At 65.7% G+C, this 54,764-nt stretch carries 53 protein-coding genes and 2 tRNA genes (1 of these 55 running past the window's edge); 34 read left to right on the top strand and 21 right to left on the bottom strand.

All coding sequences use genetic code 11. From position 1 onward, the window contains the following. A protein-coding gene (locus AC3WLX_RS31980; protein ID WP_492338939.1) for a thermonuclease family protein crosses the window boundary here: on the top strand, window positions 1–239 show its end. It extends 349 nt beyond the left edge of the window; 239 of the gene's 588 nt are visible here — the last part of the coding sequence; its start codon lies off the left edge, out of view; its stop codon occupies window positions 237–239. Between the two features lie 49 nt (window positions 240–288). On the opposite strand, the gene AC3WLX_RS31975 is transcribed toward AC3WLX_RS31980, so the two are convergent. Both AC3WLX_RS31975 and acs read right to left on the bottom strand, forming a co-directional pair. Beyond that, complete coding sequence (locus tag AC3WLX_RS31975; RefSeq protein ID WP_492338938.1) at window positions 289–804, bottom strand: L,D-transpeptidase; 516 nt, start codon at window positions 802–804, stop codon at window positions 289–291. A 339-nt stretch (window positions 805–1,143) separates the two neighbouring features. Then, entirely contained in the window at window positions 1,144–3,090 is a 1,947-nt protein-coding gene (acs, locus tag AC3WLX_RS31970; protein WP_492338937.1) for an acetate--CoA ligase, read from the bottom strand. A 402-nt stretch (window positions 3,091–3,492) separates the two neighbouring features. Between acs and AC3WLX_RS31965 the strand changes: the two genes are divergently transcribed. Beyond that, window positions 3,493–4,659, top strand: coding sequence for a DNA topoisomerase IB (locus AC3WLX_RS31965; RefSeq protein WP_492338936.1), 1,167 nt, complete (start codon window positions 3,493–3,495; stop codon window positions 4,657–4,659). 198 nt (window positions 4,660–4,857) lie between these two features. Here the strand turns inward: AC3WLX_RS31965 and AC3WLX_RS31960 are convergent, their stop codons facing one another. Genes AC3WLX_RS31960 through tsaD form a run of 3 tightly spaced genes read right to left on the bottom strand, consistent with a single transcriptional unit; the run spans window position 4,858 to window position 7,330 of the window. Continuing rightward, window positions 4,858–5,271: an EVE domain-containing protein gene (locus AC3WLX_RS31960; protein WP_291626860.1), complete on the bottom strand. Its 414-nt coding sequence runs from the start codon at window positions 5,269–5,271 to the stop codon at window positions 4,858–4,860. Between the two features lie 2 nt (window positions 5,272–5,273). Beyond that, on the bottom strand, window positions 5,274–6,254 hold the full coding sequence (locus tag AC3WLX_RS31955; protein ID WP_492338935.1) for an NAD(P)H-dependent glycerol-3-phosphate dehydrogenase: 981 nt from the start codon (window positions 6,252–6,254) through the stop codon (window positions 5,274–5,276). 2 nt (window positions 6,255–6,256) lie between these two features. Next, window positions 6,257–7,330 carry a tRNA (adenosine(37)-N6)-threonylcarbamoyltransferase complex transferase subunit TsaD gene (gene tsaD, locus AC3WLX_RS31950; RefSeq protein WP_492338934.1) on the bottom strand — a complete coding sequence of 358 codons (1,074 nt, stop codon included), beginning with the start codon at window positions 7,328–7,330 and terminating at the stop codon, window positions 6,257–6,259. A gap of 147 nt (window positions 7,331–7,477) precedes the next feature. Between tsaD and AC3WLX_RS31945 the strand changes: the two genes are divergently transcribed. The 5 genes from AC3WLX_RS31945 (at window position 7,478) to AC3WLX_RS31925 (ending at window position 12,087) form a co-directional block, all read left to right on the top strand. Beyond that, window positions 7,478–8,224: a uroporphyrinogen-III synthase gene (locus AC3WLX_RS31945; protein WP_492338933.1), complete on the top strand. Its 747-nt coding sequence runs from the start codon at window positions 7,478–7,480 to the stop codon at window positions 8,222–8,224. Window positions 8,225–8,300: 76 nt separating this feature from the next. Next, window positions 8,301–9,554, top strand: a complete 1,254-nt coding sequence (locus AC3WLX_RS31940) for a COG4223 family protein (protein ID WP_492338932.1) — start codon at window positions 8,301–8,303, stop codon at window positions 9,552–9,554. A gap of 36 nt (window positions 9,555–9,590) precedes the next feature. Continuing rightward, window positions 9,591–11,384: a heme biosynthesis protein HemY gene (locus AC3WLX_RS31935; protein ID WP_492338931.1), complete on the top strand. Its 1,794-nt coding sequence runs from the start codon at window positions 9,591–9,593 to the stop codon at window positions 11,382–11,384. A gap of 97 nt (window positions 11,385–11,481) precedes the next feature. Further along, a tRNA-Thr gene (locus tag AC3WLX_RS31930) sits at window positions 11,482–11,557 on the top strand. 143 nt (window positions 11,558–11,700) lie between these two features. Then, a complete protein-coding gene (locus AC3WLX_RS31925) occupies window positions 11,701–12,087 on the top strand; it encodes a hypothetical protein (protein WP_492338930.1) in 387 nt (128 codons plus the stop codon). Between the two features lie 66 nt (window positions 12,088–12,153). Here AC3WLX_RS31925 and AC3WLX_RS31920 read toward each other — a convergent pair whose 3' ends face one another. After that, window positions 12,154–13,206, bottom strand: a complete 1,053-nt coding sequence (locus AC3WLX_RS31920) for a polysaccharide deacetylase family protein (protein ID WP_492338929.1) — start codon at window positions 13,204–13,206, stop codon at window positions 12,154–12,156. A gap of 253 nt (window positions 13,207–13,459) precedes the next feature. Here AC3WLX_RS31920 and AC3WLX_RS31915 point away from each other — a divergent pair, with 253 nt between their 5' ends. Both AC3WLX_RS31915 and AC3WLX_RS31910 read left to right on the top strand, forming a co-directional pair. Beyond that, on the top strand, window positions 13,460–13,768 hold the full coding sequence (locus AC3WLX_RS31915) for a hypothetical protein (RefSeq protein WP_291625564.1): 309 nt from the start codon (window positions 13,460–13,462) through the stop codon (window positions 13,766–13,768). Window positions 13,769–13,934: 166 nt separating this feature from the next. Further along, complete coding sequence (locus AC3WLX_RS31910) at window positions 13,935–14,150, top strand: hypothetical protein (protein WP_291625567.1); 216 nt, start codon at window positions 13,935–13,937, stop codon at window positions 14,148–14,150. A gap of 134 nt (window positions 14,151–14,284) precedes the next feature. Here the strand turns inward: AC3WLX_RS31910 and AC3WLX_RS31905 are convergent, their stop codons facing one another. Further along, the gene (locus AC3WLX_RS31905; RefSeq protein WP_492338928.1) at window positions 14,285–15,973 is read right to left on the bottom strand and encodes an MFS transporter; all 1,689 of its coding nucleotides are present in this window, start codon (window positions 15,971–15,973) and stop codon (window positions 14,285–14,287) included. A gap of 138 nt (window positions 15,974–16,111) precedes the next feature. Here AC3WLX_RS31905 and AC3WLX_RS31900 point away from each other — a divergent pair, with 138 nt between their 5' ends. The 7 genes from AC3WLX_RS31900 to AC3WLX_RS31870 all read left to right on the top strand — a co-directional run bounded on the left by AC3WLX_RS31900 (window position 16,112) and on the right by AC3WLX_RS31870 (window position 23,896). Beyond that, a complete protein-coding gene (locus tag AC3WLX_RS31900) occupies window positions 16,112–17,482 on the top strand; it encodes a hydrolase (protein ID WP_492338927.1) in 1,371 nt (456 codons plus the stop codon). 34 nt (window positions 17,483–17,516) lie between these two features. Continuing rightward, entirely contained in the window at window positions 17,517–18,887 is a 1,371-nt protein-coding gene (locus AC3WLX_RS31895; RefSeq protein ID WP_492338926.1) for a cytochrome P450, read from the top strand. A 49-nt stretch (window positions 18,888–18,936) separates the two neighbouring features. Further along, entirely contained in the window at window positions 18,937–20,346 is a 1,410-nt protein-coding gene (locus tag AC3WLX_RS31890) for an adenylate/guanylate cyclase domain-containing protein (RefSeq protein ID WP_492338925.1), read from the top strand. Window positions 20,347–20,574: 228 nt separating this feature from the next. Continuing rightward, window positions 20,575–21,063, top strand: coding sequence for a tellurite resistance TerB family protein (locus AC3WLX_RS31885; protein WP_291626616.1), 489 nt, complete (start codon window positions 20,575–20,577; stop codon window positions 21,061–21,063). Between the two features lie 218 nt (window positions 21,064–21,281). After that, complete coding sequence (locus AC3WLX_RS31880; RefSeq protein WP_492338924.1) at window positions 21,282–22,061, top strand: SDR family NAD(P)-dependent oxidoreductase; 780 nt, start codon at window positions 21,282–21,284, stop codon at window positions 22,059–22,061. Window positions 22,062–22,189: 128 nt separating this feature from the next. Next, on the top strand, window positions 22,190–22,984 hold the full coding sequence (locus tag AC3WLX_RS31875; RefSeq protein ID WP_492338923.1) for a glutamine amidotransferase: 795 nt from the start codon (window positions 22,190–22,192) through the stop codon (window positions 22,982–22,984). A 99-nt stretch (window positions 22,985–23,083) separates the two neighbouring features. Beyond that, complete coding sequence (locus AC3WLX_RS31870; protein WP_492338922.1) at window positions 23,084–23,896, top strand: enoyl-CoA hydratase; 813 nt, start codon at window positions 23,084–23,086, stop codon at window positions 23,894–23,896. Between the two features lie 121 nt (window positions 23,897–24,017). On the opposite strand, the gene AC3WLX_RS31865 is transcribed toward AC3WLX_RS31870, so the two are convergent. After that, a tRNA-Ala gene (locus AC3WLX_RS31865) sits at window positions 24,018–24,093 on the bottom strand. A gap of 202 nt (window positions 24,094–24,295) precedes the next feature. Between AC3WLX_RS31865 and AC3WLX_RS31860 the strand changes: the two genes are divergently transcribed. From AC3WLX_RS31860 to folD, 3 genes are read left to right on the top strand one after another with little or no spacing between them, the layout of a single operon-like run. Next, window positions 24,296–24,586, top strand: coding sequence for a YggT family protein (locus AC3WLX_RS31860; RefSeq protein WP_291626624.1), 291 nt, complete (start codon window positions 24,296–24,298; stop codon window positions 24,584–24,586). Between the two features lie 15 nt (window positions 24,587–24,601). Then, on the top strand, window positions 24,602–24,961 hold the full coding sequence (locus AC3WLX_RS31855) for a DUF167 domain-containing protein (protein WP_492338921.1): 360 nt from the start codon (window positions 24,602–24,604) through the stop codon (window positions 24,959–24,961). A 9-nt stretch (window positions 24,962–24,970) separates the two neighbouring features. Beyond that, window positions 24,971–25,855 carry a bifunctional methylenetetrahydrofolate dehydrogenase/methenyltetrahydrofolate cyclohydrolase FolD gene (gene folD, locus AC3WLX_RS31850; protein ID WP_492338920.1) on the top strand — a complete coding sequence of 295 codons (885 nt, stop codon included), beginning with the start codon at window positions 24,971–24,973 and terminating at the stop codon, window positions 25,853–25,855. A gap of 106 nt (window positions 25,856–25,961) precedes the next feature. Here the strand turns inward: folD and ppa are convergent, their stop codons facing one another. Continuing rightward, window positions 25,962–26,498 carry an inorganic diphosphatase gene (ppa, locus tag AC3WLX_RS31845; protein ID WP_492338919.1) on the bottom strand — a complete coding sequence of 179 codons (537 nt, stop codon included), beginning with the start codon at window positions 26,496–26,498 and terminating at the stop codon, window positions 25,962–25,964. Window positions 26,499–26,676: 178 nt separating this feature from the next. Beyond that, window positions 26,677–27,186, bottom strand: a complete 510-nt coding sequence (locus AC3WLX_RS31840) for a GNAT family N-acetyltransferase (RefSeq protein ID WP_291620748.1) — start codon at window positions 27,184–27,186, stop codon at window positions 26,677–26,679. 266 nt (window positions 27,187–27,452) lie between these two features. Between AC3WLX_RS31840 and AC3WLX_RS31835 the strand changes: the two genes are divergently transcribed. The 4 genes from AC3WLX_RS31835 to AC3WLX_RS31820 are packed head-to-tail and all read left to right on the top strand — an operon-like array spanning window position 27,453 to window position 30,551. Further along, window positions 27,453–28,352 (top strand): alpha/beta hydrolase family protein, encoded by a 900-nt coding sequence (locus tag AC3WLX_RS31835; RefSeq protein ID WP_492338918.1) that lies wholly within the window; start codon window positions 27,453–27,455, stop codon window positions 28,350–28,352. Continuing rightward, a complete protein-coding gene (locus tag AC3WLX_RS31830; protein ID WP_492338917.1) occupies window positions 28,349–28,816 on the top strand; it encodes a DUF2269 family protein in 468 nt (155 codons plus the stop codon). Before AC3WLX_RS31835 ends, AC3WLX_RS31830 begins: the two co-directional genes overlap by 4 nt. A gap of 8 nt (window positions 28,817–28,824) precedes the next feature. Beyond that, complete coding sequence (locus tag AC3WLX_RS31825; protein ID WP_492338916.1) at window positions 28,825–30,144, top strand: SDR family oxidoreductase; 1,320 nt, start codon at window positions 28,825–28,827, stop codon at window positions 30,142–30,144. Further along, the gene (locus AC3WLX_RS31820) at window positions 30,144–30,551 is read left to right on the top strand and encodes a thiol-disulfide oxidoreductase DCC family protein (protein ID WP_492338915.1); all 408 of its coding nucleotides are present in this window, start codon (window positions 30,144–30,146) and stop codon (window positions 30,549–30,551) included. Before AC3WLX_RS31825 ends, AC3WLX_RS31820 begins: the two co-directional genes overlap by 1 nt. 4 nt (window positions 30,552–30,555) lie before the next feature. Here AC3WLX_RS31820 and AC3WLX_RS31815 read toward each other — a convergent pair whose 3' ends face one another. The 6 genes from AC3WLX_RS31815 to AC3WLX_RS31790 form a co-directional block, all read right to left on the bottom strand. After that, window positions 30,556–31,812, bottom strand: a complete 1,257-nt coding sequence (locus AC3WLX_RS31815) for a flavin monoamine oxidase family protein (protein ID WP_492338914.1) — start codon at window positions 31,810–31,812, stop codon at window positions 30,556–30,558. Between the two features lie 225 nt (window positions 31,813–32,037). Continuing rightward, on the bottom strand, window positions 32,038–33,864 hold the full coding sequence (gene typA, locus AC3WLX_RS31810; RefSeq protein ID WP_492338913.1) for a translational GTPase TypA: 1,827 nt from the start codon (window positions 33,862–33,864) through the stop codon (window positions 32,038–32,040). A 257-nt stretch (window positions 33,865–34,121) separates the two neighbouring features. Next, on the bottom strand, window positions 34,122–34,394 hold the full coding sequence (locus tag AC3WLX_RS31805) for a hypothetical protein (protein ID WP_291620761.1): 273 nt from the start codon (window positions 34,392–34,394) through the stop codon (window positions 34,122–34,124). Then, window positions 34,391–35,821 (bottom strand): radical SAM protein, encoded by a 1,431-nt coding sequence (locus AC3WLX_RS31800; RefSeq protein WP_492338912.1) that lies wholly within the window; start codon window positions 35,819–35,821, stop codon window positions 34,391–34,393. Before AC3WLX_RS31800 ends, AC3WLX_RS31805 begins: the two co-directional genes overlap by 4 nt. Next, the gene (locus AC3WLX_RS31795; protein WP_492338911.1) at window positions 35,802–36,518 is read right to left on the bottom strand and encodes a prolipoprotein diacylglyceryl transferase family protein; all 717 of its coding nucleotides are present in this window, start codon (window positions 36,516–36,518) and stop codon (window positions 35,802–35,804) included. The genes AC3WLX_RS31800 and AC3WLX_RS31795 overlap by 20 nt, the downstream gene beginning before the upstream one ends. Window positions 36,519–36,609: 91 nt before the next feature. After that, the gene (locus tag AC3WLX_RS31790) at window positions 36,610–37,374 is read right to left on the bottom strand and encodes a Crp/Fnr family transcriptional regulator (protein ID WP_492338910.1); all 765 of its coding nucleotides are present in this window, start codon (window positions 37,372–37,374) and stop codon (window positions 36,610–36,612) included. 178 nt (window positions 37,375–37,552) lie between these two features. Between AC3WLX_RS31790 and AC3WLX_RS31785 the strand changes: the two genes are divergently transcribed. Beyond that, complete coding sequence (locus tag AC3WLX_RS31785) at window positions 37,553–37,930, top strand: response regulator (protein ID WP_291620770.1); 378 nt, start codon at window positions 37,553–37,555, stop codon at window positions 37,928–37,930. Window positions 37,931–37,933: 3 nt separating this feature from the next. On the opposite strand, the gene AC3WLX_RS31780 is transcribed toward AC3WLX_RS31785, so the two are convergent. Together AC3WLX_RS31780 and AC3WLX_RS31775 are read right to left on the bottom strand one after the other, a co-directional pair. Then, entirely contained in the window at window positions 37,934–39,475 is a 1,542-nt protein-coding gene (locus tag AC3WLX_RS31780) for an alkaline phosphatase D family protein (protein WP_492338909.1), read from the bottom strand. Between the two features lie 204 nt (window positions 39,476–39,679). Then, a complete protein-coding gene (locus AC3WLX_RS31775) occupies window positions 39,680–41,125 on the bottom strand; it encodes a TAXI family TRAP transporter solute-binding subunit (RefSeq protein WP_492339050.1) in 1,446 nt (481 codons plus the stop codon). A gap of 151 nt (window positions 41,126–41,276) precedes the next feature. Here AC3WLX_RS31775 and AC3WLX_RS31770 point away from each other — a divergent pair, with 151 nt between their 5' ends. Both AC3WLX_RS31770 and AC3WLX_RS31765 read left to right on the top strand, forming a co-directional pair. Beyond that, a complete protein-coding gene (locus AC3WLX_RS31770) occupies window positions 41,277–41,567 on the top strand; it encodes a 4a-hydroxytetrahydrobiopterin dehydratase (RefSeq protein WP_492338908.1) in 291 nt (96 codons plus the stop codon). 128 nt (window positions 41,568–41,695) lie between these two features. Beyond that, window positions 41,696–42,088 (top strand): YkvA family protein, encoded by a 393-nt coding sequence (locus AC3WLX_RS31765; RefSeq protein ID WP_291620779.1) that lies wholly within the window; start codon window positions 41,696–41,698, stop codon window positions 42,086–42,088. 31 nt (window positions 42,089–42,119) lie between these two features. On the opposite strand, the gene AC3WLX_RS31760 is transcribed toward AC3WLX_RS31765, so the two are convergent. Next, window positions 42,120–43,094, bottom strand: a complete 975-nt coding sequence (locus tag AC3WLX_RS31760; protein WP_492338907.1) for an NADPH:quinone oxidoreductase family protein — start codon at window positions 43,092–43,094, stop codon at window positions 42,120–42,122. A 227-nt stretch (window positions 43,095–43,321) separates the two neighbouring features. Between AC3WLX_RS31760 and AC3WLX_RS31755 the strand changes: the two genes are divergently transcribed. The 7 genes from AC3WLX_RS31755 (at window position 43,322) to AC3WLX_RS31725 (ending at window position 51,177) form a co-directional block, all read left to right on the top strand. Beyond that, entirely contained in the window at window positions 43,322–44,161 is an 840-nt protein-coding gene (locus AC3WLX_RS31755) for an SDR family oxidoreductase (protein ID WP_492338906.1), read from the top strand. 116 nt (window positions 44,162–44,277) lie between these two features. Further along, on the top strand, window positions 44,278–44,937 hold the full coding sequence (locus AC3WLX_RS31750; RefSeq protein WP_492338905.1) for an invasion associated locus B family protein: 660 nt from the start codon (window positions 44,278–44,280) through the stop codon (window positions 44,935–44,937). A gap of 183 nt (window positions 44,938–45,120) precedes the next feature. After that, complete coding sequence (gene rlmN / locus AC3WLX_RS31745) at window positions 45,121–46,323, top strand: dual-specificity RNA methyltransferase RlmN (RefSeq protein ID WP_492338904.1); 1,203 nt, start codon at window positions 45,121–45,123, stop codon at window positions 46,321–46,323. A gap of 167 nt (window positions 46,324–46,490) precedes the next feature. Then, a complete protein-coding gene (locus AC3WLX_RS31740) occupies window positions 46,491–46,985 on the top strand; it encodes a hypothetical protein (protein WP_291629450.1) in 495 nt (164 codons plus the stop codon). A gap of 135 nt (window positions 46,986–47,120) precedes the next feature. Further along, window positions 47,121–47,897, top strand: a complete 777-nt coding sequence (locus tag AC3WLX_RS31735; RefSeq protein WP_492338903.1) for a phosphatase PAP2 family protein — start codon at window positions 47,121–47,123, stop codon at window positions 47,895–47,897. Window positions 47,898–47,992: 95 nt separating this feature from the next. Further along, on the top strand, window positions 47,993–49,330 hold the full coding sequence (gene argG, locus AC3WLX_RS31730) for an argininosuccinate synthase (RefSeq protein ID WP_131874242.1): 1,338 nt from the start codon (window positions 47,993–47,995) through the stop codon (window positions 49,328–49,330). Window positions 49,331–49,422: 92 nt separating this feature from the next. Beyond that, window positions 49,423–51,177: an alkaline phosphatase gene (locus tag AC3WLX_RS31725; protein ID WP_492338902.1), complete on the top strand. Its 1,755-nt coding sequence runs from the start codon at window positions 49,423–49,425 to the stop codon at window positions 51,175–51,177. A gap of 9 nt (window positions 51,178–51,186) precedes the next feature. On the opposite strand, the gene AC3WLX_RS31720 is transcribed toward AC3WLX_RS31725, so the two are convergent. Continuing rightward, window positions 51,187–51,807 carry a TetR/AcrR family transcriptional regulator gene (locus AC3WLX_RS31720; protein ID WP_492338901.1) on the bottom strand — a complete coding sequence of 207 codons (621 nt, stop codon included), beginning with the start codon at window positions 51,805–51,807 and terminating at the stop codon, window positions 51,187–51,189. Window positions 51,808–52,038: 231 nt separating this feature from the next. Here AC3WLX_RS31720 and AC3WLX_RS31715 point away from each other — a divergent pair, with 231 nt between their 5' ends. Then, on the top strand, window positions 52,039–52,995 hold the full coding sequence (locus AC3WLX_RS31715; protein ID WP_492338900.1) for a homocysteine S-methyltransferase family protein: 957 nt from the start codon (window positions 52,039–52,041) through the stop codon (window positions 52,993–52,995). Window positions 52,996–53,079: 84 nt separating this feature from the next. Here the strand turns inward: AC3WLX_RS31715 and AC3WLX_RS31710 are convergent. After that, the coding region (locus AC3WLX_RS31710) for an OmpA family protein (RefSeq protein ID WP_492338899.1) at window positions 53,080–54,764 on the bottom strand (1,685 nt) is incomplete at its 5' end.

The raw sequence follows: 54,764 nt of genomic DNA, 5'->3' as shown, positions 1-54,764 counted from the left end.
GCCAGGAGGAGCTCGACAAGGCCGAAGCTGCGGCCCGTGCCCTGCGGGATCTGCTCGGCCAGGGCGGCGTGACCATCACCAATCTCGGTCCCGACAAATACGGCCGCGTCCTCGCCGACGTCGCGACAAGGCGGACCGCGAATGTTTCGGCGGCGCTGCTCGCCGGCGATTTCGTCCGCAGCTACAATGGCGGCCATCGCGGCGGCTGGTGCGCGCGCGGCTGGCGGTTCTGGCAATAAAAAAGCCGCGTCGAAATACGCGGCCTTTCTTGCCGGCTGATTCAGGCGATCAGCGCGTCACGACCACGGTCGTGCCGACGGAGACGCGGCTGTAGAGATCGGTGATGTCGTCGTTGAGCATGCGGATGCAGCCATAGGAAACGAAGCCGCCGATCGACCCCGGCACGTTGGTGCCGTGGATGGCGTATTCGCCGCCGGCCAGCGTCATCGCCGCAACGCCCATCGGGTTGCGCGGCGAGCCGCCGGGAATCACGTCGGGGATGTTGGGCTTGTCGCGCTTCACCTCGGCGGGCGGCGCCCAGGCCGGATTGAGATACTTGCCGTCGATTTTCGTGGTGCCAGCCCATTGCTTGCCGGCCTTGCCGACGCCGACCGGATAAACCACGGCATGGCCGTGATCGAGGATGAGATAGAGCCGCCGCTCGCTGGTCTTCACCACGATGGTGCCCGGCGAATAGTCGGCCAGGTGCGTCCCCACCAGTTCCGGCCGCGCCTGCGCCGCCGTCGACATCAGAACTCCAGCCCCGATGGTGGCAGCCACCGCCACCGCAACCCTCATCGACATCGATGCTTCCCCTTGCCCAAAAACGGATCGCCCAAAATTGACGCAGAACCCGGAAATGGCTGCGTACCCGACATTCTTGACTGCGCGGGTTCACCGGATGGTTTCCGCGCGCAGCCGCCAAGGGTCGTCAGCAGGGGGAACAAAGAAAATGTTCGAAATAAAGTAAATGACCTGAAAACAACACCTGATGGGAAAGATGCAGGCGCGAGCGGGCTCACGGTGACAAGTGGGTGAGGATGCAAGCGGCCGTCATTCCGGGCGCGCGACAGCGCGACCCGGAATCTCGAGATTCCGGGTCCGGTCCTGCGGTCCGCCCCGGAATGACGATGTGTTGTGGGCTTACGCCGACTTCTTGTTCTGCCGGTTCCTGACGAGATCGTCGACCACGGCGGGATCGGCGAGGGTCGAGGTGTCGCCGAGGCTCCCCGGCTCGTCCTCGGCGATCTTGCGCAGGATGCGGCGCATGATCTTGCCGGAGCGGGTCTTGGGCAGGCCCGGCGCGAACTGGATCTGGTCGGGCGAGGCGATCGGACCGATCTCCTTGCGCACCCAGGTCACGAGCTCCTTGCGCAGATCGTCGCTCGGCTGCACGCCGGCCATGAGAGTGACATAGGCGTAAATGCCCTGGCCCTTGATGTCGTGCGGGAAACCGACCACGGCGGCTTCCGACACCTTCTCATGCGCCACCAGCGCGCTCTCGACTTCCGCGGTGCCCATGCGGTGACCGCTGACGTTGATGACGTCGTCGACGCGGCCGGTGATCCAGTAATAGCCGTCCTCGTCGCGCCGGCAGCCGTCGCCGGTGAAGTATTTGCCGGGATAGGTGGAGAAATAGGTCTGCTCGAAGCGGGCGTGATCGCCATAGACCGTACGCATCTGGCCCGGCCACGAGCGCGTCAGGCAGAGATTGCCGGTGGTCGCGCCTTGAAGCGTCTTGCCCTCGGCATCGACGATCTCGGGCACCACCCCGAAGAAAGGCTGCGTCGCCGAGCCCGGCTTCAGCTTTGTCGCGCCCGGCAGCGGCGTGATCAGGATGCCGCCGGTCTCGGTCTGCCACCAGGTGTCGACGATCGGGCAGCGGCCGTCGCCGACGACGCGGTGATACCACTCCCAGGCTTCCGGATTGATGGGCTCGCCGACAGAGCCGAGCAGGCGCAGCGAAGCGCGCGAGGTCTTCTTCACGGGATCGTCGCCCGACTGCATCAGCGCGCGGATGGCGGTGGGCGCAGTGTAGAAGATGTTGACCTTATGCTTGTCGATGACGTTCCAGAACCTGGAATTGTCGGGGTAGTTCGGCACGCCCTCGAACATCAGCGTGGTCGCGCCGTTGGCGAGCGGCCCATAGAGAATGTAGCTGTGGCCGGTGACCCAGCCGACGTCGGCGGTGCACCAGTAGATGTCGCCATCGTGATAGTCGAAGACGTATTGATGCGTCATCGAGGCGAACACGAGATAGCCGCCGGAGGTGTGCAGCACGCCCTTAGGCTGACCGGTCGAACCCGACGTGTAGAGGATGAACAGCGGATCCTCGGCGTGCATGTGCTCGACCGGGCATTCCGTCGTCACCATTTCCGCCGCCTCGTGATACCAGAGGTCGCGCGTCGGATTCATGTCGATCTTGCCGCCGGTGCGCTTGACCACGACGACCCAGTCGACGCCGTCGGCTTTAGCGAGCGCCGCGTCGACATTGGCCTTCAGCGGCACTTTCCTGCCGCCGCGCAGGCCTTCGTCCGCGGTGATGATCACCTTGGACTGGCAGTCGTTGATGCGCTGGGCGAGGCTGTCGGGCGAGAAGCCCGCGAACACCACCGAGTGGATCGCGCCGATGCGTGCGCAGGCCAGCATCGCATAGGCTGCCTCCGGGATCATGGGCAGGTAGATGGTTACGCGGTCGCCCTTGCCGACGTTGCGGGTGCGCAGGATGTTGGCCATCCGGCAGACCTCGTCATGCAGCTCCTGATAGGTGATGTGCTTGGACTGCGAGGGATCGTCGCCTTCCCAGATGATCGCAGTCTGGTTGGCGCGTTTGGCGAGATGCCGGTCGATGCAATTATAGGCGACGTTGAGGATGCCGTCCTCGAACCATTTGATCGAGATGTTACCGGGCGCGAACGAGACGTTCTCGATCTTCGTCGGCGCGTGCATCCAGTCGATGCGCTTGGCCTGCTCAGCCCAGAAACCGTTCGGGTCCGAGATCGAGCGGGCGTACATTTCCTTGTACTTGGCCTGGTCGACCCAGGCGCGCTTCGACCATTCCGCGGGGACGTCGTAGATCTTCTCGGACATGCTTCCCTCCACATGCGGCAAGCTCAGGCCATGCCGGCATCATCATTTGACGGATTATGCGTCGGGCTAACCGGACCCGACAAGGAGCACAAGCTGGACCTTCGGCGGGCACCCGGCCATGCGGAGGATCAAGCCGCGCGAGCCGGCCGTCGCAGATCTGAAACAAGCCGGTTTGAAACAAGCATCAGCAGCCTCCGGTCTATTTACCCCGTTACCCGGAACGGCCCTGCGCAAAGCCCCATGCGGCAACAGAGGTATCTGGGAACCTCCTCTCACTGATTCGGGACTCGCAATACGGTTCGGAACACCCTAAATGGCCAACCCGGGTCCCAGGCGACCCCAAGGAACAAAATTCAGAACAGCGGCATTGAACGATAGCAGACAGGGTCAAGGCTTAACATTATGATGGATCAGCAGAATCTCGGGACGATGCGGCCCGCTTCAGCCGATCCAGCCGCTGTTGCCCTGGCCAAGGCCCTCGGACAATGGCCGAAACCGACCGGTTTCAGGCGTCCCAGCCCCAAAAAGACCTTCGACGCGGCGCCGGCGACGGTCGAAGCGCTCGCCAAGGAGCTGGGCTTGCGCCTCGGCGACCAGAACGAGCTGACCATCCGCCGCATCAAGCGCGGCAAGGGCTATTCGTTCGTCCGTCCCAACGGCGCGCATATCCGCGACGCCCGCACCATCCGCCGGCTGCATTCCATGGCGGTGCCGCCGGCCTATCGCGAGGTGCGCTACTCGGCCGACCCGAACTCGCATCTGCAGGCCGTCGGCCGCGATGCCGCCGGCCGGCTGCAATATCGCTATCACGCCGACTGGGAGAAGGTCCGCGAGCAGCGCAAGGCGCATCGCCTGGAAAAGCTCGTGGGCGCGCTGCCGAAAATCCGGCGCAAGGTCTCGGCGTTCCTGTCCGGTGACGAGCCGACGCGCGAGTTCGCGCTCTCGGCCGTGATCGAATTGATCGCGCGCACCGCGATCCGACCCGGCAACGAATCCTACGCCCGCCTCAACGGCACCCGCGGCGCCACCACGCTGCTGAAGTCCAACGTCACGCTCGAAGACGATTGCTTCGTGCTGACCTTCAAGGCCAAGGGCGGCAAGGCGGTGCGCAAGGAGTGCGACGCGGCCAAGCTGGTGCGTGCCATCGGTATTTTGCAGGGCGTGCCCGGCAAGCGCATGTTCCAGTATCGCGACGCCTACGGCGTCGTGCGCGCGGTCAGCACCACGCAGGTGAATGCGTTTCTGCGCGAGATCGCCGGCATCAAGATCTCGCTGAAGGATTTTCGCACGCTGATGGCCTCGGCAGTCGTCGTGGAATCCCTGTCGCGGATCACGCCGGCGACGAGCCAGCGCGGCCGCAAGAAGCAGGTGCTGGAGGCGATTCGCGCCGCGGCCGACAAGCTCTCGAACACGCCGGCGATCTGCCGCAGGAGCTACGTCCACGACACCATCGTCACCGCCTTCGAGGAGGGCATCCTCGAGCGCTTCGCCGCGACCATGAAGGGCCAGCGCTCGCAGGGGCGGCGCGAGCAGCTGCTGGCCCAGGTGGTGGCAACGGCGGCGGTGTAACGCAGCTGCGGCAGGGCGGGCAAAGCCAAGCGTGCCCGCCACTTCTAACGAGATACCGAGAAAAATCGTGGGCACGGCGCCAAGTGCGCCTTTGCCCACCCTACGACGGCCGCGATCGTAGCCCGCATGAGCATCGGGATATGGCGTACCAGATCATCCCGGATGTCGCTGCGCTCATCCGGGCCACGGCAGCTTCGACTACAGCCCGCCCATCTTGCAGACGAGCTTCCACTCCTCCGCCGTCACCGGCTGCACCGACAGGCGCGAATATTTCACCAGCGCCATGTCGGCCAGTTTCTTCTCGGCCTTGATCGCAGCCATCGTCACCGGCGTCTTCAGGGGCTTGTCGGCCTTGATGTCGACGCAGACGAACTTGCCGGTCTTGTCGGTCGGATCGGGATAGGCTTCCTTGATGATCTCGGCGATGCCGACGATCTCCTTGCCCTCGTTCGAATGATAATAGAACGCCTTGTCGCCCTTCTTCATGGCGACGAGGTTCTGGCGCGCGGTGTAATTGCGTACGCCGGTCCAGGCCTCGCCCTTGGCGCCCTTGGCCACCTGCTGGTCCCACGACCACACCGATGGTTCGGATTTCACCAGCCAGTACGCCATGCTCATTCCTCTGACTTGAAGGGGCGCGTCATCAGCGCCGAGATCGCGGCATCGATCGTGCTCTTGCCGCTCAGGATCGATGCGACCGCTTCCGACACCGGCAGCTCGATGTTTTTCGAAGCCGCGAGCTCGATCAGCACGGGGGCGGTGAACTCGCCCTCGGCGAGCTTGCCGGCGGGCGGCTGATCGCCGCGTCCAAGCGCAAGGCCGAGCGCGAAGTTGCGCGATTGCGGGCTCGCGCAGGTCAGGATGAGATCGCCGAGGCCCGACAGGCCGGTCAGGGTTTCGCTGCGCGCGCCCAGCGCGCGGCCGAGGCGGGTGAGCTCGGCAAAGCCGCGGGTCGTCAGCGCCGCCTGCGCGGACGCGCCGAGCTTGCGTCCGACCGCGATGCCCACTGCGATCGCCAGCACGTTCTTGGCGGCGCCGCCGATCTCGACGCCGCGAACATCCGTGGAGTGATACGGGCGGAACGTCGGCGAGCCCAACGCCTGAACGAGGCTGCTCGCGAGCGCCTCATCCCTCGCCGCCAGCGTGACCGCCGTCGGCAGGCCGCGCGCGACGTCGTCGGCGAAGCTCGGTCCCGACAGGATCGCCGGCTGCGCGTGCGGCGCGGCTTCCGCGATCACGTCGGTCATGAACTTGTGGGTGCCGTGCTCGATGCCCTTGGCGCAGGCGACGATCGGTACCGGCTTCGTGATGTGCGAGGCCAGCATATTGACCGCGCCGCGCAGATGCTGCGCCGGTGTGGCGATCAGCAGCATGTCCGCACGCGCGGCGAGCGCCAGTTCGCTCGTCACGACGATCTCAGGCGCGATCCGCACGCTCGGTAGGCGCGGATTGTCGCGCGTCGATGCGATCCGCGCGGCATGCTCGGCATTGCGTGCCCACAGCGTCACGTTTCGCCCGGCTCGCGCCGCCACCATCGCCAGCGCCGTACCCCAGGCGCCCGCGCCGATCACTGCGACGGATTGCGGCGCAGTCATCGCTAATATCCAGCCCGCGTCTTGCCGTAGCCTGCGGGCGCCGTCGCGTTGGCGTCGAGCAGCCAGCGCGCACGGGGCTGGGCGTCCATCGCATCGGTCAGGCCGAGCGCGAGGCGTTCGGCGCCGGCCCAGGCGATCATCGCGCCGTTGTCGGTGCAAAGCGCCGGCGGCGGCATGATCAGCTCAGTCCCGGCCTGCTTCGCGACGTCATCGAGGGCGCTGCGGATCGCCTGGTTGGCGGCGACGCCGCCGGCTGCGACCAGCGCGCGCGGGGCGCCGAACCGTTCGCGGAACAGCCTGAGGCCGACGCTCAGCCGGTCCGCCGTCGAATCGAGCACCGCGGCCTGGAAGCTCGCGCAGAGATCACTGATGTCCTGCGGCGTGATCTCTGCCAGCCGGCTCGCTTCGGTGCGAACCGCCGTCTTCAATCCCGACAGCGAGAAATTGGCATCGGGGCGTCCCTGCATCGGCCGCGGAAACGCAAAGCGCGCGGCGTCGCCGCTCGCCGCCGCACGCTCGACCTGCGGTCCACCGGGATAGGGCAGGCCCAGCATCTTCGCGACCTTGTCGAAGGCCTCACCGATGGCATCATCGACCGTGGTGCCGAGCCGCACATATTCGCCGACGCCGGTGACTGCGACGATCTGGGTATGGCCGCCGGAGGCGAGGAACAGGCAATAGGGAAATTCGATGCCGTCGGTGAGGCGCGGCGTCAGCGCATGCGCCTCGAGATGGTTCACCGCGACCAGCGGCGTGCCATGCACCATCGCGATCGCCTTTGCGGTGGTGAGCCCGACGATGACGCCGCCGATCAGCCCGGGCCCCGCCGCCGCCGCGACGCCGTCGAGCTCGGCATAGTCGATGCCGGCCTCGTCCATGGCACGGCCGATGATGCCGTCGAGCACGTCGACATGCGCGCGCGCCGCGATCTCCGGCACCACGCCGCCGAAACGGGCATGCTCCTCGATCTGCGACCGCACGATGTTGGACAGGATCCTGCCGCTGCCGTCGCCCGCGCGCTCGATCACGGCCGCGGCGGTCTCATCGCAGGTGGTTTCGATGCCCAATACCAGCATTGGCGAATTGTTATCCAATTTGCGCCCTTGCGCTCATCCGTAAAGCAGAGTTCTGGTACGTCCGGTAGCATCCCGGGGTCGGCTTGCGCAATCGTCACGCGGCCGTTCTGGTCGATGTCACCGTTACATGGTCCGGGAACAGCAGCGATGTCCATTCTCGTCACACGGCCGCATCCCGACATTGAAACGACGGCGGCAAGCTTGCGCGCACGCGGACATGCGGTGCTGCTGGCGCCGGCGCTCAAGTTCGAGCCGGTCGCCTTCCATGACGCGCGCGAAGCGGATTATGGCGCCGTCATCGTGACGTCGGCCAACGCGCTCCGCGCCATCGCCTCGCAATTGCCCGAGCTCGGTCTGCTCGGGTTGCCTCTGTTTGCGGTCGGCGAGCATACGGCTGCCGCGGCGCGCGAGGCCGGCTTTGCCGAGGTGATCGTTGCCGGCGGCGATGCCGCTTCCTTGCGCGACAAGGTGGTGCGAAGCGCGCGCGAGAAGGTGCTGAAGAAGAAGGATACGCTGCTGTATCTGGCCGGCGCCGATCTGTCGCGCGACCTCGGCGGCGAGCTCGGCGCGGAGGGTTTCCGCGTGGTGACGCAGACCACCTATCGCATGGCGCCTGTCAAGCATTTGCCGCGCGAGGTCTGCGCGGGCTTTGCCGCGCACGACATCGGGGCGGTGCTGCACTACTCCCGGCGCAGCGCACGCGCGTTCCTGGATGCGGCGCGGGACGAAGGCGTCGAAATTTCGGCGCTGGCGATCCCGCATTGCTGCCTGTCCGAGGCAGTTGCAAATGTGCTCCGCGATGCCGGTGCGTCGCAGGTCCTGGTGGCCGCAGCGCCGGACGAAACCGCCTTGTTTGGCACCTTGGAGCGTGCGTTGCGCACCCGTTTGGCGTAAAGGTCGGGCCGAATCCGACGCAATCCGGTCCGCGCGAGGACCTGTGCAAGGCATGGAAGTGTGAGGAACCGTCACGATGGCCGACGACAAGCCTGAAGACGCTGGATTGGCGCCCGACGCAGGTCGTGCCAAGCGCACCCCGCCCACCATCGACCTCGAGGCGACTGACGTCTCCACCCAGCCGCAGCAGGTCGCAGGCGAACCCGAGGCGCCCGAGCAGGACGCGCAGGAGCAGGCCGCACAGGAACAGTCCGGCCTCGAACAGACCAGCTCGGACGAGGTCAAGGCCGAGCCCCCGCCCGAGTCTTCCGATGAGCAGGTTTCCGCGGCGGCCGCGCCCGGGTCGGCGCCGGTTTCGCCCTGGGTCATTGCGCCGTTCTCCGGCGCTGCGGCGGCCGCGGTCGTGATTGCAGTCGGCTGGATGCTGGGCTGGCCCGCAGTGGAGGCGCCGCCGGCCGCGCCTGCGGTCACCAGCGCGACTGTCGAGGCGCTGAACGCACGCATTGCCGCGGCCGAAGCCAGGGTCGGAAGGCCCGCACCCGATCCGGCGATGGCGGCGCGGATCGATGCGCTGGAGAAATCCGCAAGCAGCCTGCGCAGCGACATCGCCAATCTCAGGACGCAGTCCGACAGGATTGCTGGCACCCTGAACGATGCGAAGGCGGCAGCGCCCGCTGCGGCTCCGGATCTTGCGCCTGTCATGGACCGCATTGCCCAGCTCGAGCGCGCCAGCAAGGCGGAGCGCGCCGAACTCGCCCAGCAAAGCGAGAAGATCGCCGAGGCCAAGGCGGTGGACGACAGGCCGCTGCGCTTCGTGGTGGCGGCGGCCCTGCTCGACGTCGCCGTTCGCCACGGCGATCCCTATCAATCGCAATTGGCTGCAGCGCGCTCGCTGGCCGCCAAGCCCGACATGCTGAAGCCGCTGGAGACGTTTGCGACGTCCGGCATTCCGACGGCAGCGGCACTGAGCCGCGAGCTCCTCACCATCGTGCCGAAGCTGTCGCCGCCGGCGGACGCTCCGCCGAGCAATGCGGGCCTCGTCGAGCGTCTCCAGGCGGGTGCGTCGAAACTCGTGCGCATCGAGCGCACGGACGGGGTCGGCAACGACCGCGGCGCCATCGTCGCGCGCGTGACGGCGGCGGCGCTCCGCAATGACTTCACGGAAGCGCGGCGCGAGCTGAAGGCCCTGCCCGAGGCGGATCGGACCGCGGCGCAGGCCTGGCTCGACAAGGCCGATGCGCGCGACGCCGCGCTCGCCGCGTCCCGCAAATTCGCCGACGATGCCATGGCGGATCTCGCCAAGTCTGGTCCGGCCAAGTCTGCTCAATAAGGTTCGCGCAACAAATCGGCGCGTATAGGGATCGTCATGCTTCGCATCGTCCTCTTCCTCGTCCTGATCGCGCTGGCGGCGGCCGGCGCGGCCTGGGTTGCCGACCAGCCCGGCGATCTCGTCCTGACGGCGGGTGGCTTCCGCCTCTCGACGACGCTTCCGAGATTCGTGTTCCTGCTCGGCCTCTTTGCCGCGGCCGTCGTGCTGGTCTGGAGCGTCCTGACCACGGTCTGGCGCATGCCGGGGCGTTGGCGCCGCAGTCGCCACGAGAAGCGCCGTGCACGCGGGCGCCACGCCATCACCCAAGGCCTGCTCGCGGTCGGTCACGGCGACACCGGGCAGGCGCGTCGTCACGCGGAAGCGGCACGGCGGCACGCGCCGAACGATCCGCTCGCGCTGCTGCTGCACGCGCAGTCGGCCCAGCTCGAAGGCAATCGCGGCGAGGCCCAGCGCGCCTTCCGCGCCATGGCCGAGCGCGAGGACACGCGGTTGCTCGGCCTGCGCGGCCTGTTCATCGAGGCGCAGCGCGGCGACGATGCGGTCGGAGCCGTGATGATAGCGGAGGAGGCGATCAAGCTGTCGCCGTCCTCGACCTGGGCCTCGCATGCGGTGCTCGGTTTCCGCTGCGCGCGCAGCGACTGGAGCGGCGCGCTCGCGATCCTCGATTCGAATCTACGCGCCGGGCAGATCGACAAGCCGACCTATCGCCGGCAGCGCGGCGTGCTGCTCACCGCGCGCGCGCTGGAACTGGAGACCATGGACCGCGACGTCGCGCGCGAGAGCGCGATGGAAGCGGTCAAGCTTGCGCCGACCCTGGTGCCGGCCGCCGTGCTCGCGGCAAAATTCGAAAGCGAGGCGCATCAGGTGCGCCGTGCCATGAAGATGATCGAAGCCGCCTGGCTCGCCAATCCGCATCCGGATCTCGCCGACGCCTATGCGCATGTGAAGCTCGGCGACACCGCCTGGCACCGCCTGCAGCGGGTGGAGACGCTCGCGGCGAAGACGCCTGCCGACAAGGCCGGCCATATCGAAGGCCAACTCGCCATCGCCCGCGCCGCGATCGACGCCTCGGAGTTCGCCCGCGCACGAGAGGTGCTCACCCCGTACCTCGCCGACCCGACCCAGCGCGTCGCGCTGCTGATGGCCGAGATCGAGCGCACCGAGCACGGCGACAGCGGCCGCGCCCGCGCCTGGACCTTGCGCGCGGTCCGCGCCCGCCTCGATCCGGCCTGGACCGCGGACGGGTATGTGAGCGAGCAGTGGCGCCCGGTCTCCCCGGTCACCGGCCGCCTCGACGCGTTCCAGTGGCAGACGCCGGTCGCGAGCCTGCCCTCGGACAGGGGCCCCACAATCGAATCCTCCGCCTTCGAGGAAGCCATGCTGGCGGCGCCGCCGCCGAAGCGGGTGACGGCGGCTTCAAGCGAGAGCCCGCCGGAACCGGCCGCGACGGCGCCAGTTCCCGCGCTGGCCGCGCAGGACAATTCGCCTCCGCAGACCATGGAAGTTGCGAGGGAAGCGGAAGAGGCCAAGGACGCTCCCAAGGAAGCTTCCGGGGACTCCGAGCCATCCGTCGCGTCCTCCGAGCCCGCGAATCCGGCTCCAACGCCCGCCGAATCATCGCCGCCCGCGGCAACGCCGCTGTTCCGGACCCGGGCCGACCTCAGCAAGCCGGCACCGGCGCCGATCCAGACCGTCATCCCGATCGTCCGCGCGCCGGATGATCCTGGAATCGACGACGACGGCCCGAGCGATGAATTCACGGAGCAAATCGGCACGCCGAAGGCCCAGGCCGGCGGCTGGCGCGGATTCTGGTCCCGCTGGGGCGCCTGACGCGCCTTTCCGCCCGGCTTGTCCTTGCCAATTCGGGCCATGCCCGATATCAGGAGCGCGTGTATCGGGACCGGCATCGCCAGGCCCGGCAGGGTTCGCCGCAATAGCTCAGTCGGTAGAGCACGTCATTCGTAATGACGGGGTCGGGGGTTCGAATCCCTCTTGCGGCACCAGCACTTATACCCGATCCCCCGAACGCTCCGATCGAGCAGGGCATCAGCCTGCCGCAGGGCTCGTTCAGGTGGGTGATCCCGATCACAGAATCTCGGACATGACTCCCCTAACGTCCCCCTCACGAAACACGGGGAGACTTCACATGCGCAAGATCATTCTGGTTGCCGCCATGCTGCTGGCTTCTGCGTCTGCCCAGGCGGGCGGATCCCGCAGCCTGTCCCTGGCCGCGTCAGGCGATCGGAGCCAGGCTCCGCAAACCACATCGGCCACCGCGACGACGCAGGTGAGCGAAGCCGCGCCGGCCACCGAGGCTCCGAAATATTCCGATCGTCCGCCGGCGGTGTCGCTCTCCGCGCCGGCCGCGGTGACCGCCCCGACGGCGGCCACGCCCGCGGCGGCCCCCGCGCCGGTCACGACGACCAAGCCCGCCACCAAAACCACGGCAAAAGCGCACAAGCCGAAGCACACGCGCAGCTGGACCGAGCGCCGCATCATCAGCGAGCTGCATCGGCACGGCATCTATTGGTAGCCGCTCCCTCAACGCAAATGGCCGGGACAAGCCCGGCCATGACGCGAGAGTTTGGATTTGGCGCGCTTACTGCGAGATCGTCTGCACCACGCTCGCGATCGGACGTGCGTTCGTGCCTGCGGTCGGCACCTTCATGTCTTTCATCAGCGCCTCGTCATATTCCGGCAGCGTCTGGAGGCTCGCCTTGGCCTTCATCTGCACGACCTTGTAGCCGCCGGCCTTGAGCCGCGCGAGCAGCGTCGGCATGGCGATGCCGGTGTTCTTCTGGAAGTCGTGCATCAGGATGATGCCCTTGCCGAGCTTGTCGAGCCGCGTCATCACGGTCTCGACGATCTTCTCCGGCGTCGCGCCCTTCCGGAAGTCGAAGGAGTCGATCTCGGTCGAGAACATCGCGACGTTGCGGGTGGCGAAATAGCTCACCATCGCGGGATTGTGCTGAAGTTGCGGGAAGCGGAAGAACGGCGCCGGATTGGTGCCGAGCGCGAACTTCACTGCGCTGAAGCCCTTCTCGACCTCGTCCTTGACCTGCTGCTCGGTCAACTTCTTGCTGTTCAGGTTGACATGCGACCAGGTGTGCGTGCCGACCGTGTGGCCCTGGGCGAGCACCTGCTTCAGGATCTCCGGATGGTAGGTCGCGTGCTTGCCGACCGAGAAGAACAGGCCCTTGGTGCATTCGTCCGCGAGCGCCTTCAGCACCGCGGGCGTGTTGACCGGCCACGGACCGTCGTCGAAGGTCAGCACGACTTCCTTCTCGGTCAGGAAATCGAACTGCTTGAAGTGCTCGAAGCCGAAGCCGGGGCCGCCCGTCGTGTCGATCTCGACCACGCGGGACACGCCCAGCGCGTTCGGATTGGCGCAGGCCTGTTTCGGCTGCATCGGCATGGCCGGGGCAGGCGCAGGCGCCGCAACTGCCGCCGGCTTGGCGGCGACCGTCGCGGTGGTCTCGACGTCGTCCCTGGCGGCGAGCTTCGCCGGTGCCGGCAACGGATCGGCAGCACGGGCGGCAACTGTCTTGGGAGGGCCCTGGTCGGCGCGCGCGGAATAGTAAAACCAACCGCCGGCGGCGATCACGACCGCCGCAACTACACTGGCCAGCATCAGGCCCAACGCATTACGCATCGCAACTCTTTCCAATTACGCAACCAAACTGGCGGAATTTCCCGCGCGACCAGCCATTAATGCGAAGTAAGAGTTAACGTGACACCAACACGATCGCGGTTGCGGAGGAATTTCAGCGGCGTGCACCAAAGTGACCGACCTCACAGAGGAGGGGTCGCCCGTGAGCATCATCACAGTCGAAAGGGATTTGGTGGAGCATCGTAGTTCCCATCGACAACGGGCCCGCCTTGGGCGGTGCCAATGGGAGCTTCAAATGACCAAGTCGTTTACCGGCAAGTCCCTGACGAGCAAAATCCGCGACACCAGCCTGGCCCTCGGCCTGGCCGCCATCGTCTCCATCGCTTCGACGGGCGCGAGCTTCGCCTTCTCGGCCGAGGCGCAGCAGATGTGCACCGGCGATGCCTTCCGCCTCTGCTCGTCGGAGATCCCGAACATCCCGAAGATCACGGCGTGCATGATCAAGCATCGCTCGGATCTCAGCGCCGGCTGCCGCGCGGTGATGGACAAGACCCTCGCCAAGGGCGCCTCACGCAAGGTCGCTGACGCCCAGGACCAGCAGTAAACAAGACGCCGGCAATTGCGCCGGCAGCTCCCCTCGCCATGTCCCCCGGCATGAAGCCGGGGTCATGCGGATGCCTCTTGCAGGCGGTCAACAAAGCCGTTGCAGGTGCGGGATCGTCGCACTAGCTTCGCCCGCACGTCTTTTCCGGGTAAGAGGCCATTGCGCGATGACCAGACTGCTTTTCGTTGTTTCCTTGCTCCTGTGCGCATCGAGCGCCTCCGCGCAACAGCAGCCCGGCCATGATGCCTGCGCGCGCGACGTCACGCGCTTCTGCCGTCCCGTGATGAACAGTGGCGACGGTGCCGTGCTGGCGTGCCTGAAGCAGAACCGCACCAGGCTGGGCAAGGCCTGCGACAAGATGCTGACCCAGCACGGGCAGTGATCGTCATTCCGGGGCGCGCCGTCAGGCGCGAGCTAGGGTGCGCAAGCGCGCACCTGAGAATCCATCGGGCGGCAAGCTCCTGAGAGGCATGGATTCCGGGCTCGCGCTTCGCGCGCCCCGGAATGACGAAAGACCTAAGTACTGCTTCCCGCCGCGGTCGCGACCACCGGCAGCACTTCGTTGTTCGCGCGATCCGGCGTGTCGTCCTTCCAGCGCACCGAGCCGAACGGACGCTCCAGCATGCGGCGGATCCGCACCGGATCGGGGCCGATGTGGAAATCGATGGCCTGCTGGTGCAGCGCGCGCTCGGACTGGGTCGAGCGGTTGCGTTGGCGCAGATAATCGAACCAGGTCGGGCAGTGATAGCGCTCGGTCCACAATTCAGGGTCGGCGATGTCGCGCGCGATCGACCAGCCATAGGCGCCGTTGCGCTGGCGCGAGAGCTGCACGTCCTGCATCACGTTGTGGAACGCGCGCGCGTTCTCCTGCGCCACGCGATACTCGATCTCGACCACCAGCGGCCCGCTGCGCCCGGTCAGCGACAGCTTCACCTCGGGATCGGCGAGCATGTCCGCATCTTCGTTGCGGGCGCCGACGCGCGGCATCGTGAGCCAGATGCCGAGCAGCGGCGAGATCAGCATCAGCCCGGCCGCCGTCAGCAGCGCCATCTCGACGCCGACACGGTCGGTGAGATGACCCCAGCCCCAGGCGCCGATTGCGATGCCGCCGGCGATCGCGGCCTGGAATGCCGCGAGCGAGCGGCCAGCGACCCAGCGCGGCGCCGAGAGCTGTACGCCGATGTTGAACAGCGCGATCGCCGCCATCCAGACCGCGCCGCCCAGCACCAACGCGGCCGCCGTCAGCACCGGCTCCGTGCTCAGGGCGAGTGCGGCCATCGCAAACGCCATCGTGATGGTGCAGGCGCGGATCGCGGCCTCGCCGCTCATGCGCTTGCGCAATTCGTGGATATTGAGCGCGCCGATCACCGCGCCCATTCCGAAGGCACCCAGCATGATGCCGTAGGTCTGCGCGCCACCATGCAGCAGGTCGCGCGCGACCAGCGGCATCAGCGCCATCACGGCGCCGCCGATCAGGCCCATCACCAGCGTGCGCAACAGCACGATCTTGATCGGCGGCGAATTGGTGATGTAGCGGAAGCCCGAGACCATGGCGCGATTGAGCTTCTCTCGCGGCAGGCGCGAGGGCTCGCTGCTGCGCCGCCAGAGCAGCAGCACCACCAGCAGCGGCAGATAGAGGATCGCGTTGCAGGCGAACGCGGCCACCGCCCCGAGCGCAGCGACGATGACGCCGCCGACCGCGGGGCCGAAGCTGCGCGCGATGTTGTAGCTGATGCCGTTCAGCGCCACCGCGGATGCCAAAGCCTCGGGCGGCACCTGTTCGCTGACCGAGGACTGCCAGGCCGGGCCGAACAGCGCATTGCCGCTGCCGACGATGAAGCAGAAAGCGAGCAGCGCTTCCGGAGTAATGAGATTGAGCCAAGCCAGGATCGTCAGCGCGGTCGCGCCGATCAGCGCGATCGACAGCGAGATCACACTGACGATGCGGCGATCATACATGTCGGCGATAGCGCCGGCCGGCATCGAGATCAGCATGATCGGCAGCATGAGCGCGGTCTGCACGAGCGCCACCCGGTCGGCCGAAGCCGCCATCTGCGTCATCGCCCAGGCCGCGCCCACGCCCTGGATCAGGAGGCCGAGGTTGGAGAGCAGGCTGGCGAGCCAGATGCGCCGGAACACCGTATATCGCAGGGGCGCGGTGATGCCGTCGGCGGCGATTTTCTGGCGGTTCGTCTGCGCGGTCATATCCCCTTCCAAGCGGTCTGGCAGAAATGCTCCCGGGCGATTCCGGCAAATTCAGTGATGCCCGTGAAAGTCGTTCGCTGTCCAGTGGTTAGGCCGCTATAACCGGTGCAAAGAGGCGGGTCTTGCCGGGAGGAACTGATGAAGTTGTCGCGACGGACGATCCTGCAAGGCGCCGGTGCTTTGCCTTTCGCGGTTGCGAGCTTGCGGATCGGGGCATTCGCCCAGACCGCGCCCGCCGCCCCCGGCGCCGAGCTGCCGCCGATCCTGTTCGTTCACGGCAATGGCGACTATGACGCGCTCTGGATGACGACGCTTTGGCGGATGGAATCGAACGGCATCGCGCGCGAGCGCATGATGGCGATCAATTTCACTGATCCGTTGGCGCGGAGCGACGACAAAATCGAGCAGGCGAACCGTTCCTCGACCGAGGACCAGCGCCGCGAGCTTGCCGCCGCCATCACTGAGCTGAAGCGCCGCACGGGCGCATCCCGCGTGGCGCTGGTCGGCAGCTCGCGCGGCGGCTATGCCATCCGCAACGTCATCAAGAACGGTGGTGCCGGCGATGTCAGCCACGCCGTGCTGTGCGGCACGCCCAATCACGGTGTGTTCGCGACCGACGACCAGCCCAACAACGAGTTCAACGGCCGCGGCATTTTCCTGCGCGGCCTGAACGAGGGCGAGAGCGAGGTGACGCCTGGCGTCGCCTTCCTCACGCTGCGCAGCGACGGAATGGACAAATTCGCGCAACCCGACGGCCGCTTCATCGGCAAGCCCAGCACGCCGACCAACGTCACGGCCGAAGGGCCGGAGCTGAAGGGCGCCACCAACCTCGTGCTCGGCGCGCTCGACCATCGCGAGGTGGCGTTCCATCCGCGTGCGTTCCGCGAAATCTACAAGTTCATCTCCGGCCGCGAACCCACGCGCATCGCGATCGTGCCGGAGACCAGCGTGACCTTGAGTGGCCTCGTTTCGGGCACGCCCGGCGGCGTGCCGACCAACCGTCCCGTCGCGGGTGCAACCGTCGATATCTTCCGTGTCGATCCCGACACCGGTGAGCGCAAGGGTGGTGCGGTGCACAGCTCGAAGACAGGTTCCGACGGGCGCTGGGGCACTGCACAGGTCGATCCTGCCTGGTCGCTCGAATTCGTCCTGGCCTCGCCCGGTGCGCCGACGACGCACATCTACCGCTCGCCGTTCCCGCGCTCGTCCGACGTAGTGCATCTGCGGCCGGCGCGCCCGCTCGGGCCGGCGGACAAGGACGCCGGGGCGGTCGCGATCATGTCGCGGCCGCGCGGCTATTTCGGCCTGCCGCGGGACGTGGTGCTGTTCGACGGCAAGGAGCCGGCCGACGTCAAGCCGGGCGTGCCCACGGATGCGGCAGCAACCCTGCGCCTTCCCGCCAGCGAGGTTGGGCGTAACATAGTGGCCCAATTCGGCGAGGAGCGGATCGTGGCACGGGCCTGGCCCGCTTCCGAGAACCGGATTGCCATTGCCGAAATGACTTACTAGCTATTGGCCTGCGTCACAGCTGCGGGAGAGAGCCATGAATATCGCCAGCGTGCGTCGGCCCATCATCCCTCCGGCCCCTCCGCGCGCGCCCGACGACATGTCGTTCTTCGCCCGACTCGCGGTTGTCAGGCAGAACATGATCGCGACCTGGGGACAGCGCGCCTATGAGGAAGACGTCATCCCGGGCCGCTTCTTCTTTCGCAACAGTTTCATCCTGAACCGGCCCGATGCGATCCGGCACGTCCTGCTCAGCAATTACGAGAACTACACGCGCACGCCGGCCGGCATCCGCATGCTGCGCCCCGTGCTCGGCGACGGCCTGCTGATCGCCGAAGGCCATTCCTGGACATTTCAGCGCCGCACCCTGGCGCCGGCCTTCACGCCGCGCGCCACGGTCAATCTGGTCCCGCACATGACGGCGGTGCTCGACGAGACCATCGCCATGCTCGAAGCGCGAACCGGCGAGCCGGTCGACCTGCGCGAGGTCATGCAGCGCATGACGCTCGAGATCGCCGGGCGCACGATGTTCTCGTTCGGCATGGACCGCCACGGCGCGACCTTGCGCAACTTCATCATGGAATATGCCGCGCGGCTGGGACGGCCTTACTTCCTCGACATGCTGTTGCCTGTGTCATGGCCGAGCCCGATGGATTTCGCCCGCGCCCGGTTCCGCAAGCGCTGGACCGCGTTCGTCGCCATGCTGATCGCCGAACGGCGCGCGATGGGCAAGAAGGATGGCGCGCCGCCACGCGATCTGTTCGATCTCATGGACGAGGCGCGCGATCCCGAGACCGGCAAGGGCTTTTCCGACGAACAGCTCGTCGACGAGGTCGCGACCATGATCCTCGCGGGCCACGAGACCACGGCGACCGCGCTGTTCTGGGCGCTCTATCTGCTGGCGCTCGATCCCGACACGCAGGAGGAAGTGGCGTCAGAGGCGCGCGGCGAGCACCTCGACAGCATGGCCGACATCGACCGGCAGAAATTCACCCGCGCGGTGACCGAGGAGACCATGCGGCTCTATCCGCCGGCCTTCCTTGTCGCGCGTGCCGCGCGCGACAAGGACAACGCGGCCGGCGTCGAGATCGGCAAGGGCGACATCATCATGATCGCGCCATGGCTGCTGCACCGGCACGAGAAGCTGTGGGACCAGCCGAACGCGTTCATTCCAAAGCGCTTCCTGTCGAAAGAGGCGCCCGATCGTTTCGCTTACCTGCCGTTCGGCGCGGGCCCCCGCGTCTGCATCGGCGCACCGTTTGCCCAGGCCGAATCCGTGCTGGCGCTGGCGCGGCTGATCGGCGCATTCCGTGTCGAGCTCGCCGACACCGCGCCTGCCGTGATCCCGCTCGGCGTCGTCACGACGCAGCCCGACCACTCACCGATGTTCCGTATCACGCGGCGGTGACGCCGCCCCGTCTGGCCGATGGCGCCATTCCCCCCTATAGAGTTGCGCCATGAGCGATGTCCGGGCCCAGTTTGCCGTTTTGAAACAAACCGCCGATGAAAAGGTGGTTGATGCGATTCAGCACCTCATCGACCACGGCGAGGACCACCAGCTCAATCGCGTGAATGTCATCGACTTCTCGAGATTGCATGGTCTCGACGAGGAGCTGGCCATATCGGGCTTTCTGCATTCGGCCCGGCTCGGCCTGTTCGATCTGGGCTGGAACGTGCTGTGTCCGGGATGCGGCGGCGTGCTGGGGGCGCATTCGACCCTGAAGGGGCTCAGGCCGGACGATTATCACTGCGCGCTGTGCGCCTGCGCCTACAAGGCCTCCGTCGACGACCAGGTCGAGGTGTCCTTCACGGTGAACCCGCGCGTCAGGCGCATAGCGGCGCATGATCCCGATACGCTTCCGGTGTGGGAATATTACAAGCAGGTCTATTGGAGTTCCGGCGTCGACTTCACTGATGAATCCGTTGAAACGTTGGCCGGCGAGGTGGCGCTCGAATCTCGCGAGCTGCCTCAGGGTCAAACGGCGACGGTTTCGCTCACCCTGCCAAGGGAATTCATCATCATCTTCGAGCCGATCACGCACGCTGCCCTGTTCATCGATGTCCAGGGCGATCCGGCCGCGGAACCCCAGGAACTCTCGATCGCCTACGCCACCGAACCGACGCTGACACAGACGATCAGCCTGCGTCCCGGCCCGGTCAGCCTGACGTTCCAGAATCAGGCGAGCACACGCGTCCTGCCGTCGGTGTTCGTCGCGGCCGAAGCGCTCCATCACCTGATCGGCAAGCGGAAGCCGTTCCTCACGGCCAAGCGGATGCTGTCGAACCAGACCTTTCGTGATGTGTTCAAAGCCGACAATCTCAGCATCGACCAGCGGCTCCAGATCACGTCTCTGACCTTTCTGTTCACGGATCTCAAGGGATCGACGGCTCTCTACGAGCGGGTCGGCGATCTCGCCGCCTTCGATCTCGTGCGCGCGCATTTTCACGCGCTGCTCGAGATCATCTCTTCGCAGAAAGGCGCGGTCGTGAAGACGATCGGCGATGCCGTGATGGCGACCTTCATCCGTCCCGAGGACGCGATCGTCGCAGGGCTGCGGATGCGTACGGCGATGGACGACCTCAACAGTCAGCGTGGCACCGACGATCTCATCGTCAAGATCGGTATCCACGAAGGCCCCTGCCTTGCGGTGATGCTCAACGAGCGGCAGGATTATTTCGGCCAGACCGTCAACATCGCCGCGCGCGTGCAGAGCCTGTCGACCGCGCAGGAAATTCACATCACCGGTCCGGTGCTGGACGCTCCCGCCGTGGCCGAGGTGCTCGAGCAACGCGCGATCAAGCCGATCCAGAAGCAGGCCGCGCTGCGCGGCATCGCCGACAAGATGGTGGTGTACGAGATACCGTGAGGCATCTTTCGTCATTCCGGGGCGCGCGCAGCGCGAGCCATGGTGCGCCATTGCGTACCTGAGAAACTCGAGATTCCGGGCCCATCGCCCCGGAATGACCGTGCCCAGATTGCCGAAACGTAATGCGGCGCGCGGAACTGACGCACGTTGCGCCGGTTGGGTTTCCCGCTCATATAATGGTGGTAACGGCCGCGCTCGTTGCGGCGTCATCAATCTCGGTAGGACCTCATGCTGGACGGCTTGCGCCAATTCATCACCGACATTGTTGCTCCTCACGACCAGACCCGCGCATTCGGCGAAAGCGATTACCGGCTCGCGGCCACGGCGCTGCTGATTCACGTGGTTTCGCTGGACGGCCAGCCGACCGCAGCCGAGCAGCGCAAGCTGCATGGCCTGATCGAGAGTCATTTCGGACTGGACCGCGGCACCGCGGATCGCCTGATCGCGGACGCCACGGAGGTCGAAGGCGATGCGGTCGATCTCTATCGCTTCACCAGCGTCATCATGCGCTCGCTCGACGAAGAGGGCCGCAAGCGCATCGTTCAAATGATGTGGGAGCTGGTCTATGCCGACGGCCAGGTCACCGAGTTCGAGGACAACGTCGTCTGGCGCGCATCCGACCTGCTCGGCATTTCCCAGCGCGACCGGATCGAGCTGAAGCACGCCGTTGCAGAGCGTGCCGGTGGACAGGTCAGGGATAGCGCCGTCGGCGGCTGACAGCGCTCGCTCGGGCACTCGTGGTCTCCAGGCACATGAAGAAACTTTAATCTATTCGACACCCGCGTCGCACTGCCCTGCAAATCAACGGTTTTCGGCACGGCCTGTCGTTCTGCTCAAGCCGCCATGCTGCCAATGCGGCTTGCCTGTTGCGCACGGCCTATGCTCTCGTTCCGTCGTTGCCGGGGCGGGAAGAGTTGAATTCGAGAGAGTTGGACGTGGTTGAGCGGGTAACGCTGATTACTGGTGCCTCGGCCGGCATCGGGGTGGAGCTGGCGCGCGTGTTTGCCGCCAATGGACATCGCCTCGCATTGACGGCGAGACGTGCGGATCGGCTCGAAGCGCTCGCAAGCGAGCTCGCTGCCAAGGGCGGCAAGAAGCCGATCGTGATCGCCTGCGATCTCGAGCAACGCGATGCCGGCGAAACCATCGCGGCAGCGCTCGCCGCCGAAGGCGTTGAGCTCGATCATCTCGTCAACAATGCCGGCTTCGGCGTGTTCGGCGATGCCATCGAGTGCGATCGCACCGAGCAGCTCGGCATCGTCGACGTCAACGTCCGGGCCCTGACGGACCTGTCGCTGCGATTTGCCGATCAGCTCATCAGGAACAAGGGCGGCCTGCTCAATGTCGGATCGGTCGCAGGCTTCCTGCCCGGGCCCGGCATGGCCGTCTACTACGCGTCCAAGGCCTATGTGATCTCCTTGACCGAAGCGTTGCGGGCGGAGCTCGCGCCGCACGGCGTCCGCGTCACCGTGCTCTGCCCGGGCCCGGTGCCGACCGAATTCCAGGCCCGCGCGCGCGTCGGATCGGAACATGATACGGCCCTTCTCAACGTCTCTGCCACTGAAGTTGCGCAGGAGGCGTATCGCGGCCTGATGGCCAACAAACGGGCAGTGCTGCCGGGTCTCGGCATCAAGATCGTGCCGTTCGCGCTGCGTTTCTTCCCGCGCGGCTTCATCCTCGCCGCCACCAGCCGGTTCCAGCGGCAGAGGCGCTGAGACCGCCCTCCGCACCCGGAATGGCCCGGAGCTTGCTTCAAGAGCCGTGCGTGTGTGCGCCAACTCACACGATGTTAACCGTCGCTTAGCTATGCTGGCGGCCTGAACCGATAGCACTCGCAGAGGCCATGTCGTTCCGCACGGACAGGTTTGGTGGCGCAGAGGTGGTCGCCTTCCCACGGAGGGCGCAGAGCGCGGCCGCCCCTGAAACCCGGCGGCCGGTTCTGATCGTGCTGCATCAGGAATGCTCGACACCGGGCCGCGTCGGCAATGCGCTGCGCGCGCTCGGCCATCGCCTCGACATCCGCCGTCCGCGCTTCGGCGATCCCTTGCCCGAGACGCTCGATCGGCATGCCGGCGCCGTGATCTTCGGCGGCCCGATGAGCGCCAACGATTCCGACGACTACATCCGCCGCGAGATCGACTGGATCGAAATTCCGCTCCGCGAGCAGCGGCCCTTGCTCGGCATCTGCCTGGGGGCGCAGATGCTGGCGATGCAGCTCGGGGCCCGCGTCGCGCCGCATGCGCGCGCGTTGACCCAGATCGGCTACTACCCGATCAGGCCGACCGCCGCGGGGCATGCGCTCTGCCCGCATTGGCCGGCGCAGGTCTATCACTGGCATCGCGAGGGATTCGAGCTGCCTGAAGGCGCCGAGTTACTCGCCGAAGGCGATGATTTTCCGGTGCAGGCGTTCCGTGCCGGCAATGCTTTCGGCGTGCAGTTCCACCCCGACGTGACCTACGCGATGATGTGCCGCTGGACCACGCGCGGCTATGACGGCTTCAGCGCGCCCGGTGCGCGGCAGCGGCACCATCATTTCGCGGATCGTGCCGTCTATGATGCTGCCGAACGCGCCTGGCTCGATCATTTCATCGGCGGCTGGCTGGCGCGCCGGCCGGTGCTGGCGCAAGCCGCCGAGTGATCGCGCCTCCACGCAAGTCCTTGCCCCTTCGCTGGATATGCTAGGCTCTCCGCCAACGAGCACGGCACCAATGCGTGCCGGCCGACAAGGGAGAGCGCCGTGGCCTACGAACACATTCTCTATGAGGTGAGCGACAAGATCGCGACCATCACGCTCAACCGCCCGGATCGCATGAACGCCTGGACGCCGGTCATGGAGCGCGACGTGCGTCACGCGATGGAGACGTCGAACGCCGACGACAATGTCCGTGTCATCGTGCTCACCGGCGCGGGCCGGGCCTTCTGCGCCGGCGCCGATATGGACGCGCTGAAGGGGCTCGACCCCGACGACGTCAGGCGCGCCTCGAACCTGCCGCCATTCGACATGAACCGCCGGCCGGATTGGCAGACGCGCTACGGCTATTACCCTTCGATCAAGAAGCCCGTGATCGCCATGCTCAATGGCGCCACGGCCGGCATCGGCCTCGTCCACGCGCTCTATTGCGATCTGCGCTTTGCCGCCGACAACACCGTGTTCACCACCGCCTTTGCGCGGCGCGGCCTGATCGCCGAGCACGGCATCAGCTGGATGCTGCCGCGCATCGTCGGCCACGCCCATGCAATGGATCTGCTGCTCTCGGCGAGGCGCGTGTCGAGCGAGGAGGCGCTGCGGATCGGGCTAGTGAACCGGCTTTCTTCGCCTACGATGCTGCGCGAGGAGACCTATGCCTATGCACGCGACCTCGCCGATTTCGTCTCGCCGAGCGCGATGGCCGTGATCAAGCGCCAGCTCTACGAGGTGCCGTTCCAGACCCTCGCCGAGGCGACGATCGAGGCCAACAGGGAGATGATGGTGGCGCTGGCCGGCAGCGATTTCAGGGAAGGCGTGGCGAGCTTCATGGAGAAGCGGCCGCCGAGGTTTACGGGGAGGTAGGGGGTTCTACGGAGAAGGTCCGCCGTCGCCCTTCGGGCTATGGCGGGACAGCCTTCGCTCACTTCGCTACGAGGGACTTCCCTAGGCTTGCCCAGCCGAAGCTCGCGAACCGAGCGAAGCGTGGTGGAGCCAGGCGGGATCGAACCGCCGACCTCGTCATTGCGAACGACGCGCTCTCCCAGCTGAGCTATGGCCCCTTTGCTGGCCGCTCTGGTGAACGCGGCCGACAACCGGGCGCCATTTAAGTCCCCGCCAAGGTCAAGTCAAGGACGGGTGTCACCCGGTTTTAGCCGTCCTGGCGCCGACTTCCCTTGTTTGGACCTGACGGAACCGATATCTAGCAAAAGGCGTCAATCCCGATCGCAGCCTGAGTTTTCATAGCCAGAGTCTTCAATAGCCATGCGTGCCGTTCTCGACATCGTCATCATCGTGCTCGACCTCTATGTCTGGCTGCTGATCGCCTCCGCGATCCTGTCCTGGCTGATCGCCTTCAACGTGGTGAACACCCGCAACCAGTTCGTTTCGGCGGTGGCGGAGTTCCTGTACCGGATCACCGAGCCGCTGCTGGCACCGATTCGCAATTTCCTGCCCAGCCTCGGCGGTCTCGACATCTCGCCGATCATCCTGATCCTGATCATCATGTTCATCGAGCGGGTGATCCTGTACTACGTCTACCCCAACGTTGTCTGAGCAGGCTGGAGCGCCTTGGTTGCGAAAGAGGCTTCCAGAGAACCCTGGCGTTACTCGGCCGCAGGACTCAGCATCGCGCTACGGGTGACGCCGCGCGGCGGACGCGACGACATCGATGGGATCGAGCAATTGTCGGATGGCCGCAGCGTGCTCAAGGTGCGGGTGCGCGCCATCGCCGATGGCGGCGAGGCCAACAAGGCGGTTTTGGTGCTGCTGGCGAAATCGCTCGGCGTACCCAAGGCCAGCGTCAGGTTGCTGTCCGGGGCCACCTCGCGGCTGAAGCAGATCGCGGTCGATGGCGACCCGGCGCGGCTCGGAGAAGCCCTGCGCCAGCTCGTCCAACTCAAATCTGCGGCGCCCAAATCGACGGACTGAGGAACTGACATGACGGCCCAAATCATCGATGGAAAAGTGATCGCCGCGGAGCTTCGGGCGCGCGTCGCCGACGAGGTGACCCGCGTCAAGCGCGAGCACGATCTGGTGCCGGGCCTTGCGGTCGTGCTGGTCGGCAACGACCCCGCCAGCGAGGTTTATGTCCGCTCCAAACATACCCAGACCCAGGCCGCGGGCATGGCCTCGTTCGAGCACAAGCTGCCGGCCGACGTCTCGCAGGCAGACCTGCTGGCGCTGGTCGCCAAGCTCAACCGCGATCCCGCCGTGCACGGCATTCTCGTACAATTGCCGCTGCCGAAGGGGCTGAACACCGAGGCCGTGATCAACGCCATCGACCCCGCCAAGGACGTCGATGGCCTGCACCCGAACAATGCCGGCCGGCTCGCCGGCGGCTTCGAGGCGCTGTCGCCCTGCACGCCGCTCGGCTGCATCATCCTGACCAAGAGCGTGCACGCATCGCTCGAAGGCATGAACGCGATCGTCATCGGCCGCTCCAACCTGGTCGGCCGTCCGCTGGTGCAATTGCTGCTGAACGAGAACGCCACCGTGACGATCGCGCATTCGCGCTCGCGCGACCTGCCCGGGCTCGTGAAGAAGGCGGACCTCGTCTATGCCGCGGTCGGGAGGCCCGAGATGGTGCGCGGCGATTGGCTGAAGCCGGGCGCGACCGTGATCGATGTCGGCATCAATCGCATCCCGAAGGAGGACGGCAAGACGCGCCTCGTCGGCGACGTCGCCTATCAGGAAGCGCTCGAAGTGGCCGGTGCCATCACGCCGGTGCCGGGCGGCGTCGGCCAGATGACGGTCGCGTGCCTCTTGGTGAATACGCTGCGTGCGGCGTGTGCGATCGCGGGGCTGGCGAAGCCGGCGGTGTAAGTGAGTGTCATTCCGGGGCGGCTCGCAGAGCCGAACCCGGAATCTCGAGCCACAAACATCTGGATTCCGGGTTCGCGCTTCGCGCGCCCGGGAATGACGATAGGCTTCAGCCCTTTTTCTTCTTCTCGCGGTCCATGCCTTCGAGGATGAGCCTGTGCGCGTCCTCCGGGCCGCCCCAGCGCAGGATCTTCACCCACTTGCCCTTTTCGAGATCCTTGTAGTGCTCGAAGAAGTGCTGGATCTGCTGGAGCGTGATATCCGGCAAGTCGGAATAGCTCTTCACCTTGTCATAGCGCTGCGTCAGCTTGGACGACGGCACCGCCAGGATCTTCTCGTCGCCGCCGGCCTCGTCTTCCATGAACAGGACGCCGACCGGGCGCACGCTCATGACGGCGCCGGGGATGATGGCGCGGGTGTTGATGATCAGCACGTCGCAGGGATCGCCGTCGTCCGACAGTGTGTGCGGGATGAAGCCGTAATTACCGGGGTAGCGCATCGGCGTGTAGAGGAAGCGGTCGACCACCAGCGTGCCGGCCTCCTTGTCCATCTCATACTTGATCGGTTCGCCGCCAACGGGGACTTCAATGATGACATTGACGTCCTGGGGTACGTTTTTCCCGATCGAGACCGCATCGATACGCATTCAAGGCTCCGTTGTTGCCGAGGACCAATCGCGCCCGGCAGCGATTTTGGCGCTGTCATACGCGGGCTTGGCCCGTTGATCCATCGCGTTCTTGTGAAATAATGAATCCAGCGATCACCGGCGCGAGAGGCGGCGGTATCGACGGACGGGGAACGCCGCCCGGCAGGATTTCAGCAGCTTAATTGGTCCAGGCGAAGGCAACCTTGTCGAGCGCCTTCGGCCCGAACCGCTCGGAAGAGCGCGCCACCATGCGGCCGCCCAAGGTCCGGTAGAACTCGGTCGCCGGATCGTTGTCCGAGAGCGCCCACACCACCATGCTCTTCAACCCGCTCTGCATGAGGTCGCGGCGGGCGGCCGCGAACAGGCGGCGGCCGAAGCCGAGGCCTTGAAACTCGGGCCGCAGGTAAAGCTCGTAAATCTCGCCGTCGAAATGCAGGCTGCGGGCCCGGTTGCGGCCGTAATTGGCGTAGCCGGCGATCTTGTCACCGAACACCAGCACGCTGACGCGGCTGCCCTTGCGAATCGCGCTGTCCCACCACTGCGGACCGCGGCGATTGATCAGCTTCTCCAGCTCGGCGCCGGGGATGATGCCCTGATAGGCCGAACGCCAGGCTTCGTCATGGGTCGACGCCACCGCAGTTGCATCTGCAGCTTTGGCCGGCCGAACCTCGATCAGGGTTGTGCTCATGGACGCGATCAAACCAAGTCGCCGCGCCGGCGGCAAGACCTATCGTTAATTATCGGTTAACCTGTGGATTTTCTGCATCAGTATTATGACCATGTTGTACCGAAAGAGGACAGGCCGCCGTTGCAATGGGCAATGGCGGGGCGAGGGCCGGTGCAAAACTCCGTTACGGCCGCGAACGAACGGCCATGGCTTCGCAGAAAGTCCACCAAGAATGATTCGTTCCTACTAGGCTGCGGGTCGCTGTTCGCGTGCGTCCCTGGCAATTCATGCGGCTCCTCAATACCATCGCGCTCCTGCCACTGCTGGCCTTGCTGACTGCGCTACCTCTGGGCGCACAGGTCGCGTTCGGGCCATCGGGCGCGGAGAGCGAACCGTTACGTCGTCAAGACTGGCTTGTGCCGTCACCGGACACCGGCGTTGCTGCGCGTGCCCTGCTGTTTCGCCCCACCGGACCAGGTCCGTTCCGCCTCGTGGTGATCGCGCACGCCTCGACGCAGAATGCGCTGCGTCGCGCGCAAATGCCGCAGCCGGAATACCGCCCGCTCGCCGCCCACCTCGTTGCGCGTGGCTTTGCCGTCTTGGTGCCGGAGCGGCCCGGCCATGGCGCGACCGGCGGCCGCTATCTCGAGGATCAGGGCGGCTGCGACGAGGCCGATTACGCAGGCTCGGGCCGCGCCACGGCCAACGCAATCAAGCTTGCGCTGGACCATCTGCAAAAACAGGATTTCATCCGCAAGGACGCCGCGATCGTGATCGGCCATTCCGCGGGGGGATGGGGTGCGCTGGCGCTCGCCAAGGCCGATCCGAAGGCGATCTCCGCGATCGCAGTGTTTGCGCCGGGGCGCGGCGGCCATGCCGATGATGAGCCGACCCGAATCTGCGCGCCGGACAGGCTGCTCGCCGCCGCAGCTGAGTTCGGAAAGGCGGCGCGGATTCCCTTTACATGGCTCGTTGCAGGCAATGACAGCTATTTCACGCCGGCCTTCTCGCAGAGACTGGTTGATGCGTTCCGCGGCAGCGGCGGCAACGCCGAGTTTCGCGCGCTGCCGGCCGTGGGCAGCGAGGGCCACTGGATGATCGAAACCGACGCCGGGGTAAAAGCCGCAAGCAGCGAACTCGCGCGGGCCCTGAATCCGCCCAGGCCTGTGGCGACCAAGAAGCCATGACGCTGTATTTCCTGGTCAAGTTTCTTCATGTGCTCGGCGCCATCGTCATCCTCGGCACAGGAACCGGCATCGCCTTCTTCATGCTGATGGCGCATCGCACGGCCGACGTGGCGTTCATCGCCCGAACCGCCTCGGTCGTCGTGATTGCGGATGCGATGTTCACGCTGTCGGCTGTGATCCTGCAGCCGATCACGGGGGGCCTGCTGATGGCCCTCTCCGCCACGTCGATCACCGAACACTGGCTGCTCACATCGCTCGCGCTCTATGTCTTTGCAGGCCTGTTCTGGATCCCGGTCGTCTACATGCAGATCGAGATGCGCGATCTCGCGCGCAGGGCCGCCGCCCAGCATGGTACACTCCCACACCGCTATTTCGTCCTGTTCCGCCGCTGGTTTGTGTTCGGCTTCCCCGGCTTTGGGGCAACCATGCTGATCCTGTGGCTGATGATCGCAAAACCGTTCTGAGAGAAGCGATGAGTGAGCAAACCATCCTGGTGCTCGGCGCCTCCGGCCTGATCGGCCGCTTCCTCACCGATGATCTGCGCGAACGCGGCTTTCGCGTTGTCGGCATGGCACGCAGGCTGTCTGCGGCGCAGAGGATGAGCGCGCTGGACCTGGAGCTGCCGATCCTTTCGCTGGATGCCGCCGCGCTGACGCGTCTCCTGAACGAGAATACGGTAAGCGTCGTCGTAAACTGCCTCGGCGTGCTCCAGGATGGACCGGGCAGCAACACGGGCGCTGTGCATCGCGACCTCGTCGCGCGGCTGCTTCAGGCGATCAGCGACAGTAGTCGTGCAATCCGGTTGGTGCACATATCGATTCCAGGTTCCGCGAAAGCCGATCGTACCGCCTTCGCCACGACCAAGCGCGAGGGCGAGCACCTGATCGCAGCCAGTGGCATTCCTCATGCGATCCTGCGACCCGGCTTCGTGGTTGCGCCATCGGCCTATGGCGGCAGCGCCATGCTCCGCGCCCTTGCTGCCTTCCCCATCGATTTACCGGCAAGAGAAATGGCAACGCCATTCCAACCGGTGGCGATCGAGGATATCTCCGCGACCATCGCCTGGCTCGCAGCACGCGACATCGACGACGCCTCGCTGACAGCGGTAAGCTGGGACCTGATGCAAGCCGAACCGGTTAGCATGGCCGGGGTCATCAAGACATTTCGTGTCGCATTTGGCACCGAAGGATGGCCTCGCATCGGGATGCCGGCTTTCATGCTCGATCTAGGCGCACGTCTCGGGGATCTTGCCAGTCATCTCGGCTGGATGCCGCCGATGCGCTCGACGGCCATCGCCGAACTCCGTCGCGGCGTGGCGGGCGATCCCTCCGCATGGATCGCTGCGACGGGGATCACGCCGAAGAAGCTGACTGATGTGCTCGGGCGCCATCCCGCCACCATCCAGGACAAATGGTTCGCGCGCCTGTTTCTGATCAAGGCCCTGATCTTCGCGAGCCTGGTCGGTTTCTGGCTCGTCTCCGGCTTCATCGCACTGTTCGTGTCCTATCCGGCCGCCGCCGCCATCTTGAGCGCGCATAACTTTCCGCCCGCGCTGGTCGATCCCATCACCATCGGCACCAGCCTGATGGACATGAGCATCGGCCTCCTGATCGCCTTCCGGCGTACCGCTGCCTTTGGGTTGATTGCGGGCATCGTCGCCTCGCTTGGCTATATGGTGGGCGCGGCGATCCTGACGCCCGACCTGTGGGTCGAGCCCCTCGGCGCGCTGGTGAAAACGGGACCGGCGATCGTGCTGATGGTCGTCGCGCTCCTGATGCTGGACAACCGCTGATGAGCAAGTGGCCCGACGACGACGTGATCCTGTTCGACGGCGTCTGCATCTTCTGCTCGCGCTGGGTCCGGTTCGTTGCGAAGCGCGACATCGGGAAGAGGTTTCGTTTCACGCCGATCCAGTCGGACTATGGAACGCGGTTGGCGAGCGAATTCGGCATCGATCCCGATGATCCCGACACCAACGCGGTGGTTCATGGCGGCGAGGTCTTCACGAAGTCGGATGCCGCGCTGACCGTGCTGTCGCTGTTGCCGGGATGGGGTTGGGTGCGCGCCTTGTTTGCGATCCCAAAGCCGCTGCGAGACGCCGCCTACGGCCTCGTCGCGCGCAACCGCTATCGCATCTTCGGAAGGTACGACGCATGCTTCGTGCCTGATGCTGATCTGCGGGCGCGGGTGATCGAGTAGCGCGTCATCGCGGGCGCGCCGTGCCCAGGACGACCAAAGCTTCCTTCGCCGCCCGCTCGCCGCTGTCTCTCGCGCCATGGGCGGTCGAGAAGAAATTCGGCGATGTGGCCTCGCCGGCAAAGAACAGCCGGCCGTCGACCGGCGCGGCCAGCACGGCGCGATCACCGGCATGGCCCGGCAGCGCGTGCGAATAGGAGCCGCGGGCGAACGGATCGTGCGCCCAGCGCGATTCGCGCAACGGCCTCAGCTTGCGCCTGATGTCATTGCCGAGGAAGGCGGCGATCTCGTCGATGCTCTGGGCGGCGAAGGCACCCTCGCCCGCATCTTCCAGCTCGCGCGCGAACCGGCCTCCGAAGAAGCCGTCGATGCAGGGCTGGCCGAAGGGACGGATGTGGTAGGTGCCCATCTCCGTGCGCATGGTGGCGCCACGGAGGTTTCCCTCGACCGGAAAGGCTTCGGCGCCGTCGAGCGCCAGCGTCACCTTGTCGTCGACGCCGAGCGGCAGGCCGCGCGCGGCATCGACCTTGACGGGCAGCGCCGGAGAGAAGCGGATGGCCTCGTCGGCGATCAGATTGGTCGGCACGGTGACGATCACGGCCTCGGCCTCGACCGTTCCGCGCGACGTCTCGAGGCGGATGCGCTTGCCGGAATGGTCGATCAGCGTGACGTTGCAGTTCAGTGCGACCGGGCACGGCGCGCCATAGGCGGCGATCAGCGTCCCGTAACCGGCGCGCACGCGCCAATTGAAATAGGTGTCCTCGTAGGCCTCCATGTCGAGGAGCGAGACTTGGTCGAGCTCGCACCCGTTCACGTAGGTCGAGATCGCGTCGATCATCGGATTCCAGCGATTGCCCGGCTCGAGATAGAAGGAGGCAGGTGCATCCTCACCCTGCTCCGCCGCCTCCCAGATGCGCTCGTAGAATTCGTCGATGGCCTGCACGAACGCCTTGCGCTCGGCTTCCGGAAACGCATCGCCAAAGGCGCGGTCGCCCCAGGGCGGCAGGTCCGTGTTGATCTCGAAACCGAGCCGCTTGGCGATTGCGACGAAAGAATTCTTGTCGGCCGAGTGAAGCCAGCCGCAGCCGACATCGAATGTCACCTCAAGCGAGGCCTGCACCGTCCATGCGCGGCCGCCGAGGCGATCGCGCGCTTCAAGCACGATGGCGGAGAGTCCTGTGTCCTTCAGCGCATGCGCAGCGCCCAGCCCGGCCGCGCCGGCTCCGATGATCGCGACATCGACGAAGGAAGGAAGGGAACTCATGGTCCGGCTCTAGCACGTTCCCCGCAGGGGCTAAAGCTGCCCACGCGATCGTGTTCCTATCCGGTCCGGGACTAAGTTCGTCGGGAGGCACAGCACCCTTGCGCTGGTGCCACCTGTTTTGGCGATTACCCTAGAAATGGTGGGCACGCTGCGCTTTGCCCACCTACGCTACAGTGCTGGATGCCCCGGTCGAGCCGGGGCATGACAGTGAGTGAGAGCGGCGGCTTACGCCACCGCTTCCTTGGCCTTTTCGGCGCGCTTGCGCTCGTTCGGGTCGAGGTGCTTCTTGCGCAGGCGGATCGACTTCGGGGTGACCTCGACCAGCTCGTCGTCCTCGATATAGGCGAGCGCCTTTTCCAGCGTCATGCGGATCGGCGGCGTCAGGCGCACGGCTTCGTCCTTCGAGGTGGTGCGGATGTTGGTGAGCTGCTTGCCCTTGAGCACGTTGATCTCGAGATCGTTGTCGCGGGTGTGCTCGCCGACGATCATGCCCTTGTAGACCTTCCAGCCCGGCTCGATCATCATCGGGCCGCGGTCTTCCAGCTTGAACATGGCGTAGGCCACCGCTTCGCCCTGGTCGTTGGAGATCAGCACGCCGTTGCGGCGGCCCTGGATCTCGCCCTTGTACGGGGCATAGCCGTGGAACAGGCGGTTCATGATCGCCGTGCCGCGGGTGTCGGTGAGGAGTTCGCCCTGGTAGCCGATCAGGCCGCGGGTGGGCGCGTAGAACACCAGGCGCTGGCGGTTGCCGCCGGAGGGCTTCATCTCGATCAGCTCGGACTTGCGCTCGCTCATCTTCTGCACGACAACGCCGGAGTGCTCCTCGTCGACGTCGATCACGACCTCCTCGATCGGCTCCATCGTGGCTCCGGTGGCCTCGTCCTTCTGGTAGACGACGCGCGGACGCGACACCGAGAGCTCGAAGCCTTCACGGCGCATGGTCTCGATCAGGATCGCGAGCTGCAATTCGCCGCGGCCCGAGACTTCCATCGCGTCCTTGTCGGCGGCCTCGACCACGCGCAGCGCGACATTGCCTTCCGCCTCGCGCAGCAGGCGGTCGCGGATCATGCGGCTCGTCACCTTGTCGCCTTCGGTGCCGGCGAGCGGGGAGTTGTTGACGATGAACGACATCGACACGGTCGGCGGATCGATCGGCTGCGCCGGCAGCGGCACCTCGACGGTCGGATCGCAGAATGTGTCGGCGACGGTCCCCTTGGTCAGGCCGGCAATGGCAACGATGTCGCCGGCTTCGGCTTCATCGAGCGGCGTGCGCTCGAGGCCGCGGAAGGCCAGGATCTTGGTGATACGCCCGGACTCGACCAGCTTGCCCTCGGCATTCAGCACCTTGACCTGCTGGTTCGGCTTCAGCACGCCCGACGAGATACGGCCGGTGATGATGCGGCCGAGATAGGGGTTGGCCTCCAGGATGGTGCCGATCATCCGGAACGGACCTTCCTCCACCTTGGGCGCCGCGACGTGGCGCAGGATCAGGTCGAACAGCGGCTCCATGCCCTTGTCCTTGGGACCCTCCGGGCTCTCGGCCATCCAGCCCTGCTTGGCCGACCCGTAGAGGATCGGGAAGTCGAGCTGCTCCTCGCTGGCGTCCAGCGCGGCGAACAGGTCGAACACCTCGTTGATGACTTCGGTCGGGCGCGCGTCGGGACGGTCGACCTTGTTGATGACGACGATCGGCTTGAGACCGACCTTGAGCGCCTTGGAGACCACGAACTTGGTCTGCGGCAGCGGGCCTTCGGCGGCGTCGACCAGTACCAGGGCGCCGTCCACCATGTTGAGGATGCGCTCGACCTCGCCGCCGAAATCGGCGTGGCCGGGCGTGTCGACGATGTTGATGCGGGTGTCCTTCCACTGCACCGAGGCGGCCTTGGCCAGGATGGTGATGCCGCGCTCGCGCTCCAGGTCGTTGGAGTCCATGGCGCGATCCGTCAGCTTCTGGTTTTCGCGGAACGTGCCGGACTGCTGGAGGAGCTTGTCGACCAGGGTTGTCTTGCCGTGGTCGACGTGGGCGATGATGGCAACGTTACGAAGATTCATGAGTGAGCTTCTTTGCGGTCGAACAATGGGTTAAGCGCGATCTCGCCGGTCGGACCGGGACCTCTTCTCGAAACAACGCTGGAAGACTGGAAACGGGGCGCTTTCCGCCCAAAAAGGAAGCCCGGCCATATCAGACCGGGCGCCCTGCGCGTTGCGGCGCAATATATGCAAAAACGGCCAAAAAACAATGTGTTCTTTGGCCGTTGGTTGACTGAATTTTATCCGGGAGTTTCCGGAGGTTAGGCGGAAAGCCGGACTTAGCTGCGGCGGCCCTTGATGGCCGCCCAGATCAGGGCGACGCCCCCGATGCCCACGACGATCCCCAGAAAAACCAGCGGAGCGATATCGCCGGCAATCTTGCCGTCCTCGACCACCGACATGCCGCCGAACAGCAGTGCGCAGAGACCCGGCAGCAACATGAAGATGCCGAAGATCGCCATCAGCGCGGTCAGGCACCCGCCGCGCTTGTCCGTCGGGGCGGGAGGCGGCGCGGCCGGTGGCGCCGGCGGCGGTGTGTCGCTGATGCTCATGCCTGAAGGACTCCCTCGCGCGCCGGCGCGGCCAGCCCGACGCGGATGCCGTCGATCTGTCCGTTGCGATAAAAGAGATTGTAGGTGTCGAACGGAATGATCGCGCCCTGCTCCGTCACGAAATGGATGCAGCTGCGCTTGACGTTGCCGACGCAGAAATTGAAGCGGTCGAGGAACTGCACGATGGTGACGCGGAAGACGTTCTCGTAAGTGAGGCCCTGCGGCACCTCGAAGCTCGGCAGGCAGCACAGCAGTTCGCAGACGCGCTCGGAGGTGTTGAGCGGGCCCGACGACAGCGAGAACAGATCGACGAATTTCTCCCGCAACACCGGATATTTCTCCGGGCTGATCGTGTTGGGCATCACCGCAACGAGTTGCTCCTGCGGGATCAGTGAGGTCAGCGGCAGCACCTTCTCACCGTTGCGCAGGCCATAGCCGATCGAGATGCTCTCGGGATTGCAGGGCAGCGGGATCATGTCCTTGTCGCCGAACACGCCGGTCTCGACGACGCGGTTGCGGATCTCCGACAGCATGATGCGGTCGGTGGTCTTGTCGAAATTCTCGTTGCGGCCGGCGTCCTGCACCGGCTGCAGCGTGACGCCGCGAACGCATGTCCAGGTCAGCGCGTGGCGCACGATGTCGCCGATTTCGGCGTCGTTGATGCCGCGCTTGATGGTCGCGACCAGCGTTGTCGACACGCCATAATGCTCGAGATTTTCCAGCGCCTGCTGGCGGATTTTTCGCAAATCCGCGCCGCGCAGATCGATCAGGGCGTCGCGCTGGAGCGAGTCGAACTGGAGATAGACCTCCAGCCCGCGCCTGGTCTCGGCAAGCCGCGCCACGAAATCCTTCTCACGCGCGATGCGAAGGCCGTTGGTGTTGATCATGACATGTCGGATCGGCCGCGCGCGCACGGCGTCCAGGATCGCGAAGAAATCCGGATGCAACGTCGGCTCGCCGCCGGATATCTGCACGAGATCGGGCTCGCCTTCGCTCGCCACCAGCGCGTCGAGCATCTTCTCCACCGTTGCGAGCGGCGTGAATTTCGTTCGTGCCGGGGAGGATTCGGCGAAGCAGACCGGACAGGTGAGATTGCAGTGCTCGGTGATCTCGATCAGCGCGAGGCAGGAATGCTGCTCGTGGTCGGGACAGAGGCCGCAATCATAGGGGCAGCCGAATTCCGTGCGCCGCTGGAATTGCAGCGGCCGGTCGCCCGGCTTGATGAATTCCTTGCACAGGCGCCAATAGGCGGCATCCGTCGACACCAGCGTCGACTGCACGCCATGCTCCCCGCAGCGCTTTTCGTACCAGACCTCGTTGTCCTGGATCTGGATCTTGGTCGGTACCAGCTTCAGGCAGGTTTCGCAGAGGGATTGGGTCTGACCCCAAAAGATATAGGGACGCGACTTACGCAACGGCGCGTTCATGCAGGGATCTCGCTTTGGACGCCGTCGCCAGCATGAATGCGGCATAGAGCAGGATGGACAGCGACAGCAGGTGAAACAGGGTGAGCGGGCCGATTAGCGTGGCGTACGGCTTGAGGAATTCCCACAGGAAGCGTTGCGCTCCGTAATAGGCGAGCACCAGGTAGAAACCATTGGTGATCGCAAAGGCGTTCCGGTTCAACACCGCCACGACATAAGCGAGCGCGAACAGGGCCATGGCCGCGCTCTCGTAAAGCTGCACGGGATGGCGGCGAACGCCGTCGCCGAAATCATGGCCCACGGGCAACGCCGTCGGCGTACCATAGGTGAAGTCGTCGAGACCTGCGAAATAGCAGCCGATCCGGCCGATCGCGATGCCCACGGCCAGCGGCAGGGCGAACCGTGCCCCCGTGCGCAAGGAGATGCCGGCGGACCATTTGTAGAGTTCGATCGCCACGATGCCGCCGGCCAGCGCGCCCTCGACCGATCGCGCAATGCCGCTTTGGCCCGACAGCCACAGATTGGCCGAGCCAAACAGATAGGCGCCGCTACCGGCCCCGAACACCAGCGCGGCGATGTAGGGCAGTTCGAAGGATTGCGAGGGAAACCGCAGGCCCTGTCGCGACAGCCAGAAGATGGCAGCAGCAGCCGCCAGCCACGCCAAGACGTCGAAGAGAGTGTGAAGCAAAGCCCCGCTCATGAGGGGGAGAGCATAGCACGGTTACGTTCAGGAAAGCGCGATGCCTATACCTCGTTCTCCCGCAAGGGGAGAAGAAAGAGCAGACTGCGCCTTATCCCGCCTCCCGCTCCTCGGCCGGGTAGACGCCGCGCAGCACCTCCTCGAAATGCAGCTTCACGGCGTCGTTGCACAGGCAGGCGCGCAGCTTGAGACCGTCGCGGTTGCGGACCAGGATCGATCCGCGCCGCGTGTCGAGCACGCCTTCAGCCTTGAACGACTGGAGCACGCGGCTGGCATAGCTGCGCCCGACCCCGAGCAATGTTGCGAGCTGTTCGTGGGTCAGCGGCACGCTGCTCTCGTCGCCGGTGCGCTCCATCGCCGCCAGGATCCATTTGGCGGTGCGCTGTTCGATCGAGTGAATGGCATTGCACGCCGTCGACTGGAATATCTGGGCCAGCATGCAATCGGCGTAGCGGGCGAAGATATTGCGCAGCGAAGATGATCGCAGCTTGGCCGCTTCGAGCTTGGCGACATGAATGCGCGCAAACGGCCCACCGAACTTCACGCAGATGCGGGTATAGGCCGGCAGAAATCCCTCGCTGACGATGCCGCCGACCGCGCCCTCGCGGCCGACCAGAATGGTCTCGACGTCGCGGCCGTCCTCGTTGGGGACGAGGAATGTCGCGAGCGACGGCCCGCAGGGGAAGTGGACGACCTGCACGTCATCGCCGGGATTGTAGAGCAAATGGCCCGCTGCCCCGTCCTCGACGGCTACGTACGGCGCCAGCAGGGCGTAGTCGGCCTGGCTCAGACGCCTCAGCAGATTGTTGGCCGGCCGGCTCTCGACCTCGGTGACCTTGCCGATTCGCACATCCATTCTGAACCCCCGTCCTTCCTCCCACATTAGCGAGTTCCATCCGCTCCCTGTGTGCACAAGTGGACAGACCCAGGAACGTTCCTGTGGTGAGTTTCGTTCCAGGAACCCTCCGATGCGCGCTAGGCGCTGGTATCGGGGTGCGGCACCCCAATAAGAAACCCCTAGCAAAGATGCGATCATGGCACCCGCTCATTCCAATGGCGCGCCGGAAGACGTTCTCATCGTCGAGGACGACCCGATCATCGCCATCGATTTCGAGGACCGCCTCCTCGGATTCGGGGTTGCGGGTGTGCGCACCGTCGGGTCGGTGACGAAGGCACTGGAAGCCATCGCGAAGCGCACGCCCGACTTCGCGCTGCTCGATGTCGAGTTGATCCGCGAGACAAGCTTTGCGATCGCCGAACGGCTGGTCGCGCTGAAGGTGCCGTTCGTGTTTGTCACCGGCTACGGCGCCGAGGCGCGCATTCCGCCCGCATTGGCCGGCCAACCCCGGTTGCAGAAGCCGTGTTCCAGCGACGCGCTGGAAGCAGCGCTCCAGGCACGGGGTGCCGCTTAACGATCAGCCTTGGCTCGGATCGAGCGTGATCGACCACAACGCGACGTCGGCACGGTCGCGCAGGGTCACCGTCATCTGGCCTGACGCGCCATCGATCTTGACGTGGCCGAAGAACTGCATGCCCGCCGAGGGCGGCAGGTTCTGGCTGTCCTTGCCGGGCGCCCTGACGAAGCGCACCTCGGGGCCAAAGGTGTTGTCGAGCATGTTCGGACCGAACGTGCCGGCGTGCAGCGGACCTGACACGAACTCCCAGAACGGCTCGAACTCCTGGAATTGCGCCTTGTTCGGATCGTAATAATGCGCAGCGGCGTAGTGCACGTCCGCGGTCAGCCACACGCTGTTGCGGACCGGCGCAATCTTGATGAAGCGCAGAATGTCGGCGATCTCGAATTCGCGTCCGCGCACCGGGCCGTCGCCTTGCGCGACAGCCTCCGAACCGCCCTTTGGCGTGTCCGAGACGACCAGGCTGATCGGCATATCTGAGGCGATCACCTTCCATGTCGCGCGCGAGTTCAACAGGCCGCGCTTGAGCCAGGCGATCTGGTCCGGGCCGAGGAAATGGCTGGCAGGGCCGTAAGCGGTTTCGAGATTGGCGCCGTTCGCCCCGCGATAGCTGCGCTCGTCCAGTACGAATACGTCGAGATGCGGGCCGTAGGAGATCTGGCGATAGACGCGGCCGGGCTCGTTGATGCTCTCCCGCATCGGATACATCTCGTGAAAGGCGCGGGCGCCGCGCGCGGCGAGCAGCGCGACATCGCGCACCTTGTAGGCGGCCGGCAGCTCCTTCGACGGCGACCAGTTGTTGGTGACTTCGTGGTCGTCCCACTGCACGAAGATCGGCACCTCCGCATTGAAGGCGCGGAGGTTGTCGTCGGTGAGATTGTATTTATGCGCGGCGCGAAACTCGTCCAGCGTCTCGGCGACCTTGGCCTTCTCCGGAATGGTCAGGTTCTTCCAGACCTTGCCGTCGGCGAGCTTCACCTCGGATTGGATCGGACCGTCGGCATAGATGGTGTCGCCGGAGTGCAGGAAGAAATCCGGCCGGTGCTTGCGCATCGCCGCGAAGGTGACCATGCCGCCGTCGTCGGAGTTGATGCCCCAGCCTTGCCCTGCGACGTCGCCGCCCCACACGAAGCTGACGTCGCGGCGGTCGGCCGGCGCGGTGCGGAAGCGGCCGGTCACAGCTTCGCCTTGGATCGCGCTGTGCGAGAGATCGCGGAAGCGGATCCGGTAGAAGATGTCCTGGCCGGCCGGGAGGTTCTCGACCAGCATCTTCGCGGTGAAGTCGCTCTCGGGCAGCGCCGCGACCGGCGGCAGCGCGCGGGCGTCTCTGAAGGATTCGGTCGTCGCCACTTCGACCAGCATCTGTGCGGGCCGGTCGGTCCGCGCCCACACCACGCCGCCGCTGGCCGTAACGTCGCCCGACTGCACGCCATGCGTGACCGCCGGCCGGTCGGCCGCGCGCGACAGGTAGGGCATCGCGACCGTGCCGAGCGCGCCGGCGCCGGTAGCGAGGAAGCGGCGGCGGGAGAATGTGATGTGCATGAGTGGCTCTGACTCCGAGCTTACGGGAGAGGCGGTCATTCCGGGGCGCGCGTAGCGCGAGCTATGGTGCGCAATTGCGCACCTGAGAATCATTTCTCCTCGTGAATGCGGCGCGATGGATTCCGGGGCGCGCTACGCGCGCCCCGGAATGACGAGGAGGGCTATATTGAGACAATGTGACGCAGCAATAACGCGCGCGGGCGTTCACGCGGTGCCGGCGGCCCGGAATTGCGCGCTGGCGCGCTGCAGGTTCGGCGGCAGGCTGAACAGCACGGCCTTGCGGTCGGCGACGGCGGCGTGGAACTGGTCGAGTGCGATGTTGAAGGCGGTGAGCGCGGCTTCCTCGATCGCGCCGTGATCGAAGCAGCGCAGCGTGTCGCGCAGGATCTCGTCGGCCTCGGTCTGCATCTGGTCGAGTTCTTCGGTCGTCTCGCACTTGCGTGCCGCGGAGATCATGTCGAGCAGGCGTTCGCGCTGGTGATTGCTGTTGTCGCGCTCGTCCTTCTTCAGATAGCCCGCGAACCAGGCGCCGATCGAGCCCATGGCGGACAGCGCCATCAGGCTCCACCAGATGTAATCGCTGTATTTGTCGAGGAAGGTCTTCTCCTCGCCGTCGACGAAGGCGGCCGCACCCGGGTGCACCGGGATCACCGCATCCTTGTCGGTGTCGGGCGTTTCGATCTTGGCCGCCAGCGGGAATTCCGCCACCAGTTGCTGGCGCACGGCGAAGAGCTGGCGCGTGAATGCTGCGATTTCGGCCTCGGACACGCCTTTGCGCGCCACGATGTGGTGCGCGAAGCTGATCGTCTTGACCTCGTCATCGGGCCGGGCAGGCGAGCCGCCATAGGCGCCGGCGGGAATTTCGGACGCTTCGTAGACCGGATGGTTCTGCGCGATCGCATCCGCCGAATCGATCGCGATGAAGCTGGGCGCGCCGAAATCCTTGGTGGTTGCGGCGATCGCATCCGCCGTAATCTTGCTGTTGACCGGGCCGGCCGCGAGATAGACGTCGGCCTTCTGGCCCTTGATCGCCTCGGCAACTTCGTTGACCGGAAATTGTACGATCTCGACCTTGGCGGGGTCGACGCCGTATTGCTGCAGAATCACCTTGAGCAGATTGACGTTGGCCTGGGTGCGGCCGACCACGCCGACGCGATGACCGGCGAGCTGAGCGATCCTGGTGATCTTCGCGCCCTTCTTCCTGCCTTTGGCGGGCACGGACCACAGCACCACGACGTTCTTGCGCAGGGTCGCGACCGCCTGCGCGTTCTTCGGCACGTCGAGATCACCGCGCACGATGGCGAGATCGACCTTGCCTTCCGCGAGCGCAGTGGCGCTGGCAGTCGCGCCGTCGGTCTGGATCGGGCGCAGCCGCACATAGCTCTTGTGTTGCGCAAAGCCTTGCGTCAGCGCCTGCACGACCTTGACGTCGTCGCTGTTGGCGGGGCCGACCGCGATTCTGAGCGTCACGGGACGCATCGCGAAGTAATAGCTGGCAGCGACCACGCCGACGATCGCAAGCAGGAACGCCAGAGACACGAGCGCCGTCTTCCGCGCCGCGGATCGCGGCGAAGGCGGAGGGGGCGCTTCGGCCAGGTCCAATCCCCCGGTCATCGATCTCCCAAACAGGCGCTTCAGGCTCAGTTTCATCTTGGCCGGCGATTTACGCACGCAATTGTAGCAAATTTCCTGCGCGGCGGGGTTACATCTGCGTCATGGTTAGCGGATGACCGAATCCCGTATGAACCCGGGTCGTAGGCAAGGTGTTAGGGTAAAGTTCCCCTGAACGAGGGAGAGGACGATGGCAGAGCGGCTGACGGCTGAGGCGCGGAAGCAGGCGCTGGGCGGACTATCGGGCTGGACCGAGGTTCAGGGCCGCGACGCCATCGGCAAAACCTTCGTCTTCAAGGATTTCAACGAGGCGTTCGGCTTCATGACCCGTGCCGCATTGGTCGCCGAGAAGATGGATCACCATCCGGAATGGCGCAACGTCTACAAGACGGTGGAGGTGGTGCTGTCCACCCACGATTCCGGCGGCGTCACTGCGCTCGACATCGATCTGGCCAAGGCGATGAACGCCATCGCGACGTGACACGGGCGAGACGTGACACGGGCGACCTGACACGAGACGGACATCTTGCAGCACGAGGCCTCATCCCCATCTTGTGATCAAGAGGAGATGCGGCGGTGCGCCGCTGCGGGCGAACGGGAGTTTTGAGCATGGCTGCCGAGCACAGCGTCGGCTTCGAGCCGGCCGATCGGCTCGCGGAGGATCGCGAGAGCGTACGCCGCCGCTTCTGGCGTAAGCTGAAGCGCGTCGCCGCGCGCCTGCCGTTCACGGAAGACCTGCTCGCCGCGTACTACTGCGCATTCGACCGGCAGACGCCGCGCCACGTCCAGGCCTCGCTGCTCGGGGCCATCGCCTATTTCGTCCTGCCGTTCGACTTCGTCGCCGACGTGATGCCGGTGCTGGGTTTCGCCGACGACGCCGCCGTGCTCGCGACCGCCATCCGCATGGTCGCCGGCCACATCACGAACGAACATCGCGAGGCCGCCCGCGCCGCGCTGAAGCGCGGCGTGGATGAGGCCGCCGGCAAAGCAGAAGTCGCTTAGCCAACGCGACCTCAACCACCTGCATCAGCTCTCACGGATGCAGGATCACCTTGCCCATGGCCTGGCGTCCCGCCAGCACCTTCAACGCGTCCGCCGTCTGCGCCAGCGGGAAGGTGCGGTCGACATGCGACGAGATCTTGCCTTCCGCGGTCCACTTCACGAGCTTCTCGAGATTGGCGCGGTTCTTCTCCGGATTCTGCCTCGTCCATGCGCCCCAGAACACGCCGCGGATGTCGCAGCCCTTCAAGAGCGCCAGGTTCAGCGGCATCTTCGGAATTTCGCCGGCGGCAAAGCCGATCACGAGGAAGCGGCCCTCCCAGGCGATCGAGCGCAGCGCCTGCTCGGCGTAAGCGCCACCCACGGGATCGAAAATGATGTCGACGCCCTTGCCGCCGGTGAGCTTGCGCAGGCCTTCCTTCAGGTCTTCCTTGGCGTAGTTCAGCGTCAGCTCGGCGCCGTGCGCCTTGGCGAATTCCAGCTTCTCCTCCGAGGAGGCGCAGGCGATCACCTTCAGACCCATCAGCTTGCCGAGTTCGCAAGCCGCAAGGCCGGTGCCGCCGGCTGCGCCCAGCACCGCGAGCGTCTCGCCGGGCTTGGGGCTGGCGCGATCTTCCAGCGCATGCAGCGCGGTGCCGTAGATGATGATGATGCCGGCCGCACGGTCGTAATCCAGATTGTCGGGAATCTTCACGATCGAGGCCGCCGGCAGCGCGATCTTCTCGCGCGCGCCGTTGTGACCGCAGGAAGCGACCACGCGATCACCGACCTTCAGATCGGTTACGCCGGCGCCGACGCTCTCGATCACGCCCGCGACTTCCGCGGCCGGCGAGAACGGGAACGGCGGCTTGATCTGGTACTTGCCCTGGATCATCAGGATGTCGAAGAAGTTCAGCGCCGCCGCCTTGATCGCAATCACGGCTTCGCCGGGACCCGCCACCGGATCCGGCACCTCGGCCAGAACGAGATCGTCGGGCTGGCAATATTGCGAGCAGAGGATGGCTTTCATGGCGGCACCTTCTTGAGAAGTAACTGAGCGTTTCGAGTGGAATTATCGTTGGGTCCGGTTTTGCCGGATTTAGCTCGGTCGGACAATCCGGATTCTTTGCCCGAAATGATGCGCGGGCTTATCCTCGCGTCATTGCGAGCGCAGCGAAAGCGTCCGGAGTCCGTGTCGCGGAAATAGTCTGGATTGCTTCGCTGCGCTCGAAACCCGCAGCAAAAGGGATTCAAACGATGTTTGAAACGAGCCTGCTCGCGCACAAGCGCATTCTCGTCACCGGCGGCGGCTCCGGCCTCGGCGCCGCGATGGGCCGACGTTTTCTCGCGCTCGGCGCCGAGCTCGTGATCTGCGGCCGCAAGCGCGACCGGCTGGAGGCGACCGCGAGCGAGATGCGCGAACAGATCGGCGGCAAGGTCACGACCGTTGCCTGCGACATTCGCGATGGTGCCGCGGTCGATCACATGATGGAGGCGATCTGGCGCGATGCGCCGCTCGACATCCTCGTCAACAATGCTGCGGCCACCTTCATTGCACAGACCGAGCACCTCTCCTTCCGCGCCGCCGATGCGATCCTCGCGCCCACGCTGCATGGCGCGATGTATTGCACGCTCGCCGCCGGCCGGCGCTGGATCGAGGGCAAGCACCGCGGCGTCGTGTTGTCGATTCTCTCGACCTCGACGATCACCGGCCGGGCCTTCACCGTCCCGTCGGCGATGGCGAAGTCGGCGCTGCTGGCGATGACCAGGAGCCTTGCGGTGGAATGGGGGCCGAAGGGCATCCGCACCGTCGCGATCGCGCCGGGTCCGTTTCCCACGGCGGGCGCAACGGGCCAGCTCCGCCCCGAAGGCCGCGACGACAGCTGGACCGCGCGCAATCCGCTCGGGCGCACCGGCGAGCACGGCGAGCTTGCCGATCTCGCCAGCTTCCTGGTCTCCGACCGCGCCGGCTACATCAATGGCGAGATGGTGACGATCGACGGTGGTGCGCATTTGCGCAGTTCCGGCGCCGAGGATTTGCTCGGATGGACCGAGGCGCAATGGGCCGAGCAACGCGCCGCGCGATCCAGGGCCTAGCCGCTATCGATTCCGCTAACTGCCTTCCCAAATTGGACTTTCCCGGCTATCCCTGCCCGGGGACAAAGCGCGGCCGAGCCATCTTCCAGTCACAATATTGAGGGAACCACTCCAGCATGTGGCGGGTGCTGATTTTAGCTTTGATGACTGGCGTCATGGCCGGGGGAATCGCCGATTCCGCGCGGGCGCAGACGGCGCAACCGGCGCCCAAGTCTGCTGCAAAGGAGTCTGCACCAAAGGCTGCGGCACCGGCCAATACGACTGCCAAGGCGGCTGCAAAGCCCGAGAGCAAACCGGCAGCGCCGCCCGCTGCGGTTGCGGGCGGCGCGGAGCCGACCCTGATCGGGCAGTTCGGCACCTGGGGCGCCTATTCGGCCACGCCCAACGGCAAGAAGGTCTGCTTCGCGCTGGCAAAACCCTCGGCGTCGAAGACCAATCCGCCGAATCGGCCGCGAGACCCCGCCTATGCCTTCGTCTCCAGCCGGCCGGCCGAGAAGGTCAACAACGAGGTCTCGGTGATGATCGGCTACGCGCTGAAGCCGGGCTCGGAATCCGTCGTCGAGGTCGGCGGCGCGTCCTATGCCATGTACACGCAGGGCGACGGCCTCTGGATCAAGAACGCGGCCGAGGAGGAGCGGATGGTCGAAGCCATGCGCAAATCCGCCGATCTCGTGGTCAAGGGCGTGTCGGCCAAGGGCACGGAGACGACCGACACCTTCTCGCTGAAGGGCCTCGCCCAGGCACTCGACAAGATCGCGCAGGACTGCCGACGGTAAGAGTGTCGGCGTTAAGACTGCGGGCGATAAGGTCGCAATCGGCGGTTCCGGTTGCTATATAGGGGCCGTTCCAGATTTCCTCCGTCATTCCGGGGCGATGCGCAGCATCGAACCCGGAATCTCGAGGTTCCGGGTTCAGCTCTTCGCGCTGCCCCGGAACGACCAAGCCATTAGGTCCATTCAATGCAACCGACGACCGAGCCGCACAACGCAACCCTGGTGGAGAAAACTCCGCTCGAAACCTATGTGCCGCCGGCGAAGCCGTCGCTGATCGGTCTGTCGCGCACCGAGCTTGCCGATCGTCTCGGCGAGATCGGCGTTGCCCCGGCCCAGCGCAAGATGCGCGTTCAGCAGCTCTGGCACTGGATCTACTTCCGCGGCGCCCAGAGCTTTGACGAGATGACCTCGATCTCCAAGGGCATTCGCGCCGACCTGGCCCAGCATTTCACCGTGGACCGCCCCGAAGTCGTGGCCGAGCAGATCTCCAACGACGGCACCCGCAAATGGCTGCTGCGGCTGCCGAGCGGCGACAGCGTCCAGAAGGCGCATGAAGTCGAGTGCGTCTACATTCCCGAGACCGATCGCGGCACGCTGTGCGTCTCCTCGCAGGTCGGCTGCACGCTCAACTGCTCCTTCTGTCATACAGGCACGCAGAGGCTGGTGCGCAACCTCACCGCCGGCGAGATCGTCGGCCAGATCATGGTTGCGCGCGATCGTCTCAACGACTGGGCCGACCGCGAGGACGGCACGCGCCGCGTCACCAACATCGTGATGATGGGCATGGGCGAGCCGCTCTACAATTTCGACGCGGTGCGCGATGCGCTCCTGATCGTCGGCGACAACGAAGGCATCGGCATCTCCCGCCGCCGCATCACGCTGTCGACCTCGGGCGTGGTGCCGAACATCGTGCGCGCTGGCGATGAGATCGGCGTCATGCTCGCGATCTCGCTGCATGCGGTGCGCGACGAATTGCGCAACGAGCTGGTGCCGCTCAACCGCAAATATCCGATCAAGGAGCTGTTGCAGGCCTGCCGCGACTATCCCGGCGCCTCGAACGCGCGGCGCATCACCTTCGAATATGTGATGCTCAAGGGCGTCAACGATTCGCTCGACGACGCAAAACTGCTGGTGAAGATGCTCAAGGGCATTCCGGCCAAGATCAATTTGATCCCGTTCAATCCGTGGCCCGGCACCGCCTATGAATGCTCGGACTGGGACCAGATCGAGAAGTTCTCGGAATACATCTTCAACGCCGGCTATTCCTCGCCGGTGCGCACCCCGCGCGGCCGCGACATCCTCGCAGCCTGCGGCCAGCTCAAGTCGGAGACCGAGAAGCTCTCGGCGCGCGAGCGCCAGGCGCTGCGCGCCATGGCGATGACGGATTGATGGATGATGACGTCCTCGATGCTCGTCATGGCCGGGCTTGACCCGGCCATCTGCGTTTATGGCCCGGTCATTCCGGGGCGGTGCATAGCACCGACCCGAAATCTCGAGATTCCGGGTTCGCGCTTCGCGCGCCCCGGAATGACAGCAATGTTTAATGGGTCCGTCAGATGTCCCTGATCGGCCGCCTCCTCGTCATCTTCGTCGGCTTCCTCGCCGCCTGCTTCGTCGGCGGCATGATCATCGTCGTCGCGCTGCTGTTTCCGGAATTTTCCGATCTCGGCGCCGGTCCGGTCGACCAGGGCACGATCGACATCCTGCTCGGCTTCGGCTTCATCTTCGTCTCGGGCTTCGCGCTGGTGCCGGCGGCGGTGATCGTCGCGATCACCGAAGCGCTCTACATTCGCAGCGCGCTGGCTTATGCCCTCGGCGGCGGCCTTGTCGGGCTCGCCTGCTATCTCGGCCTCGTTCCGTTCCATCCCGACACGTTCCAGTTCGAGGGCATCGTGCGGCGGCATCTGGAGATCATGACCGGCGCGGGCATCGTTGCCGGAATCGTCTACTGGCTGATCGCCGGCCGCAACGCCGGGGCCTGGCGCGAGCCGCCGCCTCCGCGCAAACCGCCTCCGCCGTTGCCGTCGAACTCGAGGCCGGATGCACGTTAGTTTGCGACGTCATTCCGGGGCGGCTCGAAGAGCCGAATCCGGAATCTCGAGATTCCGGGTCTGGTCCTTCGGACCATCCCGGAATGACGCCGGCAAGGGTTTTCATCCCCCCTCCACTCCGCTAAACCGCGCGCCATGAACCGGACTGGACTCTTCATCGCCCTGGCGCTGTGGCTCGTGATCGGCGTCGTTTTCGGCGTCTATCCCGAGCTGGATCTCAAGCTTGCGTCGCTTTTCTTCGACTCCGAGACGAAAACATTTCCGCTCAAGCTGAACGGCTGGGCCAGCTTTGCGCGGGACGCGGCGATGTGGGTCGCGTGGGCGTTCGTGCTGCCGTCGATCGTGGCGCTTGTTGTGAAGATGATTCGGCCCGATCGGCCACTCATTGTGCGGGGGCGCACGGTCATCTTCCTGCTGGTGACCATGATCATGTCGGCCGGCATTCTCACGAACCTGACCTTCAAGACCTATTGGGGCCGGCCGCGGCCGGTGGTGGTGACCGAGTTTGCCGGCGACCAGCAATTCGTGCCGTGGTGGGATCCCCGCGGCGGCTGTGCGCGCAACTGCTCGTTCTTCTCAGGCGAGGGCGCGACCGCCTTCTGGACGCTGGCGCCAGCGTCGCTGGCGCCGCCGACGTGGCGGCCGCTCGCCTATGCCGGCGCGGTCATCTTCGGCGCGCTCACCAGCGGACTGCGCATGGCCTTCGGCGGCCATTTCTTCACCGACGTCGCGATCGCCGGCCTCGTCACTTTCATGGTGATCTGGTTCGCCTACGCCCTGATCTACCGCTGGCCGCGGACGCGGTTTTCGGACGAGGCGGTCGATGCCGCCCTGACCCGGCTGGCCATGCCCGGCTACCGGCTCCGCCAGCGCCTGTTCGGCCGCAAGACCGGTCCCGAGCCCTCGGTTTGAGCCCATTAAAGGGGTGCCGAGGCGTGCGAAATTTGATATTCGCGCGGTCGAGTTTCACCCCGACACCAGCCCCTTGACACGCGATTGGAAGCGCCATGACCACGATCCTGAAAAGCCTGCCCAAGGGTGAGAAAGTCGGCATCGCTTTTTCGGGCGGTCTCGACACCTCTGCGGCGCTGCTCTGGATGAAGCAGAAGGGCGCGCGCTGCTACGCCTACACCGCCAATCTCGGCCAGCCCGACGAGGCCGACTACAACGAGATCCCGCGCAAGGCGATGGAGTTCGGCGCCGAGAAGGCGCGCCTCGTCGATTGCCGCACGCAGCTGGTGCACGAGGGCATCGCCGCAATCCAGTCCGGCGCCTTCCACATCTCGACCGGCGGCATCACCTATTTCAACACCACACCGCTGGGGCGCGCGGTGACCGGCACCATGCTGGTCGCGGCGATGAAGGAAGACGGCGTCAACATCTGGGGCGACGGCTCGACCTTCAAGGGCAACGACATCGAGCGCTTCTACCGCTACGGCCTGCTCACCAATCCTGGCCTGAAGATCTACAAGCCCTGGCTCGACCAGCAGTTCATCGACGAGCTCGGCGGCCGCGCGGAAATGTCGGCGTTCATGACGGCGCAGGGTTTCGCCTACAAGATGAGCGCCGAAAAGGCGTATTCGACCGACAGCAATCTGCTCGGCGCCACGCACGAGGCCAAGGATCTCGAGAGCCTCGACAGCGGCATCAAGATCGTCAATCCGATCATGGGCGTGCCGTTCTGGCGCGACGATTGCGCCGTGAAGGCCGAGAAGGTCGTGGTGCGCTTCGAGGAGGGGCAGCCGACCGCGCTCAACGGCCAGACCTTCTCCGATCCCGTCGCGCTGTTCCTCGAGGCCAATGCGATCGGCGGCCGCCACGGCCTCGGCATGAGCGACCAGATCGAGAACCGCATCATCGAGGCCAAGAGCCGCGGCATCTACGAGGCCCCTGGCATGGCGCTCCTGCACATCGCCTATGAGCGCCTCGTCACCGGCATCCACAACGAAGACACCATCGAGCAGTACCGCATCAGCGGCATGCGCCTCGGACGTCTGCTCTATCAGGGCCGCTGGTTCGACTCGCAGGCCTTGATGCTGCGCGAAACCGCACAGCGCTGGGTCGCGCGTGCCGTCACCGGCGAGGTCACGCTGGAGCTGCGCCGCGGCAACGACTATTCGATCCTCAACACCGAGAGCCCGAACCTCACCTACGCGCCCGAGCGGCTCAGCATGGAGAAGGTCGAAGACGCCGCCTTCACGCCGGCCGACCGCATCGGCCAGCTCACCATGCGCAACCTCGACATCGCCGATACGCGGACGAAGCTGAAGCTCTACAGCGACACCGGCCTGCTGTCGGGCAGCGAAGGCTCGCAGATTTTCCGGCTCGAGAGCGACAAGGGGTGAGATTTTCCGGCCCGCGATGACAGCTTAATGACGGTGTCATTCTCGATCGCTACGCTCCTGCTTCTGTCGGAATGGGTTTCGGAGCATCGCGCATGATCAAGAAATCGGCACTCGCCTCTCTCATCGTCCTCTGCTGGACCTCGTCGCAGGCGCAGACGGTCTATCCGATCGATCGCGCCGAGATCCTGGCGGGCGCCAAGTTCGACTTCAAGGTCGAGCTCCCCGGGCTGGCCGATCCCGCCACGTTGAAGGTGACGGTGAATGGCGTGGACTACGCGACGTCTTTCGGGCGTGCCGGGACCTTCATCGAGCGCGAGGACGGCAAGGAGCAGTCGGCCCTGATCCTGCGCGACGTTACACTGGCCAAGCCCGGCCCCGTCACTGTGGACGTCAGCGACGGCACGCGCCAGCGCAGCGTCACCTGGACGGTCTACGACACCGGCCCGCGTAAGGCGAAGAACGTCATCCTGTTCATCGGCGACGGCATGTCGCCGGCGCATCGGGTCGCCGCGCGAATCCTCTCCAAAGGGATCTCGGAGGGCAAGAGCCGCGGCAAGCTCGCCATCGACGACATGCCCCATATGGCGCTGGTGGCAACGGCCGGCTCGGACTCGATCATCACGGATTCCGCGAACTCGGCCAGCGCCTATGCCACCGGGCACAAGAGCGCCGTCAACGCGCTCGGCGTCTATGCGGATCGCACCGCGAGCGCTTTCGATGATCCCCGGGTCGAAACCATCACCAGTCTCGCCAAGCGGCGACTCGGCATGGCGATCGGCATCGTCACCAATACCGAGATCGAAGACGCGACGCCGGCCGCGATGGTCGCGCACACCCGCCGGCGCGCTGCTTATGACGAGATCGTCGAGCAATTCTTTGCGGCGAAGCCGGATGTGCTGATGGGTGGTGGCAGCGCGAATTTTCTGCCGAAGTCGGCCGCCGGCTCGAAACGCAAGGACGAGACCGACTTCATCGCGAAGTTTCGCGAGGCCAACTATCAGATGGCGACCACGGCGGGCGAGCTCAGCGCGTTTGCCGCCAAGCAAGAGACGAGCAAGCTGCTCGGCCTGTTTGCGACGGGCAACATGGACGGCGTGCTCGACCGCAAGTTCCTGAAAGGTGGCGGCGTCAGGAAATTCCCCGAGCAGCCCGATCTCACCGAGCAGGTGCAGGCGGCGGTGAACATCCTTTCGAAGAACGAGAACGGCTTCTTCCTGATGGTCGAATCCGGATTGATCGACAAATACGCGCATCTGCTCGACATGGAGCGCGCCGTCTACGACACGATCATGCTCGACAACGCTGTGCGCCAGACGCGCGAATGGGCGCGGGCGCGCGGCGACGACACCCTCATTCTGGTGCTGGCGGACCACAATCACCCCAACAGCCTCGTCGGCACGGTGAACGATGACATGGCCACCGTGCCCAACGTGCCCTTGCGCGAGCGCGTCGCTGTCTACGACAAGGCCGGATTTCCCAACTATCCCGCGCCGGACGCGGAAGGTTATCCGGCCCGCATCGACGTGAGCCGGCGGCTCGCCATCTTCTCGGCCAGCCTGCCGGACTATTACGAGACGTTCCGTCCGAAGCTCGACAATCCCAACGAGCCGACCGTCAAGGCCGCCGACGACGGCACCTACAAGGCCAACGAGAAATACAAGGACGTCCCGGGCGCGGTGCTGCGTCCCGGCAATCTCTCGGCACTGATCGGCGCCAGCGTGCATTCCGGCGAGGACGTCATCCTGACAGCGAGCGGACCGGGCAGCGAGCGCGTGCACGGCTCGATGGACAACACGGAAGTATTCCGCGTCATGGTCGACGCGTTGGGATTGGCTGCGCAGCAATGACGCATCGGTTCACGAGGAAGACGGCGGCGTGAAGACCAGCTTCACGCAGCTGCGGAACAGCAGGATTTGCCGCTCCAGCCGCTTCGGGTCGTTGAGCGTCTTCGACATGATGATCGCGCCGTCCACCACGCACGAGATCATCTCGGCGAGATCGTCGAGGTCCACCGGCTCGCGGGGCGGATAGGCGGCGGCGATGCCGTCGAAAATCTCGCGGAAATGCGCATTCCAGCTCCGGACCGATTGCGCGGTCAGGTCGCGGACCTCGCGATCGAACAAGCGCTCCTGATAGCAGATGCTGGCGATCAGGCAGCCGGGATGGCCGTTCGGCAGGTCGGCCATGACTTCGGCGAGCAGCTTCAGCGAGATCAGGAACGACTGCAGCGGATCGTCCGAGAGCTCGCGCCCCCGCCTGAAGATCTCGTCGAACAGGCGATCGTTGGTCTCGACGTAGCGGCGCAGCATCTCCCGCGCGAGCGCGTTCTTGTCCCTGAAGTGATAGAAGAATCCGCTCTTGGTCAGCCCAGCCTCTGCGATGACCTCGTCGATCGAGGTCGCGCCGAAGCCCTTGGCGAGCACCGCCGCTTCCGCGATCTCGAGAATGCGCTCGCGCGTCGCTTCGCCCTTTCCCATCGATCTCTCCAAAACCGTACCGGCAGTGCGGAATTTGCCGCCCTAAGCCTACGACAACTCCGAATGGATCATGCAAGCCTTTGATTTGTCTCTGCTTGCGAGCGGAAGTTCAGCCGCACCACGGGCCTTCTAGAGCGACGCGACATTATGCGGCACCAAATGCCGAGACCGAACACGGGCATGGCGCGACCGAGTGAAGAGAGCGAGCCCGTCCAAATGATGGAGCGATCGATGGCCAGATACAGACATGGTTTGCCGCAACACGGCGGCCGCATTTTCCTGACTGACGGCGGCATGGAAACCACCCTGATCTTTCACCACGGGCTTGAGCTGCCCCACTTCGCGGCCTTCGTGCTGCTCGACAACGCGGACGGCCGCGCGCATTTGAAGCGGTACTACGAAGCTTACCTGCGCATCGCGCGGCAGCACGGGCTCGGCTTCGTGCTCGACACGCCGACCTGGCGCGCCAACCCGGATTGGGGTGCCAAGCTCGGCTATGATGCAGCCGGGCTCGATGCCGTCAACAAGCGCGCCATCCGCTTCCTCGACGAATTGCGCGGCGCCTGGGAATCCCCCGGCATGCCCTGCGTCATCAGCGGCGCAATCGGCCCGCGCGGCGACGGCTACAAGGCCGGCAACATGGACGCGGCGGAGGCGGAAGCCTACCACTCGGGCCAGATCGCGGCATTCGCCGAGGCAGGCGCCGACATGGTGACTGCGTTCACGCTGAACAGCATCAACGAAGCCATTGGCGTGGTGCGTGCAGCTAGGACGCAGGACATTCCGGTCGCGATCTCCTTCACGGTCGAGACCGATGGCCGCCTCGTCAGGGGAGAGTCGCTCCGCGAAGCGATCGAAGCGGTCGACGACGCAACCGAACGTGCCTGCGAATATTTCCTGATCAATTGCGCGCACCCGAGCCATTTCGAGTCTGCGCTCGCGACCGGCGAAGCGTGGGTCCAACGCGTCCACGGCATCAGGGCCAATGCGTCGGCCAAGAGCCATGCCGAGCTCGACGAGTCGGAGACCCTCGACAGCGGCGATCCCGTCGATCTCGGCCGCCGCTACCTCTCGCTCAGGCGTGCGTTCCCGGGCATGCGTATTCTCGGCGGCTGTTGCGGCACCGATCACCGGCACGTTGCCGCGGTCTGCGAGGCCTGCCTGCCTTCGGAAGCGATGACGGCGTGATGTGCAAGACGTAATGTGAAAGAGGTGATGTTGAAAGAAATGGCCGGGATCGCTCCCGGCCATTTGCGTTCGTGGGCTGATGCCTCAGCGCGGCGGCGCGGTGCCGGGCGGGGGCGGCGGCAGCGAGGCCTGGCCGCCGTTGAGCAGCGGCGTGATGTTGCGGATCGTCACGCGACGGTTGATCGCGCTCGGCCCCTGTGTCTGCTCCTTCAGATATTGCTCGCCGTAGCCCTGCGAGGTCAGGTTCTCGGCGGGCACGCCGAACTGCTGCGTCAGCAATTCGGCCGCGGACTGCGCACGGCGGTCCGACAAGGAGAGATTGTCGACTTCGTTGCCGACCGCGTCGGTGTGTCCCTCGATCAGGAAGACCTCGCGCGGGTTGCGCTGGATTGCCTGGTTGAGGCCATCCGCGATCACCTGCAGCCGGGCCGCCTGGTCCGGTGGGATGGTCCACGATCCTGTCTCGAAGATGATCGTGTTGACGTCGATGCTCGGCATCTGCATGCGAACATTCGGGCTGTAGCGGATCTCGTCGAGCGAGTAGCGCCGGTCGATTCGCTGCACCGGCGGCGCCATCATGGTCTGGTAGATCACGTCCGGCGACGCCTCCTGGGCGTCGACGATGTAGCGATCATAGGGAATGTTCACGACCGGTGGCGGCACGTCGACATAGAAGCCGCCGACCGCCCGCGGATCGCGGTAGGTGTTGTCGATGATGATGATCTCGCGCCCGCGGGGATCCCGGCGGATACGCCGCATCAGGCGGCCGTCGGCGCCGACAACCGTGATGATCTCGCTGCCGTCGGGACGGATCACGACGGTGCGGGTCTCGTTGCCGACGGTATCGGTGCGGATGTCGCGGGCGCCGTAGCGGAAGCGATAGAGGTCGTTGCCGCGGACATAGGCCTGCCCGCCCGGATCGCGGATGATGATGCGGTCGGGCTCGGTGTAGATCGTGCGTCCGCCCTCGACGGTTTCGCGTCGCTGGTTGTGGAGGTCGGAGATGGTCGCGCCGATCACGGCTCCGGCCACCACGCCTGCTCCGACCGCGAGCGGCGTCAGGTCGCGCTGCGGCGGACGCGGCGGCGGCGGCAGGGGCGCCGAGACCGTCGGCGCCGCCCGGAAGGCCGGTGCCACCGTCGGCGGACGATATTGCGCCCTGTCGGGGGGCGGCGCTGCGGCCGGCGTGCCGGGCACAACGCTCGGCGCCGCGGCGCCCGCAGGAGGTGCCGGCGGCCGGGCCGGGCCACCCCCCTGCGGGGGCACAGCCGGAGTTCCCGCTGCCGGCGCGCCGGCAGGCGGCGTTCCACCTTGCTGACCCGGGGTTGGCGTCGCCGTCGGAGCTGGCGTGGCTGTCGGCGCTGGGGTCGCGCCAGGCGCCGGCGTCACCGCACCCGGACGGGCAGGCGGCGGGGGCGGGCTGCCCGGTGCCGGCGTCGCTGCTGGAGCGGGCGCGGCCCCGGGAGCCGGTGATCCCGTCGGCGTAGGCGCGCCGGGACGCCCGGGCGGCGGCGTGCCGGGGCGGCCGGCTGGCGGCGCGCCAGGCGTGCTGCCGGGAGCGGGGGTTGCCGTCGGCGCAGGGGTCGGTGCGGGTGTCGCGGTCGGCGCAGGTGCGGTCGCCGGAGCACCCGGTCGTGCCGCGGGTGGTGTCGGTGTTGCGGCGGGTGCCGGTGCCGGGCGGCCTTGCGGCGTTGCTGCGGGAGGCGGCGCCGGCGGCGTCGGAGCCGGGCGTGCGCCCGACGGAGGCGGCGGCGCGGGCGGCTGTGCTG

Source organism: Bradyrhizobium sp. FW305-F6, assembly GCF_058782905.1.
This window is presented reverse-complemented; position numbering and strand designations above follow the sequence as displayed.

What these genes read in the sequence shown, in the direction of transcription:
- AC3WLX_RS31975 (WP_492338938.1), bottom strand. Translation starts at nt 804, where the DNA reads ATGTCGATGAGGGTTGCGGTGGCGGTGGCTGCCACCATCGGGGCTGGA.
- acs (WP_492338937.1), bottom strand. Translation starts at nt 3,090, where the DNA reads ATGTCCGAGAAGATCTACGACGTCCCCGCGGAATGGTCGAAGCGCGCC.
- AC3WLX_RS31965 (WP_492338936.1), top strand. Translation starts at nt 3,493, where the DNA reads ATGATGGATCAGCAGAATCTCGGGACGATGCGGCCCGCTTCAGCCGAT.
- AC3WLX_RS31960 (WP_291626860.1), bottom strand. Translation starts at nt 5,271, where the DNA reads ATGGCGTACTGGCTGGTGAAATCCGAACCATCGGTGTGGTCGTGGGAC.
- AC3WLX_RS31955 (WP_492338935.1), bottom strand. Translation starts at nt 6,254, where the DNA reads ATGACTGCGCCGCAATCCGTCGCAGTGATCGGCGCGGGCGCCTGGGGT.
- tsaD (WP_492338934.1), bottom strand. Translation starts at nt 7,330, where the DNA reads ATGCTGGTATTGGGCATCGAAACCACCTGCGATGAGACCGCCGCGGCC.
- AC3WLX_RS31945 (WP_492338933.1), top strand. Translation starts at nt 7,478, where the DNA reads ATGTCCATTCTCGTCACACGGCCGCATCCCGACATTGAAACGACGGCG.
- AC3WLX_RS31940 (WP_492338932.1), top strand. Translation starts at nt 8,301, where the DNA reads ATGGCCGACGACAAGCCTGAAGACGCTGGATTGGCGCCCGACGCAGGT.
- AC3WLX_RS31935 (WP_492338931.1), top strand. Translation starts at nt 9,591, where the DNA reads ATGCTTCGCATCGTCCTCTTCCTCGTCCTGATCGCGCTGGCGGCGGCC.
- AC3WLX_RS31925 (WP_492338930.1), top strand. Translation starts at nt 11,701, where the DNA reads ATGCGCAAGATCATTCTGGTTGCCGCCATGCTGCTGGCTTCTGCGTCT.
- AC3WLX_RS31920 (WP_492338929.1), bottom strand. Translation starts at nt 13,206, where the DNA reads ATGCGTAATGCGTTGGGCCTGATGCTGGCCAGTGTAGTTGCGGCGGTC.
- AC3WLX_RS31915 (WP_291625564.1), top strand. Translation starts at nt 13,460, where the DNA reads ATGACCAAGTCGTTTACCGGCAAGTCCCTGACGAGCAAAATCCGCGAC.
- AC3WLX_RS31910 (WP_291625567.1), top strand. Translation starts at nt 13,935, where the DNA reads ATGACCAGACTGCTTTTCGTTGTTTCCTTGCTCCTGTGCGCATCGAGC.
- AC3WLX_RS31905 (WP_492338928.1), bottom strand. Translation starts at nt 15,973, where the DNA reads ATGACCGCGCAGACGAACCGCCAGAAAATCGCCGCCGACGGCATCACC.
- AC3WLX_RS31900 (WP_492338927.1), top strand. Translation starts at nt 16,112, where the DNA reads ATGAAGTTGTCGCGACGGACGATCCTGCAAGGCGCCGGTGCTTTGCCT.
- AC3WLX_RS31895 (WP_492338926.1), top strand. Translation starts at nt 17,517, where the DNA reads ATGAATATCGCCAGCGTGCGTCGGCCCATCATCCCTCCGGCCCCTCCG.
- AC3WLX_RS31890 (WP_492338925.1), top strand. Translation starts at nt 18,937, where the DNA reads ATGAGCGATGTCCGGGCCCAGTTTGCCGTTTTGAAACAAACCGCCGAT.
- AC3WLX_RS31885 (WP_291626616.1), top strand. Translation starts at nt 20,575, where the DNA reads ATGCTGGACGGCTTGCGCCAATTCATCACCGACATTGTTGCTCCTCAC.
- AC3WLX_RS31875 (WP_492338923.1), top strand. Translation starts at nt 22,190, where the DNA reads ATGTCGTTCCGCACGGACAGGTTTGGTGGCGCAGAGGTGGTCGCCTTC.
- AC3WLX_RS31860 (WP_291626624.1), top strand. Translation starts at nt 24,296, where the DNA reads ATGCGTGCCGTTCTCGACATCGTCATCATCGTGCTCGACCTCTATGTC.
- folD (WP_492338920.1), top strand. Translation starts at nt 24,971, where the DNA reads ATGACGGCCCAAATCATCGATGGAAAAGTGATCGCCGCGGAGCTTCGG.
- ppa (WP_492338919.1), bottom strand. Translation starts at nt 26,498, where the DNA reads ATGCGTATCGATGCGGTCTCGATCGGGAAAAACGTACCCCAGGACGTC.
- AC3WLX_RS31840 (WP_291620748.1), bottom strand. Translation starts at nt 27,186, where the DNA reads ATGAGCACAACCCTGATCGAGGTTCGGCCGGCCAAAGCTGCAGATGCA.
- AC3WLX_RS31835 (WP_492338918.1), top strand. Translation starts at nt 27,453, where the DNA reads ATGCGGCTCCTCAATACCATCGCGCTCCTGCCACTGCTGGCCTTGCTG.
- AC3WLX_RS31830 (WP_492338917.1), top strand. Translation starts at nt 28,349, where the DNA reads ATGACGCTGTATTTCCTGGTCAAGTTTCTTCATGTGCTCGGCGCCATC.
- AC3WLX_RS31825 (WP_492338916.1), top strand. Translation starts at nt 28,825, where the DNA reads ATGAGTGAGCAAACCATCCTGGTGCTCGGCGCCTCCGGCCTGATCGGC.
- AC3WLX_RS31820 (WP_492338915.1), top strand. Translation starts at nt 30,144, where the DNA reads ATGAGCAAGTGGCCCGACGACGACGTGATCCTGTTCGACGGCGTCTGC.
- AC3WLX_RS31815 (WP_492338914.1), bottom strand. Translation starts at nt 31,812, where the DNA reads ATGAGTTCCCTTCCTTCCTTCGTCGATGTCGCGATCATCGGAGCCGGC.
- typA (WP_492338913.1), bottom strand. Translation starts at nt 33,864, where the DNA reads ATGAATCTTCGTAACGTTGCCATCATCGCCCACGTCGACCACGGCAAG.
- AC3WLX_RS31805 (WP_291620761.1), bottom strand. Translation starts at nt 34,394, where the DNA reads ATGAGCATCAGCGACACACCGCCGCCGGCGCCACCGGCCGCGCCGCCT.
- AC3WLX_RS31800 (WP_492338912.1), bottom strand. Translation starts at nt 35,821, where the DNA reads ATGAACGCGCCGTTGCGTAAGTCGCGTCCCTATATCTTTTGGGGTCAG.
- AC3WLX_RS31795 (WP_492338911.1), bottom strand. Translation starts at nt 36,518, where the DNA reads ATGAGCGGGGCTTTGCTTCACACTCTCTTCGACGTCTTGGCGTGGCTG.
- AC3WLX_RS31790 (WP_492338910.1), bottom strand. Translation starts at nt 37,374, where the DNA reads ATGGATGTGCGAATCGGCAAGGTCACCGAGGTCGAGAGCCGGCCGGCC.
- AC3WLX_RS31785 (WP_291620770.1), top strand. Translation starts at nt 37,553, where the DNA reads ATGGCACCCGCTCATTCCAATGGCGCGCCGGAAGACGTTCTCATCGTC.
- AC3WLX_RS31780 (WP_492338909.1), bottom strand. Translation starts at nt 39,475, where the DNA reads ATGCACATCACATTCTCCCGCCGCCGCTTCCTCGCTACCGGCGCCGGC.
- AC3WLX_RS31775 (WP_492339050.1), bottom strand. Translation starts at nt 41,125, where the DNA reads ATGAAACTGAGCCTGAAGCGCCTGTTTGGGAGATCGATGACCGGGGGA.
- AC3WLX_RS31770 (WP_492338908.1), top strand. Translation starts at nt 41,277, where the DNA reads ATGGCAGAGCGGCTGACGGCTGAGGCGCGGAAGCAGGCGCTGGGCGGA.
- AC3WLX_RS31765 (WP_291620779.1), top strand. Translation starts at nt 41,696, where the DNA reads ATGGCTGCCGAGCACAGCGTCGGCTTCGAGCCGGCCGATCGGCTCGCG.
- AC3WLX_RS31760 (WP_492338907.1), bottom strand. Translation starts at nt 43,094, where the DNA reads ATGAAAGCCATCCTCTGCTCGCAATATTGCCAGCCCGACGATCTCGTT.
- AC3WLX_RS31755 (WP_492338906.1), top strand. Translation starts at nt 43,322, where the DNA reads ATGTTTGAAACGAGCCTGCTCGCGCACAAGCGCATTCTCGTCACCGGC.
- AC3WLX_RS31750 (WP_492338905.1), top strand. Translation starts at nt 44,278, where the DNA reads ATGTGGCGGGTGCTGATTTTAGCTTTGATGACTGGCGTCATGGCCGGG.
- rlmN (WP_492338904.1), top strand. Translation starts at nt 45,121, where the DNA reads ATGCAACCGACGACCGAGCCGCACAACGCAACCCTGGTGGAGAAAACT.
- AC3WLX_RS31740 (WP_291629450.1), top strand. Translation starts at nt 46,491, where the DNA reads ATGTCCCTGATCGGCCGCCTCCTCGTCATCTTCGTCGGCTTCCTCGCC.
- AC3WLX_RS31735 (WP_492338903.1), top strand. Translation starts at nt 47,121, where the DNA reads ATGAACCGGACTGGACTCTTCATCGCCCTGGCGCTGTGGCTCGTGATC.
- argG (WP_131874242.1), top strand. Translation starts at nt 47,993, where the DNA reads ATGACCACGATCCTGAAAAGCCTGCCCAAGGGTGAGAAAGTCGGCATC.
- AC3WLX_RS31725 (WP_492338902.1), top strand. Translation starts at nt 49,423, where the DNA reads ATGATCAAGAAATCGGCACTCGCCTCTCTCATCGTCCTCTGCTGGACC.
- AC3WLX_RS31720 (WP_492338901.1), bottom strand. Translation starts at nt 51,807, where the DNA reads ATGGGAAAGGGCGAAGCGACGCGCGAGCGCATTCTCGAGATCGCGGAA.
- AC3WLX_RS31715 (WP_492338900.1), top strand. Translation starts at nt 52,039, where the DNA reads ATGGCCAGATACAGACATGGTTTGCCGCAACACGGCGGCCGCATTTTC.